Genomic DNA, 55,961 nt, shown 5'->3' on the forward strand with positions numbered 1-55,961 from the left:
TCGTCCGCATCCGGGCCGCCCATCGACAGGTCGAGGGCAAACCCTTTCACGCGGGCCTGTTGTGCGGTCACCGAGTGGCCGGCCGAATAAGCCTTGGCCGGCGGCTGGGTCTTGGCCTTCGCCGGTGCGGGCTTGGCGGTCGGGGCCGGCTGGTTTCGCTGCTTGGACCCGGCCCGTTCGACCTTGAAGAAGGCGATCGAGGCCTGCAGTTCTTCCGCCTGAGCGGCGAGTTCTTCTGAAGTCGCCGACATCTGTTCGGAGGCGCCGGCGTTCTGCTGGGTCACCTTGTCGAGCTGCTGGATCGCTTCGTTGATCTGCGAAGCACCGATGTCCTGTTCACGGCAGGCGGCGGAGATTTCCGACACGAGTTCCGCGGTCTTGTGGATGTCCGGCACCAGCTTATTGAGCATCTCGCCGGCTTCCGTGGCGACCTGTACCGTCTCGCCCGAAAGCGCGCTGATTTCGGCGGCGGCAGCCTGGCTACGTTCGGCAAGCTTGCGGACTTCTGAGGCGACGACCGCAAAACCCTTGCCGTGTTCCCCGGCACGGGCGGCTTCGACCGCGGCGTTGAGAGCGAGAAGGTCGGTCTGACGGGCGATTTCCTGGACGATCGAGATCTTCTGGGCAATCGTGCGCATGGCACCGACGGCGCGGCCGACCGCCTGGCCCGACGCTTCGGCGTCACGCGACGACTGGCGGGCGATCTTTTCCGTCTGGGCGGCGTTATCGGCGTTCTGCTTGATGTTGGCTGCCATCTGCTCCATCGAAGAGGAAGCTTCTTCGGCCGACGAGGCCTGTTCGGTGGCGCCCTGGCTCAGCTGCTCGGAGCTGGCCGACAATTCCTGGCTGCCCGAAGAGACGTTGTTTGACGCTGCAAGCGCGTCGGCCACGACACCCCGAAGACGTTCCACCATGCTCTGCAGCGCAAGACCGAGCGTGTCCTTCTCGGAGAGTGGCTTTGGCGAAATGGTCAGATCACCATTGGCGATCTGGTCGGCCACGTGCGCCGTGGTCCGCAGATTGGCGACCATGCTCTGCATGGCGAGCCCAAGCGTATCCTTGTCGGAAAGCGGCTTGGCATCGACCGAAAGGTCGCCCTCGGAAATACGCTCGGCGATCGCCGCCGTATTGCGGAGATTGCCGGTCATCACGTTGACCGTATCGATGAGGTCCTTGATCTCGTCATTGGTCTTGACCTCGACCTTCTGGTTGAGGTCTCCGATCGCCACGGCATTGGCGATCAAGGATATCTTTTTCAGGCCTCGGCTGATGCCGAAAGCGATCCAGAGGGCGGCGGCGATCGCCACGATCGTTGCCAGAGAGGCGATGGCGAGGACAAGATTACGCGTGCTGTTGTATTGTTCGTCCGTGGCCTGATCCGTTGCAGCCATTTGGTTCTTTGCGGCCTGGACGCGCTTGTCGATGGCGCTTTCGATCTCGTCGATCAGCTCTCGGCCTTGGCCTGCGATGATCACGACCGCTTCGTTGGACTTGCCGGCCTTGACAAGATCGCGGATTCGGGTGTCGAGAGTCACGATCTGCTGAAACTTGAGGCCGACATCTCTCCAAGCCTGCCTGCCTTCCTCTGTAGAGGCAAGGCCGGCAAGTTTCTCAAGTATCGTCTTGAAGTTCTGCTGGTTACGGTCACTGGCTTCGGCGTAGGTGTCGAAGTCCTTGGGATTGCTTGCATTTACCATATTGAGCTGCGCCCGGGTCAGGCGAAGCTGGATATTGCCCAGGTCCTGCGCGGTTTCCAAACGCGCCGCCGGCCCGGCGATCAGTTTGCCGATCGCGTCGTTCAGGTTGGACAAGCTGTATATTCCGAAGCCCGCCACGCCGATTAGCAGCGCTATGACCAAGCCATAAGTGAATGCCAGCTTCAATTTGATAGTAAACCGCATTTTAAGGTCTCCGAAATCCTTCAGGTCGGGGAATGCTTCATCTCGGATGCGATCGAGAAAGCCTCACGATCAGGATACTTCCTAACGGCAGTCGTTTCGTTGCTCGCACCAACGCAATAACGCTGGCTATCGCGGGGCCGCCTGACGGCCCCGCTCATTGGTTGGGGTGAGCGCTCAGGCGCTTTCCCGGAAGTCGTCGTCATCGCCGTCGGGACCGCCCATCGAAAGATCGAGAGCAAATCCTTTGGCGCGTGACTGCTGAGCTGCGACGGAATGGCCGGCCGGACGGGGCGCAGGAGCCTTCGACGGTTGTTTTGGGCCAGGCTTTGCTGTTGTGTGAGCCTTGGCGCCCGGCTGCGGCCGCGCTTTTGCGCCCGCCCGTTCGACCTTGAAGAAGGCGATCGAGGCCTGCAGTTCTTCCGCTTGAGCGGCGAGTTCTTCCGAAGTCGCCGACATTTCTTCAGAGGCGCCGGCGTTCTGCTGGGTCACCTTGTCGAGTTGCTGGATCGCTTCGTTGATCTGGCTGGCACCGACATCCTGTTCGCGGCAGGCGGCGGAGATTTCCGACACGAGTTCCGCGGTCTTCTGGATGTCCGGCACCAGCTTGTTGAGCATCTCGCCGGCTTCGGTGGCGACCTGCACGGTCTCGCCCGAAAGCGCGCTGATTTCGGCAGCCGCAGCCTGGCTACGTTCGGCAAGCTTGCGGACTTCTGAGGCGACGACCGCAAAACCCTTGCCGTGTTCGCCGGCACGGGCGGCTTCGACCGCGGCGTTGAGAGCGAGAAGGTCGGTCTGACGGGCGATTTCCTGGACGATCGAGATCTTCTGGGCAATCGTGCGCATGGCACCGACGGCGCGGCCGACGGCCTGGCCGGACGCTTCGGCGTCACGCGACGACTGCCGGGCGATCTTTTCCGTCTGGGCGGCGTTATCGGCGTTCTGCTTGATGTTGGCTGCCATCTGCTCCATCGAAGAGGAAGCTTCTTCGGCCGATGAGGCCTGTTCGGTGGCGCCCTGGCTCAGCTGTTCCGAACTTGCCGACAGTTCCTGGCTGCCCGAAGAGACATTGTCCGCCGCCGAAAGAGCGTCGCCGACCACGCCTCGCAGGCGTTCCACCATGCTTTCAAGAGCAAGACCGAGCGTGTCCTTGTCGGAGAGCGGTTTCGGTGAAACGGTCAGGTCGCCGTTGGCGATCTGGTCGGCAATGGTCGCCGTGTTGCGCAGGTTGGCCGTCATCGTGTTGATGGTATCGACCAGATCCTTGATCTCGTCATTTGTCTTGATTTCGACGTTCTGATTGAGATCGCCGATCGACACGGCCCGGGCGACGCCCATGATCTTGGTAAGGCCTCTGCCGATGCCCAGGGCGATCCAGAACGCTGTCGCCGCTGCCGTAATGACGGCAACGACCGCGATTGTGATCATCAGGCTGCGCGTGGTCCAATAGGTGGCTTCGGCTTCATCATTGGCCTTCTGCATCCGGTCGCGATTGATTTGGACGGATTCATCCAGCTGCGCGGAGAGTTCGGTGATCGCCTTGCGGCTTTCTCCAGCCGAGAGAGCGAGTGCTTGCTGCATGTCGCCGCGCTTGGCGGCGGCATCGACCTTGTCGTTCGCAGCCTGGTTGGTCGTCGCGAGACCGCGCGTTTCATCCCAGAACGGCTTCTGGTCTGCCGATGCGGTCGAAGCCAGTTCGTTCAGCAGCGTGATGAACTGCAACTCCAGCTTGTCGCCGTCGCCGAGGAACTTTTCGATCTCCTGCGGCGAGGTGGCAAGCAGCATGTTCTTCTGCGCGCGGATGCGATTGAGCGACAGGATGTTCATCTGCTGGACTTTATCGAGCCGCGTCGCCGCGACGTCCGTGACGTAAGTCATGGCCTCATTGGCGGCGCCAAGGCTATATATTCCGTAGCCGGCCGTACCAACCAGCATGCTGACAAGAAAGCCGAAGGCCAATGTCAGTTTGGCTTTGATCGTAAATCGCATAGCCCTATCCCCTCAAGGCAATGAAGTGCATCAGTCGATGCGTCCCTCCAGGCGGGGGGACGCGGTTGAAAACGAGAAGACCGATACATTCACCCTTCTGCGATAGTCCGGTTGCCCGGATATTCTCCCGCCTACATGCAAGAGACGATCCCGAATTCCTGTCAATCCGGGATCGGTTCAGTTCCCTCAGGCGCTTTCGCGGAAGTCCGCGTCATCGGCATCCGGCCCGCCCATCGACATGTCGAGGGCAAAACCCTTGGCGCGGGCTTGCTGGCTGAGGACCGAATGGTCGCCCTTGTGGTGTTGTCCCGCAGCGCGTGCCTGCGTGGGTTTTGCCATCGGCTTGCGGGCGGCGGAGGCGGCCGGAGCGCGCTTTGCCTGTTTGGCCTGTTTGCTGCCGGACTGATCCACTCGGAAGAAGGCGATCGAGGCCTGCAGTTCTTCTGCCTGCGAGGCAAGTTCTTCCGAAGTCGCCGACATTTCTTCCGAGGCACCGGCGTTCTGCTGGGTCACCTTGTCGAGCTGCTGGATCGCTTCGTTGATCTGGCTGGCACCGACATCCTGTTCGCGGCAGGCGGCGGAGATTTCCGACACGAGTTCCGCCGTCTTCTGGATGTCCGGCACCAGCTTGTTGAGCATCTCGCCGGCTTCGGTGGCAACCTGCACGGTCTCACCTGAAAGCGCGCTGATTTCGGCGGCGGCAGCTTGGCTGCGTTCGGCAAGCTTGCGGACTTCCGAGGCGACGACCGCGAAGCCCTTGCCGTGTTCGCCGGCACGGGCGGCTTCGACCGCGGCGTTCAGAGCGAGAAGGTCGGTCTGGCGGGCGATTTCCTGGACGATCGAGATCTTTTCCGCGATCGTGCGCATTGCATGGACGGCGCGTCCGACGGCCTGGCCCGACGCTTCGGCGTCACGCGACGACTGGCGGGCGATCTTTTCCGTCTGGGCGGCGTTATCGGCGTTCTGCTTGATGTTGGCCGCCATCTGCTCCATCGAGGCGGATGCTTCTTCGGCCGACGAGGCCTGTTCGCTGGCGCCCTGGCTCAGCTGCTCGGAGCTTGCAGAAAGTTCCTGGCTGCCCGAGGAGACGTTGTCGGAAGCGGCGAGCGCATCGCCGACGACGCCGCGCAGGCGCTCGATCATGGTGTTGACGAAGCCGAGCAGTTCACCGATCTCGTCCCTGCTGGAGATGGCGGCGAAGCGGGTCAGGTCGCCGTCGGCGACGTTCTGCACTGCCCCGATCGCATTGCGCAGGCCCTTGTTGATCGAAAGGGCGATCCAGAGGGCGGCCAGCAAGGCGATCAGGAAAGCGGTTGCCGCGACCGAGATCATGATCAGTCGGGTCTGAGCATAATCCACATCCGACTGTTTGTTGGCGTCGTCGAGCCGGCCTTCTTCGAGTTTGACCACGTCGGAGAGCAAAGCATCGATCTCGTTGGTGACGGTGCGTGCCTCAGTGGTTGAAATACGCAGTGCCGAGCTTGTATCTCCACCCAGCATCAGGGTGCGGATGTGGTCATCCTGCTTGCGGAATTCCGCTGTGAAGGCGGAGAGCTTGCCCCAAAGGACTTTGCCCTGTTCGGTCGCGCGGGCTTCAACCGCCTTGAGCGTCTCATCGAATACACGGCGGGCCTCGTCACTCTTCGCGATATATCCCTGTATCTCGCCGGGATTCGCCGCCAGAAGCAGGTTCTTCTGTTGGCGGATCTGCTGAAGCTGCTCGTTGTTCAGATTCTGGGCGAGTTTCAGTCGCAGGGCTGGCCCCTGCAGCACATTTTCGAGCGTGTCGTTCAGGCTACTGAGGCTGAAAATGCCATAGGTAGCAGTCGCCAACAGCATGATGATGATGAAACCGAATGCTGAAGCCAGCTTAAATTTGATTGAAGCGTGCATTTTTTGAGTCCATCAAAAGGGTGATCAACCGTGGGAGGCCCCGGTCGCGGAATGGTCGTGTTGGGCGGAGAAGATCACCTGGAGGTTCGGGAGGATGATGAATTCCGCCCCCCGCTTGACGAGGCAATCGATGAAATCTGGTCGCCAGCGCATCCCCACGCTCGGCGGCGGCTCGCCGGCGGTGCGAAGCAGCGTTGTCACTTCGTGCACTTTGTCCGTGCGGATGCCCGTCAGCACGGATTCGCCGTCGATCTCGATCGAGATGACGATGATGCGGCTGTCGATCGTCGGCTTGGTCGCTTCCATGCCGAATGCGAGACGGATATCGGCAAGCGGGATGACCTTGCCGCGGAAGTTGATGACGCTGCCGACAAAGGCCTTGGCGCCCGGAACCATGGTCTCCGGCAGAAGATCGAGGATCTCCTGCACGATGAAGGCTTCCAGCGCGAAAACTTCGCCGGCAATGTCGAATGTCAGGACTTCCAGCTCGTCGCGGCCGCCCCAAAGGTCCTGAGAAATCTTTCTGACTGCTTCGTTCATCCGGCCGCGCGCAGATGCGCCTCCTGTTGTTGCCCCTCGGCCACCAGATGACCGACGTCGAGGATCAGCGCCACGTCCCCGTCGCCGAGTATGGTCGCACCCGAGAAGGTGGCGACGTCATGGTGCAGTTTCGACATGCCCTTGATGACCGTCTGGTGATCGCCAATGATCTGGTCGACGACCAGGCCGACCCGTTCGGAACCTGTCGAGATGACGACCACCTTCTGGAAGGGATCGGGCTTCGTGCCGGTGCGGAAGAGATCGCGAAGCCTGAGAAATGGCACGAGGCTGTCGCGCAGCGAGATGAAGCTGCGGCCGCGTGAGCGCATGTCTTCTTCGATCGAGAGTTCGAGGCATTCCTCTACCGCCGAAAGCGGAATGACATAACGGCCGTCGCCGACCCGCACGAGCAGTCCGTCGATGATCGCGAGCGTCAGAGGGATCGCCAGCGAAATCTCGGAACCTTCGCCAGGATGGCTTGCAACGTTGATCGTGCCGCGGAGTGCATCGATGGTCCGTTTGACCACATCCATGCCGACACCGCGGCCTGAAAGGTTGGTGACCGTCTGGGCTGTCGAGAAGCCGGGGTGGAAGATCAGCTGGTAGAGTTCCTGATCGGTGAGGCTGGCATTCGGCGGGATGAGGCCGGAGGATTCCGCCTTGGCGCGCACCCGTTCGCGGTTGATGCCGCGACCGTCGTCCTTGATAGTGATAATGACTTCGCCGGCCTGCTGGCGGGCGGAAAGCAAGATATGCCCCGCTTGTGATTTGCCGGCGGCAAGCCGTTCCTCGGGGGTCTCGAGACCGTGGTCGCAAGAGTTGCGCACCAGATGCACCAGCGGATCGGCCAGGCGTTCGATGACGCTCTTGTCGACTTCCGTGCTTTCTCCCTCGGTGACCAGTTCGATCGTCTTGCCGGTTTCATGCGAAAGATCGTGCACCAGCCTGCGGAAGCGGCTGAAGAGGTGCGCGACCGGTACCATGCGCAGCACCATCATCGTATCGCGCAGCTCGCCTGAAAGGCGTTCCACGTCTTCCGAGACGGCCCGCAGCTGCAGATCGCCGCTGCCGCCTGCAAGCTGGCTGAGGCGCGATTGGGCGATGACGAGTTCGCCGACCCGGTCCATCAGCTCGTCGAGTTTTTCGGCGGGCACGCGGACGTTTTCGGACGCCTTGTTCTGCTTCGTCTCGACGGGAGCTGCAGCGATCGGCGCAGGTGCAGCCGCATGCAGGACGACAACCGGTGCCGCCGCAGGCTGGGATGCCGCGGCGGGCTGCGATGCCGTAACCGGGGCTTCCGTCTTGGCCGGTGCCTTGGCGGCGACCGAAATCTCGACGGTTATGACTTCGAGCTGCATCTCGTCCATGACGAAGATGAATACGTCGTCGATCGCAGACCGCGGCTGGGTGGTCAGAAGCTCGACTTCCCAGGAGACATAAAGATCGGTCGGCGCGAGAAGGTCGAGCGATGGGATGGCAGAGCGGTCTGCCACGATCCGGCACTCGCCGAGCTCGCGCAGTTCGTCGAGAAGCGGCAGCGGATTGGTGCCGTTTGCCATTGCGTTCTGCGGCAAGCTGAAGCGGATCTTGAAATGGTTCTGGCCCGGAGCAGTTTTGGCGGGGCCGGAAGAACCGGCGTTGTTGGCGCCATCGACGGCAGCGCGCAGGCTGGCGAGAAGCGCTTCGCCGGTCGCCTCATGGTCGCCATTCGGCGTGTCGACCAGGGCACGCATGTGATCCTTGGCCTCGAGAACCGCCGTGACCAGCTCCTGTGTTGCAGGAACTTCGCCCTTGCGGACGCGGTCGAACGCCGTCTCGCAATGATGGGTGAAAGCAGCCAGGGCATCGAAGCCGAACATGGCTCCCGATCCCTTCAAAGTGTGGAGTCCGCGGAAGACCGCGTCCACCTGATCCTTGTCGCCGAGGTTTACGTTCAGGTCGAGAAGCCCAGCTTCGATCTGTTCCAGAAGCTCGGCAGCCTCTGTCCTGAAAACCGCGATAGGATCGGGAAAGCTCATCTGCCGAGTACCTTTCGAACGATCTTGACCAGGCTTTCCGGGTCGAAGGGCTTGGTGAGCCAACCGGTGGCACCGGCGGCCTTGGCTTCCTGCTTGATGTCGTTGTCGGATTCCGTCGTCAGGAAGATGACTGGAACGCCCATATGGGCCGGCATCTTGCGCAGTTCCCGGATCATCGTCAGGCCGTCCATGTTCGGCATGTTGAGATCGGTGACGATCAGGTCGAACTGGCTGGCGCTAAGCTTGGCGATGCCGTCCATGCCGTCGACTGCTTCCGTGATCTGGTATCCGGCATTGCTGAGGGCGACGCGCGTCGTCAGCCGGATGCTGGCGGAATCGTCGACTGTTAAGATGCTGGCGCTCATTGAATACCCCCTTGATGAAGCCAGAATTTCAGGTCTTCAGCGGACATCCCGTCGAGGAAGCCGCTGCGCTTCAAGACATCGAGCGTTGGGCCGCTGGCGGGACGGGCTAACGCGATTTGCTTTCCGGCTGCGACGGCGTAGATGCGCGCCGCTTCCATGAGTTGAATGAAGCTGATGTCCACTTGGCAATCATCGTCGAGTTCGATGGTTGCGGACGCGGTTTTGTCCAGAAACTGCAGCATTTCCCGCTGCACGGTTGCAATCGTGCGAACAGTCAGGTTCTGCGGCGGGCGAAAGTAATCCTCTTGAACATCGGAAGCAGGCATTCTTACCTCAATATAATTCCGAAAACGCTGAAATAGCTGGCCGAATGTGGACTTGCATCGTTAATGCGGAGTTAACCGACCATGGCCATTTCTCACGAAACAAAACTGATAGGTTGCATTTTGCCGCGCTAATGAGCGGGAAAATTAACCACAAGTCGCAAACGACCGCCGCTATTCTGCGGGAATTAACTCATCGTCCCTCAGAGTAGTTCTCGCGCAGGACAAAACCGTGCCCGAACTTGCTGGTGCGGAACTGTCCCAAAACAATGCAGGCGAGTTCATCGTCGTATCTTCAGCAGGCAGAGGTCCCGTGGGGACCTGAAAGGTGAGGCAAAATGGCTGTCAGGGCATCCATTTTTGACATCGTGAGTAGCTCGACTGGCGTTCTCGCCTTCGTCGACCGGATGGAAACAGCACGCTCGCGTATCGAGGAACGTTTTCTCGATGGTGGCGCGGCGCTCCTGTCGATCCTCGATGTGCTGAACAAGCTGATCACCTCCCTCGACCAGTTGACCGGTTCGCTGGACGAAGGAACGGCAAACGCCACGATGGCCGAGCTGAAGAGCACGGTCGAGCGGCTGTCGCACCTGACCAGACTCGAATCCGGACGCCAGGTCGGCTTCCAGGAAATCGCCTCCGCGGAACGAAAACTCCGGCCTCAGATCGAAGAGATGCAGGAAACGCTGCGCTATCTGCGCACCTTCGCGGTGACCGCCAAGATCACCGGTGCCGGGATTGCCGATTTCGCCGGTTTCGCAGAGGAAATTCTCGCAAGGATCCAGGAAGGCTCGCGGCAGGTCAACGATCTGGCAGGCAAGCTGAGCACCCTCGGCCACGGTCTTGGACCGGTGATGGTCAAGGGAAAGGCGATCCTGGCAAGCTACGACCAAACGGTGCCGCAGATCGTTGTCGGCCTCTCCAACGGCGCGGCAGAGATCGGCAAGCACCGCAAGCTGCTGGTCGAGCGCGCCGCTAGGGTGCGCACCGTTGCAAGCGGCATCCAGTCGAAGCTCGCCTCGACGCTGTCGGCCATGCAGGTCGGCGACATCACCCGCCAGCGCATCGAACATTGCCAGTCGAGCCTGCGCATCCTTTCCGATTATCTGGAATCGCCCGCGGCCGCCAGGCTGACCGGCGACCAGCGCGAAAGCCTGTCGCTGATCATCCGCAAGCTCGTATCGTTGCAGCTCAATCAATCCATCTCCGACTTCGATCGTGATACCGCAAAGATCGTTGCCATCGTCGCAAGCTTCCGGTCCGATCTGTCGCAGATCGAAGCCCTGCGCGCGACGATGACCGATGCCGACAGCGGCGACAACGACAATGCGATCCGGCAGCTCGAGAGCGGCGTGACCGCAGCTCGCGGTGCCGTGCGCGAAATCGAGGAGGTTGCCCACCACGCCGGCGAGCTCAGCCGGTCGACCAGCGATACCGTCCGGGAACTTCTCGACGGCATCAGCATCGTCAAGGTCGTGCGCACCGACATTCACTATATGGCGCTCAACACCAACCTCCGTTGCGGCAAGATCGGTGAGGAAGGCAGGGCGATCAATGTCGTGACCGCAGAACTGCGCAACTTCGCCGCGGTGCTCGACGAAACGGCTGAAAAAATCCTGATCGAACTCCAGACGCTCGAAATCGCTGCCAACAAGCTGACCAGCGTCCACGGCGAAGAGAGCGAACAAAGCCTCGACCAGCGTTTGGAAAACGCGCTTGAAAACATTCGTGCGGTCGGCGACCGGATGGATACCCAGATGCTGGCGCTCGGCGATCAGAGCAGGACGGCGGTCGGCGAGATGGATATCTCGCTCGCCCGGCTGAACTTCAACGCCGAACTCGGCGAAGTGCTGCGCGCCTGCGCCGACGAGATGGCGCTCGACGACGACGTCTTCGAAGCGCCGGGCCTTGAAGAGGCGCTCGCGGAAGTCGGTGGCCGTATTGCTCGTCTTTATACGATGGTGACCGAACGCGAATTGCATGCCGCGGTGCTTGGCACGGCGCCGCCGATGGTAGCCGCTGCTGCCGCCACCACCATGTCGGATGAAGACATCGACGATGCCCTGTTCTGATCGGCCGGCGCCTGCGCGGACCGGCGGGGGCTGCATTCAGCGGCTTGTCCTGTTAAGATAAAGCGAAGGCCGCGCCTTGACCTTTGGGTGCGCCTGGGTCATGTGACCGCCTTTACTGACGCAGCGCTTGGAATACGGGACGAACCCCGCAAGTGCTCTAGAAGAGAAACACAATGAGCAAGCCAACATCCTCGGCGCCCTCCCAGCGCATGCTTCGCGTTGGCGAACAGGTCCGCGCCGCCATAACCCAGGTCCTGCAACGCGGCGAAGTGCGCGACGACCTCATCGAAAAGACCGTGATCTCGGTGTCCGAAGTGCGCATGTCGACAGACCTTAAGGTCGCCACGGCCTACGTGACACCCCTCGGCCTGCCGGATCATGCGGCAATCATCGAGGCGCTGAACCGCAACGCCAAATACATTCGCGGCCGTATCGGCGGTCAGCTCCGGCAGATGAAATACATGCCGGAAGTCCGCTTCCGCGACGATACCAGCTTCGACAACTACAAGAAGATCGATGAGCTGCTGCGCTCGCCGGAGGTCCAGCGGGATCTCGACGGCGGCAATGAAGACAAAGAATAATCAAGAGAACGCATGTCAAAACCCCGCAAACCAAAGGGCCGCCCGATTTCCGGCTGGCTGATCCTCGACAAGCCGGTCGATTTCGGCTCGACCGAGGCCGTCTCCAAGATCAAGTGGCTGTTCAACGCCCAGAAGGCGGGACATGCCGGTACGCTCGATCCGCTCGCTTCCGGCATGCTGCCGATTGCGCTCGGCGATGCGACCAAGACCGTGCCTTACGTCATGGACGGACGCAAGATTTATGAATTCGCCGTCAGCTGGGGCGAAGAGCGTTCGACCGACGACCTCGAAGGCGAAGTCACGGCCGCATCGGACACGCGTCCCGACGAACAGTCCATCCGCGATCTGCTGCCGAAATACACCGGCACGATCAGCCAGATCCCGCCGCAGTTCTCGGCGATCAAGATTGCCGGCGAACGGGCCTATGACCTCGCTCGCGATGGCGAGACGGTCGATATCCCTTCCCGCGAAGTGGAGATCTTCCGGCTGACGCTGCTCGGCGTCACCGCGGACAAGGCGCATTTCGAGGTGGAATGCGGCAAGGGCACTTATGTGCGCGCGCTGGCCCGCGACTTCGGCCGCGATCTCGGCTGCTATGGTCACATTTCCGAACTGCGCCGCACCTTCGTCGCGCCGTTCGCCGAGGAAAAGATGGTTCCGCTCGCCGATCTCGTGGCGCTTGAGGAGATCGAGGACCGCGACGAACGCCTGGCGGCGCTCGATGAGTTCCTGATCGACACTGCCGAAGCGCTGTCCAGCCTGCCGCATCTGCCGGTCACCGACGATCAGGCGCACAGGCTGAAAATGGGCAACCCGGTCATTTTGCGCGGCCGCGATGCGCCGCTTGCGGAGGCCGAGGCCTATGCGACGGTGCGCGGCAAGCTGATCGCCATCGGCGAGATCGGCCAGGGCGAATTCCGGCCGAAGCGGGTGTTCGGCTGATCGGCGGACGCCTCTTCCAATTGCAACGTGAATGGTCTATAGGCAGCGCCAGCATCAGGAGCCTATAGGCATCCTACTGCATTCATGGCCGAAGCTGAACGACATCTCGGCTTCTGGCGTCTCGTTCTCCTCTTTACGAAAGGATCGTAAGATGTCGATCACTGCCGAGCGCAAGACTGCGCTGATCAAGGAATATGCAACCGTCGAAGGCGACACCGGTTCTCCGGAAATTCAGGTCGCAATCCTGACGGAACGCATCAACAACCTGACGGGTCACTTCAAGGATCACAAGAAGGACAACCACTCGCGTCGTGGCCTTCTGACCATGGTTTCCACCCGTCGCTCGCTTCTTGATTATCTCAAGAAGAAGGACGAGGCCCGTTACAGCAAGATCATTGCTGCTCTGGGTATTCGCCGCTAAAAATTTCCGGCGGGCGCTCTTGGAGCGCCTGCCGGTTCTTTATTCGGGCCAAGGTCCGATGAAATGTTTGCGCTACGCCCTAGTTCGCGTGGTGACTGCCCGCAGACCCGGATGGGCCGGATCTGCCAAACAAACCGTTGACCTGTCATGGGGCAGGATTGCCGGATGCTTTCGGCCAAAGCCCTCGGGGCTTTAGCCGCGGCTCCTTTCCAGGATGCCGGTGATGCAAAGCCTCCCGTTGTCTTGCCCATGATGTGTCACATTGATTGCGGTCGACTGTACGCTACGCCCGATATCGGCGATGCGTGTGCTCCCGCATTGAAGGACAAGACATATGTTCAATACTCATTCCGTCGAAATCGAATGGGCCGGCCGCCCGCTGAGGCTGGAAACGGGCAAGATCGCCCGCCAGGCTGACGGCGCGGTTCTCGCAACCTACGGCGAGACCGTCGTTCTCGCGACCGTTGTTTCCGCCAAGGCTCCGAAGCCTGGCCAGGATTTCTTCCCGCTCACCGTCAACTACCAGGAAAAGACCTATGCCGCCGGCAAGATCCCGGGCGGCTATTTCAAGCGCGAAGGTCGTCCGTCGGAAAAGGAAACGCTGGTTTCCCGCCTGATCGACCGTCCGATCCGCCCGCTCTTCCCGGAAGGCTACAAGAACGATACCCAGGTCGTCGTTACCGTTGTCCAGCACGACCTTGAGAACGATCCGGACGTCTTGTCGATGGTTGCGGCGTCTGCTGCGCTGACGCTCTCCGGCGTTCCGTTCATGGGCCCGGTCGGCGGCGCCCGCGTCGGTTACATCAACGGCGAATACGTCCTGAACCCGCATCTCGACGAGATGGACGAGTCGGTTCTCGACCTCGTTGTCGCCGGTACGGGCGATGCCGTCCTGATGGTTGAATCCGAAGCCAAGGAACTCAACGAAGACATCATGCTCGGCGCCGTCATGTTCGGCCATCGCGGTTTCCAGCCGGTCATCGACGCGATCATCAAGCTCGCTGAAGTCGCCGCCAAGGAACCCCGCGAGTTCGAACCGGAAGATCATTCCGCGCTCGAGGCCGAAATGCTCCAGCATTTCGAAGCCGAACTTCGCGAAGGCTACAAGATCACCCAGAAGGCTGACCGTTACGCAGCCGTCGACGCTGTCAAGGCGAAGGTGAAGGCCCACTTCTTCCCCGAGGGCGTCGAGCCGAAGTACAATGCCGAAGTCATCGGCGCCGTGTTCAAGCACCTGCAGGCCAAGATCGTTCGCTGGAACATCCTCGACACCAAGAGCCGCATCGATGGCCGTGATCTCGAGACCGTCCGCCCGATCGTCTCTGAAGTTGGCATCCTGCCGCGCACCCACGGTTCTGCCCTCTTCACCCGCGGCGAGACCCAGGCGATCGTTGTCGCCACGCTCGGCACCGGCGAAGACGAACAGTACGTCGACAGCCTGACCGGCATGTACAAGGAGCGCTTCCTGCTCCATTACAACTTCCCTCCCTACTCGGTTGGTGAAACCGGCCGCATGGGCTCCCCGGGCCGCCGCGAAATCGGCCATGGCAAGCTCGCATGGCGCGCCATCCGCCCGATGCTGCCGACGGTCGAGCAGTTCCCCTACACGCTGCGCGTCGTTTCCGAAATCACCGAGTCCAACGGCTCGTCTTCGATGGCGACCGTCTGCGGCACCTCGCTCGCACTGATGGACGCCGGCGTACCGCTGGCCAAGCCGGTTGCCGGCATCGCCATGGGTCTCATCCTCGAAGGTGAGCGTTTCGCGGTTCTCTCCGACATCCTCGGCGACGAAGACCACCTCGGCGATATGGACTTCAAGGTAGCGGGTACTGCCGACGGCATCACCTCGCTGCAGATGGACATCAAGATCGCCGGTATCACCGAAGAGATCATGAAGGTCGCGCTCAACCAGGCACAGGGCGGTCGCAAACACATCCTCGGCGAAATGGCCAATGCCATCACCGAGAGCCGTGGCCAGCTCGGCGAATTCGCACCGCGCATCGAAGTGATGAACATCCCGGTCGACAAGATCCGTGAAGTCATCGGTTCGGGCGGCAAGGTCATCCGCGAAATCGTCGAAAAGACCGGCGCCAAGATCAACATCGAGGACGACGGCACCGTCAAGATCGCTTCGTCTTCCGGCAAGGAAATCGAAGCCGCCCGCAAGTGGATCCACTCGATCGTTGCCGAGCCGGAAGTTGGCGCTATCTATGAAGGCACGGTCGTCAAGACCGCTGACTTTGGTGCTTTCGTAAACTTCTTCGGCGCCCGCGACGGCCTCGTGCACATCTCGCAGCTCGCTTCCGAGCGTGTTGCCAAGACCCAGGACGTCGTCAAGGAAGGCGACAAGGTCTGGGTCAAGCTCATGGGCTTCGACGAGCGCGGCAAGGTTCGCCTGTCGATGAAGGTCGTCGACCAGGCCACCGGCCAGGAAGTCAAGAAGGCTGAAGGCGAAGCCGCCGAATAAGGCCTTCGTTTTCCCGAGACATCGAGGCGCGGAAGCTCTTCCGCGCCTTTTGTTTATCTGCTGCCACGAGACGAACCCACGAGACTAGCCATGAGCCGAGACGCCCTGAAAACCCTGTTCCACCCCTTCGACACCGAGGCTGTTCCGATGCCCGGCGAAGGAGAGCGTGTGCTCTTCCTGGGCGCCGAGGCAGGCAATGCCCTGTCCGAAGGGTTCGCGGCCGAGATCACTGCGGTGCAGCCGTTCCGGCCGCTGTTCCGGGCTTTGCGCGACGGCGCCTTTCCCGAGGCCGAGGGCGACGGTTACGACTTTGGGCTGGTGCTCTGCGGCAAACATCGCGGCGAGAACGAGAACCGTGTCGCCGAGGCTCTCGAGCGCGTCAGAACGGGAGGCGTCATCATCGTCGCCGGCGGTAAGGAAGATGGCATCCAGCCGCTCCGCAACACGCTTCTGAAGCTTGGCATCGAACTCGATTACACCCCGAAATATCACGGCGTCGCCATATGGTTCGCCAGGCCCGCCAATGCCGACGCAGCGATCAAGGCGCTGAAGAAGTCGACCGTGGTGATCGACGCCCGGTTCGAGGCTGCACCCGGCATGTTCTCCCACGAGCGCGTGGATGCAGGCTCGGAACTGCTCGCAGGCCGCCTGCCGACCGATTTCGACGGCAATGCCGCCGACTTCGGCGCCGGCTGGGGGTATCTCTCGGTGATGCTGGCGGAAAAGTCGAAGCGTGTGAACCGCATCGATCTCTTCGAGGCGGATTACCAGGCACTGGAATTTGCCAAGCGCAACATCGCGCGCAATTGCCCGGATCTCAACGCCCGTTTCTACTGGCAGGACCTTGGCGCCGAGCCGCCGAAGGAAAAATACGACCTCGTCATCATGAACCCGCCGTTCCACGAGACGCAGGCGACGGACCCCGAACTCGGCAAGACGATGATCCGCACGGCCGCCGCGGCACTCAAGAACGGCGGCCGCCTGATGCTGGTCGCCAATCGCGGCCTGACCTACGAGCCGGTCCTGGCCGAAGGTTTCCGCGAAAGCGGCGAGACTTGCCGCAACGCCCGCTTTAAGGTTCTATGGGCGAAGAAGTAAGCCTCGCAAGGACCGATATGCTCGATCGAGATCCGATTGTCATCGCTGACGCAGGGCCGTTGATCCGCCTCGCAGCGGCGGGGCTCCTCGATTCCATGCGGCTCACCAATCGCAGGATTGTCATCGTCGATCGGATCGAGGAAGAAGTCTGCAGTGATCTCTCCAAACCTTATGCGCCGGAGATCGAGGCCTGGATGACGTCCATGAACGGGGCGATCGAGCATGCAGAGACGTTGGAGGGCATCGCGATCGCGGCATTGCGCGATCGTGCGACAACGCCGGAAGCGCAGGACAAACTCAAGCGGGCATTGAGGAACAGCGGCGAACGCGCCATTCGCGAATACATCGAAGCAATGGACCCGCAGGATACGGATGAGGCATTGGTCCTTTATGAGGACGGCGCCGTTCCGAATCTGATGGCAGCAGCAACGGTTCCGATGACGCTTTTGACGACCCGCGCCTTCGTCAGGGAAATCGAAGAGCGTGGCTACAATCTCGATGCCGTTCAGGCGCTTGAAGCCGTTCCGTACAATCTGAAGCCGGCAATACGCACCGTTATCGATGCGAACAGCGGGCCTTCAGAAGGTTTCCCAAAATAGCGCTTACTCCGAATCCGCGTTCCGCAGCCGGTCGAGGCTCGGCAGCGACGTGATGTTGTAGCCGGCATCCACGTAGTGGATTTCGCCGGTCACGCCGCGGGAAAGGTCCGAGAGCAGGTAGAGGGCCGAGCCGCCGATATCCTCGATGGTGGCCGTGCGACGCAGGGGCGCGTTCTTCTGGTTCCAGGAATAGATCGCGCGCGCGTCGGAAATGCCCGCACCCGCAAGCGTGCGCACGGGGCCTGCCGAGATTGCGTTGACGCGGATGTCGCGTGGGCCGTAATCGGCGGCGAGATAGCGCACCGAGCTTTCCAGCGCCGCCTTGGCAACGCCCATGACGTTGTAGTTCGGAATGACCCGCATCGAGCCGCCGTAGGTGAGCGTCAGGATCGTTCCGCCGTCGATCATCAGGTCCGCCGCCCGTTTGGAAATCTCGGTGAAGGAGAAGCAGGAGATCACCATCGTGCGGCTGAAATTCTCGCGCGTCGTGTCGGCGTAAAGGCCTTTCAGCTCGTTCTTGTCGGAAAAGCCGATGGCATGCACCAGGAAGTCGAGCTTGCCCCAGCGCTCCTTGATCGCCGCGAAGGTCGCATCCACCGAGGCGATATCCTCGACATCGCAAGGCACCACGAAATCGGAATTGAGTTCGGCTGCGAGCGGCTTGACCCGCTTGCCGAGCGCTTCGCCCTGAAAGGTGAAGGCGAGTTCGGCGCCTTGCGCTGCGACGGCTTTCGAAATCCCCCAGGCGATGGAGTGATTATTGGCGACCCCCATGATCAGGCCGCGTTTCCCCTGCATGATTCCGGTCATGGATTTACCCGTTAAAGCGCTGGAAGACGAGCGTGGCGTTCGTGCCGCCGAACCCGAAGGAATTGGAAAGAACCGTATCGATCTTGGCGTCGTCGATCCGCTTGCGGACGATCGGCACACCTTCGAATTCCGGGTCCAGGTTCTCGATATGGGCGCTTTCGCCGATAAAGCGTTCCTGCATCATCAAAAGGCCGTAGATCGATTCCTGCACGCCGGCACCGCCGAGCGAATGGCCGGTCAGCGACTTGGTCGACTGGATATGCGGGATCTTATCACCGAAGACCTGGCGGATTGCGCCGATCTCCTTGCTGTCCCCGACCGGCGTCGAGGTGCCGTGGGTGTTGATGTAGTCGATATCGCCTTTCACGGTCGCCAGCGCCTGGCGCATGCATCGCATCGCGCCTTCACCCGAGGGGGCGACCATGTCGTAGCCATCCGACGTCGCGCCGTAGCCGACGATTTCCGCATAGATCTTGGCGCCGCGCGCTTTGGCATGCTCGAGTTCTTCGAGAACCAGCACGCCGGCGCCGCCGGCGATGACGAAACCGTCGCGGTCGACGTCATAGGCGCGGGAGGCCTTGTCGGGATTGTTATTGTACTTGGTGGACATGGCGCCCATGGCGTCGAACAGGTTCGACATCGTCCAGTCGAGGTCCTCGTGGCCACCGGCGAACATCACGTCCTGCTTGCCCCACTGGATCATCTCCGCAGCGTTGCCGATGCAGTGCGCGGATGTCGAGCAGGCGGACGAGATCGAATAGTTGACGCCGTGGATCTTGAACCAGGTGGCGAGCGTCGCGGATGCCGTGGAGGACATCGCCTTCGGCACGGCAAACGGGCCGATCCGCTTCGGACTGTTGTTCTTGAGCGTGATCTCGGCGGCTTCGATCAGCGTGCGGGTGGACGGGCCGCCGGAGCCCATGATGATGCCGGTGCGCTCGTTCTCGCCGATATCCTTGTCTTCGAGACCGGAATCGGCGATCGCCTGTTTCATGGCGACATGGTTCCAGGCGCCGCCCTGGCTGAGGAAGCGCATCGCGCGGCGGTCGACGAGATCGGTCGGGTCGAGCGTCGGCTTGCCCCAGACCTGGCACTTGAAGCCGTGCTCGGCGAAATCGGGAGAGAAGGAAATGCCGGACTTTGCCTGACGCAAGGATTCGGTGACTTCGGCGGCATCGCTCCCGATCGAGGATACGATACCGAGACCCGTTACAACTACCCGTCTCATCTCATCAAAACCTTTTCTGCTTGTTCTGCTTTGGCCGCCACGCAGGATCAGGCGGCCTTTTCCTTCGACAGGCCTACACGAAGGTCCGTCGCCTGGTAAATGGTTTCGCCATCCGCCTTCAGCCAGCCATCGGCGGTGCCGAGCACCAGGCGGCCGCGCATGACGCGCTTGAAGTCGATGCCATACTCAAGCAGCTTGGTATCCGGGCGTATCATGCCCTTGAACTTCACTTCGCCGGTCGACAGAGCCATGCCGCGTCCGGGTTCGCCGAGCCAGCCGAGGAAAAAGCCGGTCAACTGCCACATGCCGTCGAGACCGAGGCAGCCCGGCATGATGGGATTGCCTTCGAAATGGCAGGGAAAATACCAGTCGTCCGGTCGTACGTCGTACTCGGCGCGGAGATAACCCTTGTCGAAAGCTCCGCCTGTTTCCGAGATATCGGTGATGCGGTGGACCATCAACATCGGCGGCAGCGGAAGCTGCGCATTGCCTGGTCCGAACAGCTCACCATGGGCGCAAGAGAGAAGTTCTTCGTAAGAGAAGCTGGACTGCCTGGGTGCCATAAATTTCCGTTCCCCCCGTTGAACCTTAGACCTTTTGTTTCAGCAGCGTATTGCAAGATCGGTCGGAATTGAAGCGTAACGATGAACTCGCGCTCCGCCTGGGGATGGCAGCCGAGCCGCTGGAACATGCGTTTGTTCTGGTCCGCATATAGGAAGCTACAGGCGCAAACCAGAGGCTTGTAGCGAAATTGCGCGTTTTTGGCGCTCTCGCCGCAGGTATCCTCCGGAAACTATTGAAACTACCGTCCGTAAAAGTTATATCGGAAAGTCAAGATACCTGATATTGGCGTGAAACGGCAGGAGTTGACGGGTAATTATGGCAGAAGCCATTACGGACATCGAGACGAGACTGCGCCATTGCGGCCTGCGTCCGACGCGGCAGCGTATTGCGCTTGCCGACCTGTTGTTCGCCAAGGGTGACCGCCATCTGACCGTCGAGGAACTGCACGAGGAAGCCACCTTTGCCGGTGTCCCGGTTTCGCTCGCGACCGTCTACAATACCTTGCATCAGTTCACCGAAGCCGGTCTCATCCGCGTGCTCGCGGTTGAAAGCGCCAGGACCTATTTCGACACCAATATTTCCGATCACCATCACTTCTTCGTCGAGGGCCGCAATCAGGTGCTCGACATTCCGGTCAGCAATCTGCAGATCGACAACCTTCCGGAAGCTCCTGAAGGCATGGAAATCGCTCATGTGGATGTGATCATCCGTCTGCGCGAAAAGAAAAGCTGACGCCTCTCACGGCCTTTTCTTTCCTTTGATTGCTTCGTCCTGGTCCCGTCCGGGACGCGGCCTGTAGCGTGGCAATGTCCAGCCATAGTGGATCGCGCCACCGCGCAGGCCGAAGGCGAGCGCCGCGCCCAGCCCCGAACTTGCGTAGACCGGCAGGCCGAGTGCATTCGCCGCGGTAAACCCGCAGGCGCCCGCAAGGGCGGCGGTGATGTATATTTCCGGCCGAAGCAGAACCGAAGGTTCGTTGGCGAGAAGGTCGCGCAGGATGCCGCCGAAGGCGGCTGTCAATGCTCCGGTGACGATCGCGATCGTCGGCGATCCGGTGGCGGCGAGACCTTTTGCTGCACCGAGCACGCTATAGGCGGCAAGCCCGATCGCGTCGAGCCAGATCAGCAGGCGAAAGCGCCATTCCACCCGATGCGCGGTGCAGAACACGAAGGCGCCCGAGACGACGCAGATGAGAATATAGGTCGGGTCCAGCACCCAGAAGACCGGCGTGCGACCGAGGAGGATGTCCCTGAGCGTTCCCCCGCCGAGCCCGGTGACCGCCGCGAAAAACAGGAAGCCGACGAGGTCGAGCTGCTTTCGCGAAGCGGCAAGCGCCCCGGTCGCGGCAAAAAGCGCGATGCCGGCATAGTCGAGTATCGTCAGCAGAGACATGTCAGACCTTGTGATCCAGCGTCGCGCAAGTGCGGGCCGTTAGCATAACCGCCGATCGTTGCGTGCGTCATCCTTCGACGCACGCCGTGAACAGATGAATTTGCAGAGGTCCGCCAGTGAAAAAGCTCTTGATCATTGTCGTGCAGGCGCTCGTCTTGGTGTTTGCGCCCACACTTTCTTTTGCTCAGCAGCCGCAGCGTTTCAGCGATCCGGAAATTTACGAGAAGGATTACTTCCGCAAGGAGTGCAAGACCGTCGATTTCGGGCCGGCCTTCATCAAGCGCTTCGACATCAACAACGACGGCATGCTCGATCTCGTTTCCAACCAATCCGAAGTAACCTGCGACGGGGTCAGAGGACCGCGTTGCGCCAGTGAAGGCTGCCGCTACAATTTTTATGTGCAGATCAAGGAAGGCGGCTACGTCATGGTCGCCACCGCCCAGCTTTATAAATACGATTTTGTTCAGTACTTCGGCAACATGGTCTTCGAACTGACGATGCATCCCCGCTTCTGCGGTCGCACCGACGCGGCGCCCTGCGAAATGCGCGTCAGGGTGCGCGGCCTTGATTTCAACATCCTATCGAAGAAATAGAACGGCCCGGGAGAGGGCTCACCCCGGGAAGATCTCGCCGATCCGCCCGGTGAGATAATAGGCCGTCAGGCTCATCCATTCGCGAGCGGCAGTCGTCGTTAGCTGCGCATTCAGCGCCGGCTGGGTGAAATCCAGCGATAGGCGGACGATGCCGCTGGTGCGGTAGTCGACCGGCCACGGTGTCACCTCCGTTCCGGCGGCCCGGAACAGGCCCATCGATCGCGGCATATGGAAGGCAGAGGTGATCAGCAGGCAATCGTCGAGCCCCTGAGCCTTCAGAAGCCCGGCCGTATTCACCGTATTCTCATAGGTCGTGCGAGACGCATTCTCCTTCACCAGTCGATCGGCCGGGATGTCGAAGGCGGAGAAGAACCGTTCCGCAGCCTGCGCCTCTCCTTCGTAGGCGCCGCTGATGGAACCGTCGCCGCCGGAAATCAGGATGTGTGCTTGCGGATGATTACGGGCGAGCCGCAACGCCTCCACGAACCGGTCGGCGGCCTGATTGAGCTCGATGCCGCCGCGCACGGTCGTCACCTCGTTCTCGAGCACGCCGCCGAGCACGATCATGCAGGAAACCGACTGGGGTTCCTGCATCGGCTTTGGAATGCGGCCTTCCAGCGCCTGCAGCGCCACTGCGCCCGTCGTGGTAAAAAGCGTCACGAACAGCACCAGTGCGGTCAGCAGCGCAGCAAGGCCGCCAAGCCGGCGCCAGCCGACGGCGATGAGAACTGTGGCAAGGGCGGAGAGGAGAAAAGCAAGCGAGAGGGGCTGGGCGAAGACCCAGAAGAGTTTTGAAAGCAGGAACATCAAAAACTTTCGGAAAGATCAGGCACGGCGGCGGGCTGAGGCGATCGGCTGCTGGAAATGCAGGTGCAGCGGGCGCGGCAGAAGCGTCGTCGCCAATGCGACCGCGAGGGCCAGAACCGAAACGATCCAGAGCGCATGGCTGCCTGCATATTTCGTCAAAAAAGCGCCCGTCACCGCGCCGCATGCCATTCCGGTCCAAGGAACCGTCTGGATCAGCCAACCGGTCGGGTTGCGGTCGCCGATCAGCCAGCGGCCGATGCCGCGGCCAAAGCGGGAAAGCGCCCCCGTCACGTAGGTGAGGCCGATCGGCAGCCCTTCGATATGTTCGACCGTTGCGTTGATCATGCCCATCGACAACACGACCAGATAGAATTGCAGCCGAGGATATCCCCCCGCGTCGGGGACGGTCGAGGCGGCGGCAAGCAGGATGGAGACGCTTGCAAGCACCACGAATGTGCGGCGCGCCGACACCGTATAGGCAAGCACGATGCCGAGCGCGTTGCCGAGGATGAAGACCCAGAGCGCGATGAACAGGATGATCGCATGGCTATAGTCGCCGTCGGCGAAGGCGATGGCCGCGCGGGTCGTGTTGCCGGTCATGAAGGACACGAAGTCGCCCGAGAGTAACAGCCCCACCGCATCCGTCATGCCCGCCACGAAGGAAATGGCGGCAACCAGCGCAAGGCCTGTCACGGTCCGCCGCCTGCGGATGATGCGTCTTCGTCTTTCCCTGCTCATGGAGCCCCTTCCTCCGCGTAAATCTGCGCGAATCACGCCTTGAGGCGTTGATCTAGGACAATGTCGAACAAGTAGAAAAGAAATCGCAAATCGCTTGGCCAAGCGAGTCCTATCTCGGGTCCAACCAGGCATCGATACCCTTTGCCGCGGCCCGGCCCGTCGCAAGGCACGCGGTCAGCAGGTAGCCACCCGTCGGGGCCTCCCAGTCGAGCATTTCCCCGGCGGCGAAAAGGCCCGGAAGCGGTTTCAGCATGTAGTTTTCGTCAAGGTCGCTCCAGGCGATGCCGCCGGCGGACGAGATCGCTTCCGCGATCGGTCGCGGACGGACAACCGGGATCGGCAGAGACTTGATCAGCCTCGCCAGTTCCTCCGGGGACATGCGGTTGATATCGCCAACAAGCTCGCGAAGCAGAGCGCTCTTCACGCCCTCCAGCCCTGCTCCCTTGCGCAGGCGGTTGGAGAAACTCGCCTTGGCATCTTGCCGGGTAAGGTCGCGGCCAAGTCGCTCCAGCGTGCGGCCGGGTGCGAGGTCGACGGTCAATGTCGCCTGGCCTTGCACAAAAAGCCGGTCCCGAAGTGCTGCTGAATGGGCATAGACAAGGCTGCCTTCGATCCCCTGCCCGGAGATCACGAATTCGCCTTGGAATGTGCCGGCGTCGGAAGTGGTCGAAACGGATTTCAGCGGCTCTCCGGCGAAACGGTCACGAAATGCCTCGCTCCAGGCAACATCGAAGCCGCAATTGGCCGGCTGCAGATCGGCGACTTCAACGCTCTTGTCCTTCAGCCACGGCACCCAGGCGGCATCCGAGCCAAGCCGCGGCCAACTGGCGCCGCCCAGTGCCACAAGAGCGGCATCGGGCTGGACCGTGACGGGCCCTTCCGGAGTTTCGAACCGGTAACCGTTTTCGGCAAACCCCACCCAGCGACGCCGCGTCCTGAGCATCACGCCCTGCGCCTCCAGCCGCCGCAGCCAGGCGCGCAATAGCGGCGAGGCCTTCATAACCGTCGGAAACACGCGGCCGGAGGTCCCCACGAAGGTTTCCGTGCCAAGCCCCAGCGCCCAGGCCCGCACGTCGCCCGGCGTGAATGCCTCGAGGGCAGGGCGCAGTCGAGCGGAGGCGCTTCCGAAACGCGCCGCGAACTTTGAAAAATCTTCCGAATGGGTGATGTTCAGCCCGGATTTCCCGGCGAGCAGGAATTTCCGCCCGAAGGTCGGCATCGCCTCGTAGACGGTCACTGCGTGACCGGCAGCGGAGAGAACCTCCGCCGCCATCAGCCCTGTCGGGCCGCCGCCGATGATCGCGATCTGCTTTGTCATGCCTCCCGGTTAAGGCAGATCAGTCCGCTTTGCCATAGCCTCCGGCGGTCGGCGTCTGGACGGTCACCGCTTCGCCCGCCTCGATGATCGTCTGGGCGCAGCCCCCAAGCTCTTCGAGCGTGCCGTCGAGGCGTCGTACCGTCGTCTTGCCAAGCTCGCCGGTTTCGCCGCCCTGAAGCCCATGCGGCTTGATCGTCCGGTGCGACGAAAGGATGGCGCAATCCATTTTTTCGAGGAAACGGATGGTGCGCTTCGTGCCGTTGCCGGCCGAGAACCTGCCCCTGCCGCCGGAATTGTCGCGGATGTGGAAATCTTCGAGCAGCACCGGATAACGGGTTTCCAGGATTTCCGGGTCGGTGAGGCGGGAATTGGTCATGTGCACATGCACCGCGTCCGTGCCTTCGAAACCGGTCCCGTCGTTGAACACGCCGGCCGGCGAGCCGGAGCACAGCGTCTCGTAATATTGGTAGGTCGCATTGCCGAAGGTGAGGTTGTTCATCGAGCCCTGGCTTGCCGCCATCGCCCCGAGCGCGCCGAACAGCGCGTTGGTCACATGCTGGCTGGTCTCGACATTGCCGGCGACGACCGCCGCCGGATATTGCGGCTTCAGCATCGACCCTTCCGGCACGATGATCCGGATCGGCCGCAGGCATCCCGCGTTCATGGGAATGGAGCTTTCGACCATGACGCGGAAGACATAAAGCACCGCGGCCCGGGTGACCGGTTCCGGTGCATTGAAGTTGTTCTTCTTTTGCGGGCTCGTTCCGGTGAAATCGACAGTCGCCTCGCGTTTTGCCTTGTCGACGGTGATTTTCACCTGGATCACGCTGCCCTGGTCGGTCGGGTAGGTGAATTCAGAATCGCCAAGTTTTTCGATGACGCGGCGGACGCTCTCCTCCGCATTGTCCTGCACGTGGCCCATATAGGCCCGCACCACGTCCAACCCGAACTGCGCAATCATCTTGCGCATCTCGTGCACGCCCTTTTCGTTGGCGGCGATCTGGGCGCGAAGGTCCGCGACGTTCTGCGCGACGTTGCGGGCGGGGTAGGGGTGGTTGGAGAGGAGATCGGTGATGCCGGCCTCGTCGAACCGGCCGCGATCGACGAGCAGCACGTTGTCGAACAGCACGCCCTCCTCGTCGACGGTGGTCGCAAGCGGCGTCATCGAACCCGGCGCGGTGCCGCCGACATCCGCGTGGTGTCCGCGCGAGGCGACGTAGAACAGGATGTGTCTACCCTCGGAATCAAAGACCGGCGTAACGACGGTGATATCCGGCAGGTGGGTGCCGCCATTATAGGGCGCGTTCAACGCAAACACGTCGCCGGGGCGGATCCTGCCATGGTTCTGAGCGATGACGCTTTCGACCGAGCGGTCCATCGAACCGAGATGCACCGGCATGTGCGGGGCGTTGGCCACCAGCGCGCCATCCGCATCGAAGACGGCGCAGGAGAAATCCAGCCGTTCCTTGATGTTGACCGACGAAGCGGTGTTCTGCAGCGTCACGCCCATCTGTTCGGCGATCGACATGAACAGGTTGTTGAACACTTCGAGCAGCACCGGATCGGCCTGGGTGCCGATCGGCCTGGCGCGGGAGAGTTCCGCGACGCGCTTCAGAACAACGTGGTTCAACCCGGTGATCTCGAAAGCCCAGCCGTCTTCGACGACAATCGTCTGGTGCGGCTCGACGATCAGGCACGGGCCGCTTGCGCGCGATCCAGGCTTGATCTCGGCGCGCCGATAAACTGGCGCTTCGCGCCATGCACCGCCGGAGAAGAACTTTGTCTGTTCAGCCGCCGCTTGCGCGCTATCGTCCAGTTCGAATTCCGGTTCGTCGGAATCGGCGCCGCCGCCGATCGCCTCGACCTCGTAGGCCTCGAAAATAATCTCTCGGTTTTCGAAGATGAAGCCGAACTGTTTCCTGTGCGCCGTTTCGAAGGCGACCGTCATGTCGGCGGCGTCGGTCACGGTTACGGGCAAAGTCGTATCCGTGCCCTGATAGCGCAGGTGTGCGCGGTGCAGGACTTCGGTATCTGCCCGGGAAACGCCCTGCGAGGCCATTTCCTCCAGCACGCTGGCGGTCAGCTCGTCCTGGGTTGCCTCAAGCGTCTCCAGCGCGGCCGCAAGCTCGTGAGATACCGTGCGCTGGCGTGTGGCCCGGATATCCGCAAGCCCCATGCCATAGGCCGACAGGATGCCCGAAAACGGATGGATCATCACGGTCGAAATACCGAGCGCATCAGCTGTCAGGCAGGCATGCTGTCCGCCGGCGCCGCCGAAGCAGGTCAGCACGTAATGAGTGACGTCGTAGCCGCGCTGGACGCTGATCTTCTTGACCGCATTCGCCATGTTCTCGACGGCGATCGCCAGGAAACCATCAGCCACTTCTTCCGGTGAACGGCCGTCGCCGATCACCTTGGCCATGTCCTCGAAGGCGGCGCGCACGGCATCCGCATCGAGCGGCTGGTCGCGGTTGGGTCCGAAGATCGCCGGAAACAGCTTTGGCGACAGCTTGCCGAGCATGACATTGGCGTCTGTAACGGTCAGCGGTCCGCCGCGGCGATAGGCCTTCGGACCGGGATTGGCGCCAGCCGAATCCGGGCCGACGCGAAAACGGCCGTTCTCGAAATGCAGGATCGAACCGCCGCCGGCAGCGACGGTATGGATCGACATCATCGGCGCGCGCATGCGAACGCCCGCCACCTCGGTTTCGAACGAGCGTTCCAACTCGCCGTCATAATGAGACACGTCGGTCGACGTGCCGCCCATGTCGAAGCCGATCATCCGGTTGAAACCCGCAAGCCGCGAGGTCTCGACCGCTCCGACCACGCCGCCGGCCGGGCCGGACAGGATCGCATCCTTGCCCTGGAACAGCCGCGCTGCGGTCAGCCCGCCGGAGGACTGCATGAACATCAGCTGCGCGCCTTGGCCGTCGGTGGCGTCCAAGCCGGTGCCGAGTTCGCCGGCAACCTGCTCCACATAGCGGCGCAGGATCGGCGACAGATAGGCGTCGACGACAGTCGTGTCGCCGCGCCCGACCAGCTTGATCAGCGGCGAAACCTCGTGACTGACGGAAACCTGGGTGAAGCCGATCTCGCGGGCGATATGCGCAATCAGCTGCTCATGCGCCGGGAAGCGATAGGCATGCATCAGGACGATCGCGACGGCGCGGAAGCCGGCGTCATACTGCTCCTGCAGCTGCGCGCGGATCGTTGCGGCATCCGGTGCAGCTTCGATCGTGCCGTCGGCGCGGACGCGTTCATCCACCTCGACCACGTGCTTGTAGAGCAGCTCCGGCTTGATGATCTTCTTGGCGAAGATGTCGGCGCGGGCCTGATAGCCGATCGCCAGCGCATCGCGGAAGCCGCGGGTCGTCACCAGCAGCGTGCGCTCGCCCTTGCGCTCCAGCAGCGCATTGGTGGCGACCGTCGTGCCCATCTTTACCGCGCCGATGGCATCGGCGGGTATGGCAGTGCCGGCCGGCACGCCAAGGAGTTCGCGAATCCCTTGTACGGCCGCATCACGATAGGCTTCCGGATTTTCGGACAGGACTTTATGGGCGACAAGCGATCCGTCCGGCTTCCGGCCGACGATGTCGGTGAACGTGCCGCCGCGATCGATCCAGAAATCCCACTTAGCTTCGGTCATGTTCCGCCCTCAAATCAAATTCGATAGGCAATAACGAAAACATTTCGTCGATAAAACGTCAATGATTAGTTGACAGGAAAATGCACATTGAAGCATCATGCTCGCTGAACGGGCAGGAAGCCGCCAAGAGCTCCACCCGGATAACCGGCAACCGAGGGGAGCCGACCATGCCGTTTTTCATATCCTGTTACGGGAGGCCGATCCATGTCCTCCGTTGATCCGCATCATAGCATTCTTCCGGAATTCCTTCGACGAGCGCTGGACGGCCTGTATCTCGCCGCTGGGTATCTGGGAGGCGTATTTCTCGTGGCGACGTTCGCAATCATGCTGTCCCTGTCGGCCGGCCGGCCGCTGGGCGTCGATATTCCCGCCGGTGACGACTTTACCGCCTGGTGCATGGCAGCAACGGCCTTTCTGCCGTTAGCTCATACCTTCCGGTCCGCCGAACTCATCCGCATGGGGTTGCTGATCGACAGGATCGGCGGAGCGCCTCGGCGGGCGCTTGAAATCGGCTGCACAGCTACTGCGACTTTGGCTGTCGGTTATTTCGCTTGGTATGCGGTGGACATGACATTGACCTCGTGGAAATTCAACGACGTCTCGCAGGGGGTCATTCCGGTTCCGCTCTGGATTCCCCAGATCGGCATGTCTCTTGGTCTGGTCATCCTGGAAGTCGCCTTCGTTGACGAACTTCTCCACCTCCTGTTCGGTGGTATGCCGCGTTACGAGAAGCCGGTGCCGAAGACCAAGGAAGAGATCATCGAGCGCGTCATGGAAAGTGGAGTCTGAATATGGATACCACTTTCCTGGTCGAGATTTCAGGTCTCATTCTCGGCGCGATGCTCATCCTCCTTATGGGCGGAGTGTGGATTGGCATCGCGTTGCTGATATGCGGCTTCATCGCAATGCAGTTCGCCCCGGCCGGCATCCAGATCGGCGCCGCCATGGCCACCAATGCCTGGAGCGGCAGCGCATCCTGGAGCCTCGCAGCCTTGCCCCTGTTCATCTGGATGGGAGAAATCCTCTACAGGACGCGGCTCTCGGACGAGATGTTTCGTGGCCTGTCGCCTTGGCTGAATTGGCTGCCGGGACGTCTCGTCCACGTCAACGTGCTTGGCTGCGGGCTTTTTGGCGCGGTCTCAGGCTCGTCCGCAGCAACGACCGCAATGGTGGCGAAAATCACCTTGCCCGAACTCAAGAAGCGGGGCTACGACGAAAACATCAGCCTGGGATCGCTCGCCGGCGCGGGCACGCTCGGTTTTCTGGTGCCGCCGTCCATTCCAATGATCGTCTATGCGGTCGCAGCGAATGTTTCGATCATCCAGATGTTCATGGCGGGTCTCATTCCGGCCGTCATCGTCATGATCCTGTACATGGGTGCGATCGTCGTTTGGTCGCTGATGAACCCGGACAAGAGCCCCGCTCCTGCCCCGAAGACGTCTTTTCCGACCAAGCTGAAGGAGACGTTGAACCTCATCCCCCTGGCGTTGCTGATTCTCACGGTCTTTTCTGCCCTGATGCTCGGATGGGCGACGGCGACCGAATGCGCGGCATGGGGCGTCCTGGGCGCCCTCGTCATCGCTGCGTCGCAGAGGGCTCTTACTTGGAGAAGTTTCATCGACAGCGTGTTGGGCGCGACCCGCATGACGTCGATGGTCATGCTGATCCTCACGGGAGCCGGCTATATGTCGATTGCCATGGGATATACGGGCATTCCGAACGCTCTTGCGGCGTGGGTCGACAGTTTTCAGCTTAGCCCCTACGCGCTGATTGCCGTTCTGACGCTTATGTATGTGCTGCTCGGTTGCGCCATCGACGGCCTGTCCATGATCGTGCTGACCACAGTCGTGGTGCTGCCGATGATCCAGCAGGCCGGTTTCGACCTGATCTGGTTCGGCATCTTCCTGGTGTTGATGGTCGAGATGGCGCAGATCACGCCACCGGTCGGCTTCAACCTCTTCGTTCTCCAGACGATGAGCGGGCGCGATAGCCTGACGGTTGCGCGTGCCGCACTGCCATTCTTCTTCCTGCTTCTGGCGACCGTCGCCGTCCTCACGATCTTCCCGGATATCGTGATGTTTCTGCCGAAAATGGCTTTCCCGGGATAACTAGAGAGAAAAGGGAACTGAAATGAGAAAATTGCTCTCCAATCTGGTTCGCCCGGGCATTGCGGCGGCGGCCTTGCTGGCAGCCTCCGGTGCGGCGCTCGCCCAGACCGCCTGGGTCCTGCCGTCCGCCTATCCGCCGGCGAACTACCATGTCGAGAACCTGATGCAGTTCGCCAAGGACGTCGAAACGGCTTCCGGCGGCAAATTGAAGATCACCGTTCATCCGAACGCTTCGCTCTTCAAGGCGCCGGATATCAAGCGGGCTGTCCAGACCGGTCAGGCGCAGGCCGGCGAAGTGCTGATCTCGCTGCACGAGAATGAAAACCCCGTCTTCGGCATCGACGTCGTGCCGTTCCTGGCAACCAGCTTCGACGCATCGAAGAAGCTCTATGCCGCCTCGAAGCCGGCGGTTGAAAAGGCGCTCGACGCCCAGGGTCTCAAGCTCCTCTATGCAACGCCGTGGCCACCCCAGGGCATCTTCACCAAGAAGGACGTCAACAGCACCGCTGACCTTAAAGGTCTGAAATGGCGCGCCTATAACGTCGGCACGTCGCGCATCGCCGATCTCGTCGGCGCCCAGCCGGTCACGGTCCAGGCGGCCGAACTGCCGCAGGCTCTCGCAACCGGCGTCGTTGACGGCTTGATGACCTCGAGCGCCACCGGCGTCGATAGCAAGATCTGGGAATCGCTGAACCACTATTACGATACCCAGGCCTGGATCCCGAAGAACGTCATCTTCGTCAACAAGGCCGCCTTCGCAGCACTCGATCCGGCCGTCCAGAAGGCCGTCACCGATGCCGCGGCTGCCGCCGAAGCTCGCGGCTGGGCGCTCGGTGCCGAAAAGACCGCCGCCTACATGGAAACCCTCAGGAAGAACGGCATGAAGGTTCTTGAGCCGAGTGCCGACCTGAAAAAGGGCCTGGCCGATGTCGGCTCCAAGCTGACCGAGGACTGGTCGAAGAAGGCCGGCGCTGATGGCGCCGCCATTCTGGACGCCTACAAGAAGATGTGATTTGAGGGGCGCCGCAGGCACCCCTCTGCGGCGCGCTCGTCCCGGGAGGAGAAATCATGGTATCGGAAAAGAGTGAATTCGGCCCGATCGTATCCTCCGGGCACCTGGCGAGCGGCGCATTGCCGGCGCTGTCGGAGATCGAGTTCGGCATGATCATGCTGAACCACGCCTTCAGCCGCTGGATGGTGCGCTGCATGTCGGCAGCCGGCGTACCGGATCTGTCGCCGATCGATATTCTCGTGCTGCACAACATCAACAGCCGCAACAAGGCAAAGACGCTCGCCGATATCGCGCTCGTCCTCAACATCGAGGACACGCATGTGGTGACTTACGCGCTGAAGAAACTGGAACGCCTGAAGCTGATCAAATCCGGCCGTCGCGGCAAGGAAAAGCTGGTCATGGTGACGGAAGCGGGCGCCGAAGCCTGCAAGCGCTATGCGGCGGTGCGCGAGGAACTGCTGGTCAAGTCGGTGCTTGCGACCGAGGTATCGGGCGAAACCCTGTCGGCCATGGCAGCCCGCCTGCGCGCGCTGTCCGGCCATTACGACCAGGCGGCCCGCGCCGCCGCATCGCTCTAGGAAAACAGCGCATCCATCAGCGGATGGTCGGGGTCCGCCATGCCGTCAAGGATGGTGAAATGATGCCTGTCCGGCTCCTCGACGGCCTCCGTCTCGGCGCCCAGCCCCTTCCAGATACTGGCAAGCAGCGCGTTCTGTCGGATGAATTCGGCGCGTTCGCCAGCCCCTACCCAGCAGGTCACCTTCGCTCCCGGCAGCGGTTCCAGCAGCGCCGGGCTTTCACGATAGGCTTCTTCGACATCGATCCGCTGCTTTTCGTTCATCTTCGTCTTCATGATCGGCCGCAGATCGTGCACGCCGGAGAGTGAAACCGTATTGGCGATGCGGCTGCGCACAGCCTCCGGCAGCGGCGACGTGGCGGAGATCATCCGCGTCACCAGATGCCCGCCCGCCGAATGGCCGATCAGCCGGATCGGTCCCGCCACGTCCTTTGCGGCAGCTTCGATCGCCTTGCCGATTTCCACAGTGATGCCGGAAATGCGGTTTTCCGGGGCCAATGTGTACATCGGCATGGCGACGGCATATCCGCGCTGCACCGAACCCTTGGCGAACTGCGACCAGTAGCTGTTGTCGAGGCCGATCCAGAAGCCGCCGTGGACAAAAACCACAAGGCCGGCCGGTTCGGTTTCGGGCAGGAAAAGGTCGAAGCGGTTGCGCGGTCTTTCGCCATAGGAAAGACCGAGCTTGGCGCGGCCCGCTGCGAAAAGCGTCTCGCGAAAAAGTCGTGCCGGCTCCACCCATGCTGCCGGCCAACGGTCGCCCTGGGGAATGTTGATGCCGTTGGCATAGGCATTGTCCCAGTCGCTAATCCGATGACGCATCTTCACTTTCCCTTCGATAAGGCCTGATTTCGAGCGTCATACTGGCACCGCATCGGCCCGCTTGGAAGCCGCTCAAGCGCCAAAAATGGCGGTCGCGGAAAATTATTACAAACTTAAAATTTCTCTCTTGCAACCGAGGGAAAGCAGTGCTTTTCTGAATGAAAGGCAAAAAGCCGCTCGATAAAAAACGCTTGGGAACGAAAATATGCTGGGACCGTCAGGCCATCTGGATACGTTTGCCCGCGACAATCTTCCGCCGCCAGACCAGTGGCCGGAAATCAGGCTTGATGGCTTCGATTATCCGGAATGGATGAATGCGGGCGTCGAACTCACCGACCGCATGGTCGAGCGCGGCTTCGGCGACAACACAGCGCTCATCGGCAACGGCCGCCGTCGCACCTACAAGGAATTGTCCGACTGGACGAACCGCATCGCGCGTGCGCTGACCGAGGATTACGGCCTGAAGCCCGGCAACCGGGTGTTGATCCGCTCCGCCAACAACCCGGCCATGGTCGCCTGCTGGCTGGCCGCGACCAAGGCCGGCGCGGTCGTCGTCAACACCATGCCGATGCTGCGCTCCGGCGAGCTCGCCAAGATCATCGACAAGGCGGAAATTTCGATCGCGCTCTGCGATACGCGGCTGATGGACGAACTGGTCGCCTGCGCCAAGGAAAGCCGGTTCCTGAAACAGGTAATCGGCTTCGACGGCACCGCCAATCATGACGCCGAGCTCGATCGGGCGGCGCTCAACAAGCCGGTGCGTTTCGAAGCGGTGAAAACCGGCCGCGACGATGTCGCCCTGCTCGGCTTCACGTCCGGTTCCACCGGCGTGCCGAAGGCGACCATGCATTTCCACCGCGATATCCTGATCATCGCCGACGCCTATGCGAAGGAAGTGCTGGACGTGACGCCGGACGACGTGTTCGTCGGTTCACCGCCGCTCGCCTTCACCTTCGGGCTCGGTGGCCTCGCGGTCTTCCCCTTACGTTTCGGCGCGGCCGCGACCCTTCTGGAACAGGCAACGCCGGCCAAGATGATCGAGATCATCGAGACCTATAAGGCGACGATCAGCTTCACCGCGCCGACCGCATACCGCGCCATGCTGGCGGCGATGGATGCCGGCGCCGATCTCTCGTCGCTGCGCATCGCCGTTTCCGCCGGCGAGACCTTGCCCGGTCCGGTCTTCGACGAGTGGGTCAAGAAGACCGGCAAGCCGATCCTCGACGGCATCGGTGCCACCGAGATGCTGCATATCTTCATCTCCAACCGTCTCGGCGATTCAAAGCCGGCCAGCACCGGCAAGCCGCTCACCGGCTACGAGGCGATCGTTGTCGACGACGACATGAACGAAGTGCCGCGCGGCACGATCGGCAGGCTGGCGGTCAAGGGACCGATCGGCTGCCGTTACCTCGCCGACGACCGCCAGAAGGACTATGTCAGGGACGGCTGGAACCTGACGGGCGACAGTTTTATCGAGGACGAGGATGGCTATTTCCATTTTGCCGCCCGCTCCGACGACATGATCGTCTCGGCCGGCTACAACATCGCCGGTCCCGAGGTGGAGGCGGCCCTCCTCAAGCACGAGGCGGTGCTCGAATGCGCCGTGATCGGCGTGTCGGACGAGGCGCGCGGCACGATCGTCGAGGCGCATGTGGTTCTGGCGAAGGGCGCCGAACCAGGCGAACTGATGGTCAAGCTTCTGCAGGATCATGTGAAGGCGGTCATCGCGCCTTACAAATATCCGCGTTCGATCGTGTTCACCGAGGCCCTGCCGAAGACGGAATCCGGCAAGATCCAGCGCTTCCGCCTGAAGCAGAAGCCCTCGGCTTAACCATGGCGATTGGCGGTTGAATTTCGCCTGACATGTAGAGTGGAAGTTTCCACGCAAATGTGGAAGACAAAGAAGACCCGGCGGATGTCCAAGTCCGTCGAAGGCATCGGGAACAACACAAAAACAAACGGGAGTTCGTCACATGAAGAAAATGCTTGCTGCTGCCACTTTGGCGCTGAGCATGAGCACCACCGGCATGGCTTTCGCCGAGCCGCTGAAGATCGGCATGATCACCACGCTTTCGGGTGGTGGCGCCGGCCTCGGCATCGATACGCGCGACGGCTTCATGCTGGCAATCAAGAACGCCGGCAACAAGGACATCACAGTCGTTACCGAAGACGATGCGCAGAAGCCGGAACTGGCCGTGCAGATCGCCGACAAGATGATCCAGAGCGACAAGGTCGATATCCTGACCGGCATCGTCTGGTCGAACCTGCTGATGGCCGTTGCCCCGAGTGCGGTGGCACAGGGCAAGTTCTACGTGTCGACCAATGCGGCGCCTGCAGCGCTTGCCGGCGCCAACTGCAACAAGCTCTATTTCAACGCCGCCTACCAGAACGACAACCTTCATGAAGCCATGGGCGAATATGCCAACAAGGGCTACAAGAAGATGTTCATCCTCGCCCCGAACTATCCGGCCGGCAAGGATTCGCTGACCGGCTTCAAGCGTTATTACAAGGGCCAGCTCGCCGCCGAGGTGTACACCCAGGTCGGCCAGACCGACTACGCTGCCGAAATCGCCCAGATGCGCGCCTCCGGCGCCGACGGCATCTTCGTCTTCCTGCCAGGCGGCATGGGCATCGCCTTCATGAAGCAGTTCGCCCAGTCGGGCGTCAAAATCCCGGTCATGGGCCCGGGCTTCTCCTTCAGCCAGGACGTTTTGCCGGCAATCGGCGACGCTGCGGTCGGCGCCAAGGCGTCCGGTCAGTGGGCCCCGGACTTCGACAACGCAGCAAGCAAGAAGTTCCTGGCGGATTTCCAGAAGGAATATAACCGCCTGCCGTCCATCTATGCCGTCCAGGCCTATGACGCAGCCCAGCTCATCGTTGCCGCAGCGTCCAAGGCCAGCGTCAAGAATGCCGATGCGTTCGGCGCCGAACTGAAGAAGGCCGACATCCAGTCCCCGCGTGGAAAATTCAAGTTCAACACTAACCAGCATCCGATCCAGGATATCTACCTGACGGAGGTGGTGAAGCAGAACGGCGTCATCACCAACAAGACGGTGGAGAAGATCTTCGCCGATCATGGCGATGCCTATGCCAAAGACTGCAAGATCTAAGGCCTGCCTGTGACTTTGGCACTTGCTCTCGAGCAGTTGCTCAACGGCCTGCAGCTCGGCGTCATGTTGTTTCTCATGGCTGCCGGGCTGACGCTGATCTTCGGCGTCATGGGCCTGATCAACCTCGCTCACGGCTCGCTATACATGGTCGGCGCATTTGCCTGCGCCACCGTAGCGGCGTGGACCGGCTCGTTCTGGATCGGATTGATCGCCAGCCTCGTCGCGGCCGCCGCCGCCGGGGCGATCGTCGAACTCGTGGTGATCCGTAGACTCTACGATCGGGATCACCTCGACCAGGTGCTCGCCACCTTCGCGCTGATCCTGATATTTTCGGAAGGCACGCGCTGGCTGTTCGGCTCCTTCCCGCTCTATCTCGATATCCCACCGCTTCTGCAGGGCGCCGTCGCGCTGCCGGGCGGCACGGAATATCCGGTCTACCGTCTGGCGATCATCCTCGCCGGCGCGATCGTCGCCTTCGGCCTCTATCTGCTGATCTCCCGGACCCGCCTCGGCATGCGCATCCGTGCCGGCGAAAGCGACCGCGAGATGATCGGCGCTTTAGGCGTCGATATCCGCACGCTCTATACCGTCGTCTTCGCGCTTGGCGCGGCACTCGCTGGTTTTGCCGGCGCCATGGTCGGGGCACTGCAGTCGGTGCAGGTCGGCATGGGCGAGCCGGTGCTGATCCTCGCCTTCGTGGTCATCGTCATCGGCGGCATCGGCTCGATCAAGGGCGCGCTTCTCGGTGCGCTGCTGGTCGGGGTTACCGATACGATGGGGCGTTTCCTGTTGCCGAAGATCCTGGCGCTGTTCGTCGCCCCGGCCCAGGCCGGCATGATCGGCGGCGCTGCGGCCTCGATGCTGATCTATATCGTCATGGCGGTCATTCTTGCGGTCAAACCGCGCGGCCTCTTCCCCGCGGCGCATGCGTGAGGCCCCTGGCTTAAGATGATCCTGACCCGCGAAAACCTCATCAACTTCATTCTGGCGGCAATGCTGCTCGCCGTGCCCTTTGCGGCGAACGCGCTAGGCCAGCCATTCTACATCACACTGGCGACCCGCATCGCCATCCTCGCGCTTGCTGCGACTGGCCTCAATCTGGCGCTCGGCCTCGGCGGTCTCGTCTCGTTCGGCCACGCGGCCTTCTTCGGAATCGGCGGTTATGTCGCCGGCATCCTGGCCGCTCACGCCTTTTCCGGCGATCCGCTGCTGTTCGGCCTTTCCGGCTCGAAGCAGATGTGGGTGATCTGGATCGTTGCCGTGATCGTCTCGGGACTCGTCGGCCTGGCGATCGGCGCGATCAGCCTTCGCACCTCGGGCGTCTATTTCATCATGATCACGCTCGCATTCGCGCAGATGGTCTATTATTTCGCGATCTCCTGGCCGGCCTATGGCGGCGAGGACGGGCTGTCGCTCCTCGTCCGCAACCAGTTTCCGGGCGTCAACACCATGCGGCCGCTGACCTTCTTCCTGATCTGCTATGTCGTCCTGCTGCTGGCGCTCAGCCTCTTCGCGCTGATTCGCGCCTCGCGTTTCGGCACGGCGCTGCAGGCGGCGCGGCAGAACGAGGTGCGTGTCGCGACCGTCGGCATCCAGCCCTACCGCATCCGGCTGACCGGCTTTGCGATCTCGGCGGCGGTCACTGGCCTTGCCGGCGCCCTGTTTGCCGATCTCAACCGCTTCGTCAGCCCGTCCATGCTCTCCTGGCACATGTCGGGCGAACTGATCGTGCTGATCATCCTCGGCGGCACCGGCCGGCTGTTCGGGCCGCTCGCGGGTGCGGCACTCTACGTCATCTTCGAATTTGCGCTCGGCGGCCTCACCGAGCGCTGGCAGTTCTTCCTCGGCCTCATCCTCCTCGTCGTCGTACTGTTTGCGCGCGGCGGTCTTCTGGGCCTGCTTGCCGGAAAGGCCAAACATGGTTGAGCCGGTTCTCCAGATCTCCAATCTCATCAAGAATTTCGGCGCGCTCCGGGCCACAGATGGTGTGACGCTCGACCTGCGCCCCGGTGAGATCCATGCCCTGATCGGCCCGAACGGCGCCGGCAAGTCGACGCTCATCCACCAGATCTGCGGCACGCTCCGGCAGGATAGCGGCTCGATCCGTTTTGCCGGGCAGGATATCGGTTCATTTGGGGTTGCCGAACGCGCCCGCCTTGGGCTTGGCCGCACCTTCCAGGTCTCGTCGATCGCGCCGGATTTCTCAGGCCTGCGCAATGTCATGCTGGCGGTCCAGGCAAAGCAGGGCTCGAGTTTCCGTTTTTTCAAGCCCGTCATGCGCGACAGGTCACTGATCGACACGGCAATGGCCATACTGGAACGCGTCGGGCTCACGGCCCGCGCCCGCATCCCTGCCGCCGAGCTTTCCCATGGCGAACGCCGGCAGCTCGAAATCGCCATGGCGCTGGCGCTCGGCTCGAAAGCCTTCCTGCTCGATGAGCCGATGGCCGGCATGGGGCCGGAAGGTTCCAAATCGCTGACCCGCTTCCTCGATACGCTGCGGCAGGAAGCGCCGATCCTGCTGGTCGAGCACGACATGGATGCGGTTTTCGCACTCGCCGACCGGATTTCGGTGCTCGTCTACGGCCGCATCATTGCGACCGGCACGGTGGAGGAGATCCGCCGCGACCCGACCGTGCGCACCGCCTATCTCGGAGACCACGCCTGATGCTGCTCGATGTAACAAAGATCGAAGCATTTTATGGCGCCAGCCAAGCATTGTTCGGCGTTGACCTCGCAGTCGCCGAAGGCGAGGCCGTCGCCCTGATGGGCCGTAACGGCATGGGCAAGACGACAACCATCCGCGCCATCTGTAACCTCACGCCGCCGCGATCAGGCGCCGTGAAGATCGGCGGCACGGATACCAAGGGCAAGCGGCCGCATCATGTCGCCAAGCTCGGCATCGGCCTGGTGCCGGAAGGCCGCCGTTGTTTTCCGAATCTCACGGTTCATGAAAACCTTGTCGCTGCCGCCCGGCCGGGCCAGTGGACGCTGGAACGCGTCAACGAACTGTTCCCCCGGCTTGAGGAGCGGCATGCGCAAATGGCAAGATCGCTGTCGGGTGGCGAGCAGCAGATGCTGGCGATCGGCCGCGCCCTGATGACCAATCCGCGGCTTCTCATTCTCGACGAGGCGACCGAAGGCCTTGCCCCGGTCATCCGCCAGGACATCTGGAAGGCGATCAGGCGGCTGAAAGCCGAAGGTTTGTCGATCCTCGTGGTGGATAAGACGCTTTCGGAGCTTTTGCCGGTTGCGGACCGCTGTGTCATCCTGGAAAACGGAAGAAGCGCCTGGAGCGGCAGGCCCGCGGACCTGACGACGGAACTGCAGGATCGATATCTCGGGGTATAGGCATGGAAGCGGAAGCGGCAAGCGCCGACCTGGAACTGATCGGCCATGGCCCGCATGGGAAGAACAAACCTGAGACGCGGCTGTGGCTGCGCATGCTTTCCACCACCAAGCTGATCACCACGGAAATCCGCCGCCGGCTCCGCACCGAGTTCGGCGCTACGCTTCCCCAGTTCGATCTGATGGCGCAGCTCTATCGCGAAGCGGACGGCTTGAGGCTCGGCGAGCTTTCCAAGCGCACCATGGTGACGAACGGCAACGTGACCGGGCTGGTGGAGCGGCTGGAGACGGATGGTTTCGTGCAGCGGGTCACGCCGGACGGAGACCGTCGCGTCACCGTCGCCAAGCTGACGCCCGCCGGTACCGAGCTTTTTGTCGCCATGGCGGCCGCTCACGAAGGCTGGCTGCGCGACATCATGGCCGATGTCGACCCGGCGATGATCGCCTCACTGTGGTCGGAGATCGGCGCGGTGAAAGCTTCCGCCAGCAACCACCTTTCCGGCAGCGCCTTCGAATAGTAAGGCTCGTCTCCGGGCGCAACAATTCGGGGTTAAGAAATGGCAGACCTGCAGGCGATCGTCGATGAGATCCATGCGAAGCTGACGCCGCGTCTGGGTGAAGGCAAGGTGGCCGACTACATCCCGCAGCTCGCCCATGTCGACCCGAAGAAATTCGGGATGGCGATCATCGATGTCGACGGTCAGGTCTTCAAGGCCGGCGATTGCGACGAACCCTTCTCGATCCAGAGCGTCTCGAAGGTCTTCACGCTGACGCTGGCGCTCGGCAAGCATGGCGAGACGACCTGGAACCGCGTCGGCCGCGAACCGTCCGGCTCCGCCTTCAATTCGATTGTCCAGCTCGAGCACGAGGAAGGCAAGCCGCGCAATCCGTTCATCAATGCCGGCGCCATCGCCGTCAGCGATCTCGTCCTTGCCGGACACACGCCGCGCGAGGCGATCGGCGAGATCGTCCGTTTTGTGCGTTACCTGGCGGATGACGATTCGATCGCCATCGATCCGGAAGTGGCGAAGTCGGAGCAGGCGACGGGTTTCCGCAATTTCGCGCTCGCCAATTTCATGCGCTCCTTCGGCAAGCTCGACCATCCCGTCGAACATGTCCTCGGCGTCTATTTCCACCATTGCGCGCTGGCGATGACCTGTACCCAGCTCGCCAAGTCGGCCCTTTTCCTCGCCGCATCGGGCCGCAATCCGCTGACCGGGCACACCGTAGTCTCGAAGCAGCGGGCAAGGCGCATCAATGCGCTGATGCTCACCTGCGGCCATTACGATGGATCGGGCGATTTCGCCTACCGTGTCGGTCTGCCCGGCAAGAGCGGGGTCGGCGGTGGCATCATGGCGGTAGCACCTGGCAAGGCCTCCGTCGCCGTCTGGTCGCCGGGCCTCAATCACAACGGCAATTCGCTGCTTGGTTCGCTGGCGCTGGAAATGCTGGCCACCAGAACCGGTTGGTCGGTGTTCGGCCAATAAAAAAAGCCCGGCCGGAGCCGGGTTTTCAGTGTGCTGGCAGCGTTATGATCAGTCTTCGCTGGCTGCCATCTGCGAAAGAGCATCGCCGCGTCCTCGTGCGCGTAGGATGAGCGGCAGGATGAGGGCAAGTGCTGCCACGCCCAGCAGCACGGCGGCGATCGGCGAGGTGACCAGCACCGTCACGTCACCCTGGCTGATGGCGAGGGCACGGCGGAGCTGCTGTTCGGCGAGCGGCCCGAGAATGAGGCCGACGATGACAGGCGCAATCGGATAATCGAAGACGCGCATGATGTAGGCGACGAGCCCGAAGACCAGCAGCATGCCGAGTTCGAACACCGATGGGTTGGCGCCGATCGTGCCGAGGGTGGCGAATACGAGGATGCCCGCGTAGAGCCACGGCTTCGGAATGGTCAGCAGCTTCACCCACAGGCCGACCAGCGGCAGGTTGAGCACGAGCAGCATCAGGTTGGCGATCAACAGCGAGGCGATCAGGCCCCAGACGAGCTGCGGGTTGGTCGCAAAAAGAAGCGGGCCGGGCTGCAGTCCGTATTGCTGGAAGCCTGCGAGCATGATCGCCGCGGTTGCCGAAGTCGGCAGCCCGAGGGTCAGGAGCGGCACCAGCGTGCCGGCGGCGGATGCATTGTTGGCCGCTTCCGGACCGGCGACGCCTTCGATCGCGCCATTGCCGAATTCTTCCGGGTGCTTGGAAAGCCGCTTTTCGGTCGCATAGGAGAGGAAGGTGCCGATCTCGGCGCCCCCGGCCGGCATCGCGCCGATCGGGAAGCCGATCACGGTGCCACGCAGCCAGGCTTTCCAGGAACGGGCCCAATCCTGGGCCGTCATCCACACAGAGCCCTTGATCGCCTCGATCTTGTCCGGAGCGGCCTCGCCCTGGGCGGCGATATAGAGCGTCTCGCCGATCGCGAACATGGCGACCGCCATCGTGGTCACCTCGATGCCGTCGAGCAGGTCCGGCACGCCGAAGGAAAGCCGGTTCTGGCCGGTCAGCTGGTCGATGCCGACGAGCGACAGGGCAAGCCCGATGAACAGCGAGGTGAGGCCCCGCAGCGTGGAATTGCCGAAGGCCGAGGAGACGGTGACGAAGGCCAGAACCATCAGCGCGAAATATTCGCGCGGACCGAAGACCAGCGCCAGCTTGACGATGTAGGGAGCGATGAAGGCAAGCGCCAAGGTGGCGATCAGGCCGGCCACGAACGATCCGATCGCCGCCGTCGCAAGAGCCGGACCGCCACGTCCCGCCCGAGCCATCTTGTTGCCTTCGAGCGCGGTGACGATCGAGGCGCTTTCACCCGGCGTGTTGAGGAGTATCGACGTCGTCGAGCCGCCATACATGCCGCCGTAATAGATGCCGGCAAACATGATCAGCGAGCCGGTCGCATCCAGCTGGTAGGTGACCGGCAGAAGCAGGGCGACCGTCGTTGCCGGACCGATGCCGGGGAGTACGCCCACCGCGGTGCCGAGCGTCACGCCGATCAGCGCGTAAAAGAGGTTCATCGGCTCCATTGCCGATACGAGCCCCTGGAGAAGAAATTCGAATGTGGTCATGATCTTGCTCTCAAGGGTCGCATCACTGGATGAGGTGTTCCAGCGGGCCTGCCGGAAGCGAAAGTTGCAGAACGCCGGCAAACAGCCACCAGATGGCGAGACAGATGACGATGCCGACCGGAATGCTGATCCATAGCCTGCGGGCGCCGAAACCTGCCGCCGCAAGGCCGAAAAGCGTGCCCGTGGCGATCGAGAACCCGGCGATCCGGATGAGGATCATTTGCGCCAGCAGGCCGGCGACGACCCACGCGACAGGTCCAAGCTCCTGTTTTTCCCGCGCCGGGAAATCGCGGCGAAAGGCGGCGAAGACCGTCCAGACGGCAAGTCCGATCAGCGCAAAGGCGATCCAGTCCGGAACTGTGGCCGGGCCGACCTGGCTATAGCCGCCCATATCCCTCAGCCGCGAGACGTCGAGAAAGATGACGACGGCGACAGCAACGAGGATGGCGGCAATAACAAGCGCCGCCCAATCGGGGCGGCGCTGCTCGGTGGTCGTTTTGTTGTTGTCGAGGCTCATTTGACCAGTCCGATGTCCTTCAGGATGGTTTCAGTGGCAGCGATGTCCTTGGCGAGCTGGGCGTCGAATTCCGGGCCGGAGAGATAGGTGTCGATCCAGCCCTTGGTCTTCAGGTTGTCCTGCCAGGTCTTGGACTTGGCAAGCTTTTCGACGTCGGCGGTCACAGCCTTCTTCTGCTCGGGGGTCAGGCCGGGAGCAGCGGCGACCATGCGCCAGTTCTGGATCACGACGTCAAGACCGCCTTCCTTCAGTGTCGGGGCATTGATGCCTTCGACCTTCTTTTCGGAGGAGATGGCGAGGAGGCGAAGCGTGCCGGCCTTGATCTGGCCTTCGAACTCGCCGTAGGACGAGATGCCGGCCGTGACCTGGCCGCCAAGGATGGCGGCGAGTGCTTCACCGCCGCCGGAAAACGCGATGTAGTTGACCTTCGTCGGATCGACGCCGGCGGCCTTGGCGATCAAACCGGCCGTGATGTGGTCCGTACCGCCGGCCGAACCGCCGCCCCAGGAAACCGAACCCGGATTTGCCTTCAGCTTGGCGGTCAGATCGGCAATCGACTTGATGTCGGAAGAAGCCGGAACGACGATGACTTCGTATTCGCCGGTCAGGCGGGCGATCGGGGTAACGTCCTTCAGCGTGACCGGGGACTTGTTGGTGAGGATAGCACCGACCATGACGTAGCCGCCGACCATCAGGGCGTTCGGATTGCCCTTCTGCTGGCTGGCGAACTGGGCGATGCCGATCGTGCCGCCGGCGCCGGGAACGTTCATGACCTGCACCTTGCTGGAGATCTTCTCAGTCTGCAAAGCGGTCTGCATGGTCCGGGCGGTCTGGTCCCAGCCGCCGCCGGGGGCGGCTGGCGCCATGATCGAATAGTCGGCCGCGGCGGCCGGAAGTGCGATTGCGCCCGCGAGAAGGGAAGCAAGCAAGAAATGTTTCAAGGGTCGATCCTCCGTTGGCGTCTTGATCCGACGCGAAATGCTTGTTTTGGCAGAACGAGGGAGATTGAAGCGGAAAGCGAGAATCGCTCGTCCGATGTCCTCCCATCGTGAATCGGGTCCCCGCCTCCACGGGGGCCGAATGCCCTAAGCCAGCATATCAAGCTGACATCTACCTGACATCTTTCGCGGACTTGCGATTTGGCAAGGGGTTTCGGCCCGCAGCCGCCGAATTTTGTGGCTATTGCAGCCGAAGGACTTCGTTCCAGCGGGAAATCAGCCGTGCCCGCTTCACCTGGTCGAGATAAACCATCAGCCCGAGGCTGACCGGAACCGGTTTCAATTGCCCGCCCAACATCTCCCGCAGCGTCGTCGCGGTGTTGTTGCCGGCGACTTCCGGGCTGACGGCCGGGATCTGCAGTTCACGGGCCATGATTGTCTGGCCTTCCTTCGACATGAAGAATTCGAGGTAACGTTTGCCGAGATCCGGCGCGGCGGCGGCCTGCGGCACAAGGCCGATACGCGACATCACCACCGTGTAATCCTTCGGCAGCACGATCCCGACATCCGGATGACGGGAAGCCCAGTCGGCGGCATAGGAACCGAGGATGTTGTAGCCGAGCAGGAACCGTCCGTCGGCGACGCGCTCCAGGATCGCCTGACTGGTCGAATAAAGTTTCACGCCCGCAGCCCCCATTGCCCGGATCACCGACCAGATATCGCCGAACTGTTCCTGGTCGCGCGCCATGAACAGGAAACCGACGCCGGACCGCTCGATGTCGTAGGTGCCGATTCGACCGTAGACGGCATCGCCCCGCTTCTGCAGGAATTCGACCAGTTCCGCCCGGGTCGAGGGCGGTGGGGAATCCTTAAAACTCGGCTTGTGATAGACGAACACGGCCGGTTCGAAAGTCAGCGCATAGGCCGTATTGCGCCAGTTGGCCCAGCCCGGCCATTGCCCGCTCATCGGCAGGTCGCTGCGCTGGGCGTAGCCGTCATTGGCAAGCTTCACCTGCAGGTCCATGGCCGACGAGAAGGCAAAGTCGGCAGTCTTGTTGCCGGCATCGGTTTCGCGCACGATCCGGTCGTAGATCTCGCCCGTCAGCATGTCCTCGTAGCGCACCGCGACATCCGGATTGGCCGTCTGGAAGCCGGCTATCATCGGCTTGGCGAGCGGCTCGTCGAGCGACGAATAGACCGTCAGCATGGGCGCATCGTCCCGCCCGGAGAGCGCCCGGAACAGCGTCGTGTCCGCCGCTGCAAAGCTGGGCGAAAGGGCAAGACAGAGGAATAGGAAAAGCAGCCTTTTCATGTGGCCACAATGCCCCACTGCAGCGGCCGCGACAAGCCAACCGGAACTCCGTAACATTCCCGCCACAGGGACCTCGATGCAACCGTCCGCCAGCTTGTTTTCCGATGCCAGATCATTACCTGTGGGCGGTCTTTTTTGCGCCGGAAGTCCCGGCGTCTTGTCAGCAACCAAAGGTCTCGCCCCATGTCGCTTACGCTCTACGATGTCACAGTGCCGGTCTTCATCCGCGCTTTCGGCAACCTCACGGAAATCCTGAAAAAGGGCGAAGCTTTCGCCGATGAAAAGGGCCTCGCCCACAAGGAACTGCTGGAGACCCGGCTGGTCGATGACATGTACCCGCTGATCTCCCAGATCCAGCGCGCCAGCGACACCGCGAAATTCGTGCCGGTCCGCGTCGGGCAGATCGAGAATATCCCGATGGCCGACGAAGAAGTTACTTTCGCCGACCTGCATGCCCGGATCGAAAAGACCGTGGCCTTCCTCAACAGCGTCGATCCTGCCACCATGGTCAATCGCGAAGATGCCGAGGTGATCGTCAAGACCCGCAGCGGCGAAACGAAGTTCACCGGCAAGAGCTACGTCCTCGGCTTCGCGCTGCCGAATTTCTATTTCCACGTAACCACGGCCTACGCCATCCTGCGCCACAAGGGCGTTCCGATCGGCAAGATGGATTATATCGGCCGTTCGCAGTAACAAGGTCGTCAGGCCCTCAGTGACATCGCCGCTTCCGCGTTTATAATCATCTGCGGAAGCGGGGAGATTTCGTGCGTATTCTTCTGGTCGAGGACAATCAGGCGCTGGCCGAGGGGCTGTCGACGATCCTGCGCGGCAGCGGTTATGCGGTCGATGCGGTTGCCGACGGCGCTTCGGCGGAAGCAGTCGCCGCCGCCGAAACCTATGACCTCGTCATCCTCGACCTGAACCTGCCGGAAATGGACGGGCTCGATGTGCTGCGCGCCATGCGGGCCAGGGCGAACAAGGCCGCTGTGATGATCCTGACCGCCCGCGGCACGCCCGAGGAGCGGGTGAAGGGGCTCGATCTCGGCGCCGACGACTATATGATCAAGCCTTTCGACATTTCGGAATTCGAGGCGCGCATCCGCGTGCTGCTGCGCCGCCAGGCGGGCCTCAGAAGCTCGATCGTCAACTACGGCGGCGTCACCTTCGACCTGAATTCACGAACCTTTTCGAGCCAGGGTGTGACCCTCGACCTCCCCGCACGCGAGGTGGCGCTTCTGGAACTGCTCTTCCTGCGCGCTGGCAAGGTGGTCTCCAAGGACGCGATCATGGCATCGCTGACCGGCTTCGACGACGATCTGTCCGCCAATGCCATCGAGCAATATGTAAGCCGCCTGCGCCGGCGTCTCGCCCCGCACGGACTCACGGTGAAGACCGCTCGCGGCATCGGGTATTATCTCGAAACCACGGCGCCGACCGCATGACATCCGGCTCTCACGGCGCCCAGCCGATCCCGCCGATCGCCGCCTATTCCCTGCGCCGCCGGCTGCTCGCATGGCTTCTCGCCTCGACGGCGGTGATCGGCACGATCGCCATGGCCGACACCTGGGACGAAGCGATCGATACGGCGAACGAGGTGTCCGACCGTGTGTTGGCCGGTTCCGCGCTGGCGATCGCCGAGCGGGTCATCGTCGCCGAAGACGGCACGCTGGAAGTCGACATTCCCTATGTGGCCCTGGAAATGCTGACCTCGGCAGCCCAGGACCGCGTCTTCTACCGCGTCGACGGGCCGCCCGGAAAATTCATCACCGGCTACCAGACGCTGCCGTCGATCCCGCGCCGGGAAGGTCAGGCGGCCGCCTTCGAGAATGCCACGTTCCGCGGCGAGCCGATCCGCGTGGCCGCCCTTGCGCGCTCCGCCTCGACCGGCATCAATTCCGTGCCCTTTACAGTGACAGTTGCGGAAACCACAATCGCCCGCCAGCAACTGACCCAGACGATCCTGATCCGCTCGGCGCTGCGCCTGCTGTTCATGATCGTCGGCGCCGCGATCATCGTCTGGGTAGCGGTGACGCTGTCGCTCCGGCCGCTGTATCGATTCAGCGAAGCGATCGCCGAACGCAGCCCGGATGATCTTCACCCGATCAGCGAGCGGGTGCCGAACGAGGTGCAGGGACTTGTCGACACGGTCAATTCCTTCATGGTGCGGCTGGAAAGCGCGCTTGAAGCATTACGTCATTTCACCGGCAATGCCAGCCATCAGCTGCGCACGCCGCTCGCCATCATCCGCACCCAGCTGGCGCTCGCCGACCGCGCCACGGAACTTGGCGAGGTGAAGGAGGCTGCCCGCAAGGCGGACGAGGCAGTCGCGGATGCCGAGCGCATTATTGCCCAGCTTCTCCTGATGGCGAAGATCGATGCGGCCACGCGATCGGCTTCGATGCAACGCGTCGACCTGACCGCGTTGGCGCGCGGGGCGACGGCCGACAATGTGCCGCTGGGCGCCGATGCCGGTATCGATCTCGGTTTCGAGGGGGAGGGGGAAATCATGATCTCTGCCGAGCCGCTGCTGATCGGCGAACTGATGAAGAACCTGATCGGCAATGCGCTGCTCTATGCGGGAAACGGCGCCGAGGTGACGGTTCGCGTCAAGTCGGAAGACGGTGCCGCTGTGCTCGAGGTCGAGGACGACGGTCCCGGCATTCCGCCGGAAAAACGGGATTCGGTGCTCAAGCGCTTCGATCGCGGCGATCGCTCGGATAAGCTCGGCACCGGCCTCGGCCTGCCGATCGTCGAGGAGATCGCCCGCCTGCACGGGGCGACGATGATCCTCGCGGACGGTCGCGAGGGGAAGGGTCTGAAGGTCGAGATACGGTTTCCTATAGCCGGCTAATCTTTGCGCGGCGTCAACGCGAGGCAATTGCCCCTCATCCCCCTGCCGGGACCTTCTCCCCGTTTGGACGGGGAGAAGAGGTTTGTGGCACTGTCGGAGATCCAGCCTCCTTCGCCCCGCGTGCGGGGAGAAGGTCCCGGCAGGGGGATGAGGGGCTTGAAGGCCGGAAGAACCCGCGTACCTATTCCTGATGCACCTTCACTCCACTGATCCAGGTGCTCTTCATTCCAAGGTCATCAGTCAACAACACGAAATCCGCATCGAAGCCGGGCTTCAGCGCCCCCTTGCGGTCGGAAAGGTAAGCGGCTTCCGCCGGATAGGTGGATGCCATGCGCAACGCCTCCTCGACCGGCAGGTCGAGCGCCTCGTGCGCAAACCGGACCGATGAGATCATGTCGATATCGGCGCCGGCCAGTGTGCCGTCGGCGAGCGTCAGGCGCCCGTCCTGGCGCAGGATCTCGCGGCCGTTCAGCGTAAAGCTCTTCATGTCCGTGCCGATGGTCGACATCGCGTCGGTGACGATGAAGATCTTGCCGGGTCCGTTCTTGGCCCGCAGCGCGACGCCCATCGCAGCCGGATGCACATGGATGCCGTCGGCGATGATCCCGACATAGAGCGAGCCGATATCGAGTGCGGCGCCGACAACACCCGGCTGGCGGTGGCCGAGCGGGCTCATGGCGTTGAACAGATGGGTAACGGTGCGAACGCCGGCCTCCGCATAGGCCTTGGCGGTCTCATAAGTCGTGTCGGTATGGCCGAGGCTCACCATGAAGCCGGCCTGCGCCAGCCGTGCCGCCTGCTCCACCGTCACGTTTTCCGGCGCGATGGTGATCATCATCGCATCGAACACTCCTTTGCAGGAGAGCATCAGTTCGATGTCCTTCTCCTCCATCGGCCGGATCAGGTTCGGGTCATGCGCACCCTTGCGCGCGATCGAAAGATGCGGGCCTTCGAGATGCAGGCCCAGGAAACCTGGCACGCCTTCGGCCTTCGCCTGCTTGCCGGCCTCGACCGTCCTGGACGTGATCTCGTAGTTGTCGGTGATCAACGTCGGCAGGAGTGCCGTCGTACCGAACTTTGCATGCGCGGCGCAGATCTGCCTGATACCCGTGACCGTCGGCTCCTCATTCAACAACACGCCGCCGCCGCCATTCACCTGCATGTCGATGAAGCCGGGAACGATCAGCCCGCCTCCGGTTTCGACCCGCTCGATGCCTTCCGGCAGCTCGGCCGTGGATTGGATCGCCTCGACCTTGCCATTCGCAAAAACGAGCGCAGCATCCTCATGCCAGAAGGTGCCGTCGAAGATGCGGGCTCCGGTAATGGCTTTGGATGTGCTCATAGCGTCTCGGTCACCTTCTTGAGTGCGACAGGCGCATCCGGATTGAAGCCCTTGGCGCGCGACCAGGCTTCGACGAAACCGTAGAAAGGCAAGATGAGCGTCAGCGCGTCGGTGATCGGATGGCCGGTCGCGACGAAGGGCAGCCTGCGGTCGGCCTTGACCTTGTCGGAGGTCGCAAACGCGAGCGCGCCCTTGGCCGCCAGGCTATCGGCGATCTCGATCGCCGAAGCTTCCGCGGCATCGCGTGCCGCGAAGGTGACGACCGGAAAACGCTTTTCGACAAGCGCCACCGGACCATGCAGCACTTCCGCAGCCGAATAGGCCTCGGCATGCATGTTGGAAGTTTCCTTGAACTTCAGCGCGGCTTCGCTGGCGATCGCCAATGCCGGGCCGCGGCCGAGCATGTAGAGCGATTCCGCATCGCCGAGTTCGTTTGCAAGCGCGCTCCAATCGAGCTTGACGGCCTTTTCGAAATGCTCCGGCAGGTCGCGGATGGCGGCTTTCAGCGCCTCGTCGCCGACCCACTCCGACAGCAGCGCAAGGCCTGCGACGATCGAGTTGACGAAGGATTTGGTTGCTGCGACGGCGAGTTCGGGTCCGGCATTGATGTTGATCGCATAAGCGGAAGCGCTGGCGATCGGCGAGGGGAGCGTATTGGTGAGCGCCACGGTGACGGCGCCGGCCTTGGTCGCGGCTTCCGCCATCGCGACGATATCCGGGCTCTTGCCGGATTGGGAAATGGCGATTGCCGCACCGCCGTCGAGCTTCAGCCTGGCGCCGTAGATCGAGGCAAGCGACGGACCGAGGGAAGCCACCGGCCGGCCGGCGGTGAGTTCGACGGCATACTTGATAAAGGTTGCCGCATGGTCGGACGAGCCGCGTGCAATAGTGATCAGGAAGGCCGGGTCCTTTTCGCGCAGCGCGCGGCCGGCTGCGGCAAGCTCGGTCGCCGAACCGTCGAGCAGGCGGGCCGCCGCTTCCGGAATCTCGTCGATTTCTTTGCGCATGTTCGTCATATTGGTCAGCATAACATCGTCCTCGAAGGTCAATTTTCGCCGAGCGAGAGCTCGGCCACGAAATCATAGGCGTCGCCGCGATAGAGCGAACGGGTCAGCTCCACCACACGGCCGGATGCGAGATAGGAAACCCGCTCGATCGAAAGCCCGGCGGAACCGACCGGCACGGCCAGCAGCCCGGCATCCGGGTTCTTCATATTGCAGGCCGATATCCGCTGTATGGCGCGCACCGGCCGGGCATCCTTTTTTCCGAGCTCCGCATAGAGCGAATTGGTCACCACCGAAGGATCGGGCAGAAAATTGGCCGAAATGCTGGCGCGTTCGATCGCAAGCGGCATGTCGTTGCCGAGGCGCAGGCGCCCGAGCCGCGCAACCTTTTCTCCTGGCGCAAGACCAAGCATCATCATCTCCTCGGGGGAAGGGTGGAAAAGCCCGCGCTCCAGCCATTCGGATCGCGTCACCAGCCCGCGTCGCGCCATGTCCTCGGTAAACGAGGTAAGCCGGGTCAGCGGCTGCTCGACCCGCGACATCGGCTTGACCACGAACGTGCCGGACCCATGCCTGCGGGTGAGCAGCCCGTCCTTGACGAGATCGTCGACGGCCTTGCGCACCGTGACCCGGCTGACATTGGCGTAGTCGGCAAGATCGCGCTCTGCCGGCAGGGCGTCGCCATGGCCGAGCTTGCCGCTGCGGATCGCATCTTCGAGACTCTGGCGCAGTTTTCGGTAAAGCGGCCCGGTTCCGGCCGATTGCAGGCCGTCGAGCGGCAGGATGGCGGCGAGCATCTGGTTCATGCGCGAAGCTCCGCCCGCGCACCATAGGTCTTGACCGCAAGCGCCACCGCGCCGGTCAGCGCATCGGCGAGCGGTTCGGAAAGTCGGGCGCGATGCCGCTCGGCCAGATATTCGGGATACAAGGGGGCAAGACCGCCGAGCAGGCAGAGCCGGCCTTTCGTCCCGGTGATCCCGTTTACAGCGTCGAGCGCCTCGTCGATGCCGGCAGCCCCGGTCTTGAGGATGCGGATCGCCGCCGCATCGCCCTTTTGCGCGAACTCGAACACTTTAGGCGTATGACGCCCGAAATCTCCGGGTTTCGCCAATCGGGCGAAATCGACCACCTTTTCCGGATTGTTGTCGAAATCGGCGAGGATGGCCTTCGACAGGCCTGTCATCGGATGGATGTTGTCGTAGGCGAGCAGGCTTTCCTGCAGTGCGAGCTGGCCGAGCCGTGCGCCGCTGCCGAGATCGCTCACCTGGAAACCCCAGCCGGCGACCGAGTGAAGCCGGCCCTGGTGCCGGGCGATATAGACCGTCCCGGTGCCGACGATGCCGATCGCCCCGTCCGCGTCGCCGATCGCGCCCTGAAGCGCGATCACGCCATCGGAAACGATGTCCGATTGCCTGAAAGGCAGCCGTGCCTGCACATAACTCACCGCATCGCCGACATTGTTGCCAGCAAGGCCGAGGACGGCCGAGGTGGTGGAGAGATCAGGTTCGATCCCCGCTTCCGCAAAAGCAAGGCTGGACGCTTCGGTAATGTGTTTCAGGGCGGTATCGGGGTCGGTCAGGATATTGGAGGCGCCGCTCTTGCCGCGGCCGAGAATCCTGCCGTTTTTGTCGGCCAGGGCCGCACGGCAACTTGTTCCGCCGCCATCGATTCCGATAAAATAATCCGCCATGGGTACCTCCGGGGTAAATAATACCAAAAAAGTACCAATAACCAAGCGTGATTTCAAAAATCCCAAGCAACAGGTTTCATATATTTGAAAATATTGCCATATTTCCCCTATGTTTGGCAGAAATTATCGATCCATTCATAAAAGTTAATTTTCCTTCTGGACAATTGGTATTTTTTTGGCATCATTTTGGTTAGAGGGAGAAGCCGGATGAGCAGAACTGCCACCGAAGCGAGACATGGGAAAGCGGAAGGGCTCGATACGCTCGCATCCGCCGACATCCTTGCGCTTCTCGCGTCCGGCCAGCAGGCGGCAGCCAAGGCTGTCGACCATGCCATTCCCGCGATCGCCAAGGCCGCAGACCTCGTCGCTGTCGCTCTCAAGTCCGGCGGCAAGGTGGTCTATGCTGGGGCCGGCAGTGCTGGTCTCGTGGCGATGGCCGACGCCATGGAACTGCCCGGGACTTACGGCGTCCCGCCTGAACGGATCGCCATCCTGTTTGCCGGCGGTGTTCCCAACATAGCTGACCTGCCCGGCGGTCCCGAAGACGATGCGTCGCTCGGCGAGCGTGATGCCGATATCATCGAGGCGGCCGATTGCGTCATCTGTGTTTCCGCCAGCGGTTCGACACCCTATACGGTGGCGGTGGCCGAAACCGCGAAACGCCGCAGCGCAAAACTCGTGGCCATCGCCAACAATGCCGGCGCAAGGCTGTTCGAGGGCGCCGATGCGGCGATCCTGCTCGAAACGCCACCGGAAGTCGTCGCCGGTTCCACCCGCATGGGTGCCGGCACGGCCCAGAAGATTGCCTTCAACATGCTGTCGACGCTTGCCGCCGTCAAACTCGGCCATGTGCATGACGGCCATATGATCAATCTGCGCGCCGATAACGGCAAGCTGCGCATACGCGCCGCCCGCATGGTGGCCGATATCGCCGGCATCGGTTTCGACGAGGCTCGTGCCTGGGTCGAGGTGGCCGAGGGTTCTGTCAAGGTCGCGGTCCTGCTCGCAGCCGGCGCGACCGATGTGGAAGCCGCAAAGACTTTGCTTGCCCGTTCGGACGGTGTGCTGCGCGCAGCGCTCGCCGAATTGCAGGCGTCCAAGAGTTCCATGAAACGCGCCTGAAAGGCGCATATAAAAGGGAGAACATCATGACACGCATATTGAAAAGCATTCTTTTTGCCACGACCGTACTCGCACCGGCGGGCCTTGCCGCCACCGGGGCATCCGCGCAGACCGCTAACCTCACCATCGAGAGTTGGCGCAATGACGACCTGCCGATCTGGCAGAAGAAGATCATCCCCGCCTTCGAAGCCAAGAACCCGGGCATCAAGGTGACCTTCGCCCCGATGGCGCCGACCGAATATAATTCGGCCGTCAACGCCAAGCTCGACGCCGGCACCGCTGGCGATCTCATCACCTGCCGTCCGTTCGATCTGTCGCTCGCCATGTTCCAGAAGGGGCAGCTCGCCTCGCTGAACGACCTGCCGGGCATTTCCAACTTCTCCGACGTCGGCAAGTCCGCCTGGAGCACTGACGACGGCAAGACCACGTTCTGCGTGCCGATGGCTTCCGTCATCCACGGCTTCATCTACAACAAGAAGGCCTTCACGGATGTGGGCGTCCAGATCCCGAAGACCGAGGACGAGTTCTTCGCAGTCCTCGAGAAGTTCAAAAAGGATGGCAAATACATCCCGCTCGCCATGGGCACCAAGGACCAGTGGGAAGCGGCGACCATGGGCTATTACAATATCGGCCCGAACTACTGGAAGGGCGAGGACGGCCGCAAGGCACTGATCGCAGGCAAGGAAAAGCTGACCGACGCCGACTGGGTCGAGCCCTACAAGGCGCTCGCCAAGTGGAAGCCTTATCTCGGCGACGGTTTCGAAGCCCAGACCTATCCGGACAGCCAGAACCTCTTCACGCTCGGACGCGCCGCCATCTATCCGGCCGGTTCCTGGGAAATCGCTCCGTTCAAGGCGCAGGCCGATTTCGAGATGGGCGCCTTCCCGCCGCCGGTGAAGAAGGCAGGCGATACCTGCTACATTTCCGACCATAACGACATCGGCATCGGCCTCAACGCCAAGGGCAAGAACCTCGAAGCCGCCAAGAAATTCCTTTCCTGGGTCGCTTCGCCGGAATTTGCCGATCTCTATGCCAACGCAGCACCAGGCTTCTTCAGCCTGAACTCGACGCCGGTGAAGATGCAGGACGCGCTTGCCCAGGAGTTCGTCTCCTGGCGCCAGAACTGCAAGCAGACGATCCGCCCGAGCGCTGCCGTCGTCGGCCGCGGCCAGCCGAACCTCGACCTAGAAATGTGGCGTGTCTCGGCCAACGTGATCAACGGTACCCAGACCCCGGAACAGGCCGCTGCCGAAACCCAGAAGGGTCTCGACAGCTGGTACAAGCCGGCGAAGTAAGCCTCCGCCTCTGGCGATCGAAGACTGCCCCTCACCCTCACCCTAATCCTCTCCCCGCTTGCGGGGAGAGGGGACTTGCCCCACCATGCCTTTGAAGCACGGAAACGGTGCGGCATATCCCTTCTCCCCGTCGAGACGGGGAGAAGGTGGCGGCAGCCGGATGAGGGGCTCCTTCGTAATTCAGTTCAAGATTCTAACCCGGAACCCAAACCCATGAGCGATACCGAAATTGCCGATATCGAAACGGTTCCGGTGAAGCGCCCCACCCGCTGGCACATCGCCGTTTTCCTGGCTCCGGCCTTCCTCGTCTATACGGCGGTGATGATCCTGCCGCTGATCGAGACGTTGCGTCTGTCGCTCTTCAACATCGTCGAGGGCCAGCTCGCCTTCGTCGGCCTCAGCAATTTCAAGGTGCTGTTCGGCGATCCGCGCCTGTCCGCCGATTTCTGGAACGCGCTGCGCAACAACGTCATCTTCTTCATCATCCACATGCTGGTGCAGAACCCGGTCGGCATCGCGATTGCCGCCATGCTGTCGCTGCCCGGCCTGCGGTTCGCGGCCTTCTACCGTTCGGCGATCTTCGTGCCGACGCTGCTTTCCTTCGTTATCGTCGGTTTCATCTGGAAGCTCATCCTGTCGCCGATCTGGGGCATCGCACCGAGCCTGATGGATCTCGTCGGCCTGAAATGGGCCTTTGCGCCCTGGCTAGGCAAGGCGGAAACCGCGCTCATCGCCGTCTCGCTGATTTCCGTCTGGCAATATGTCGGCATCCCGATGATGCTGATCTATGCGGCGCTGCTCAACATTCCCGACGAGGTGCTGGAAGCTGCCGAATGTGACGGCATTACCGGCTGGAGCCAATTCTGGAAGATCAAGCTGCCGCTCATCCTGCCGTCGATCGGCATCGTCTCGGTGCTGACCTTCGTCGGCAATTTCAACGCCTTCGACCTGGTCTACACCGTCCAGGGTGCGCTTGCCGGTCCCAACGGCTCGACCGACATTCTCGGCACGTTGCTTTACCGCACCTTCTTCGGTTTCCAGAACCAGATGGGAGACCGTTCCATGGGTGCCACCATCGCCGCGGTGATGTTCCTGATCATCCTCGCCGGTGTCGCGCTCTATCTTTTCGTCATCCAGCGGCGCATGCGCCGCTACCAGTTCTGAAGGAGCGCCAGATATGTCGAAAGCCCGCTCCGCCCCTGTCCGTGCCGCGTTTATCCACCTGGCGCTGATCGCCTATACGCTGGTGGCGCTGTTTCCGGTGTTCCTGACGCTGGTCAATTCGTTCAAGAGCCGCAGCGCGATCTTCAGCCAGCCAATGGCCCTGCCGACACCTTCGACCTTCAGTTTGATCGGTTACCAGACGGTGCTGCAACAGGGCGATTTCGTCGGTTATTTCCAGAATAGCCTGATCGTCACCGTCGCCTCGATCGCGCTCGTCCTGCTGTTCGGCGCCATGGCCGCCTTCGCGCTGTCCGAATACCGGTTCCGCGGCAACACGCTGATGGGGCTCTATCTCGCCCTCGGCATCATGATCCCGATAAGGTTGGGCACGGTG

52 protein-coding genes (1 of these 52 running past the window's edge) are annotated in these 55,961 nt (G+C 62.0%); 28 read left to right on the forward strand and 24 right to left on the reverse strand.

The annotated features are described in order from the left end of the window. The 7 genes from AC1D3C_RS19690 to AC1D3C_RS19720 form a co-directional block, all read right to left on the reverse strand. Positions 1–1,901, reverse strand: a 1,901-nt coding sequence (locus AC1D3C_RS19690; protein WP_477484034.1) for a methyl-accepting chemotaxis protein, incomplete at its 3' end; no start/stop codon positions are given. A gap of 174 nt (positions 1,902–2,075) precedes the next feature. Continuing rightward, the gene (locus AC1D3C_RS19695; protein WP_247135967.1) at positions 2,076–3,887 is read right to left on the reverse strand and encodes a methyl-accepting chemotaxis protein; all 1,812 of its coding nucleotides are present in this window, start codon (positions 3,885–3,887) and stop codon (positions 2,076–2,078) included. A gap of 186 nt (positions 3,888–4,073) precedes the next feature. Then, positions 4,074–5,780, reverse strand: coding sequence for a methyl-accepting chemotaxis protein (locus AC1D3C_RS19700; RefSeq protein ID WP_477484035.1), 1,707 nt, complete (start codon positions 5,778–5,780; stop codon positions 4,074–4,076). A gap of 24 nt (positions 5,781–5,804) precedes the next feature. Beyond that, positions 5,805–6,320, reverse strand: coding sequence for a chemotaxis protein CheW (locus AC1D3C_RS19705; protein ID WP_038591915.1), 516 nt, complete (start codon positions 6,318–6,320; stop codon positions 5,805–5,807). Beyond that, positions 6,317–8,338, reverse strand: coding sequence for a chemotaxis protein CheA (locus tag AC1D3C_RS19710; RefSeq protein WP_477484036.1), 2,022 nt, complete (start codon positions 8,336–8,338; stop codon positions 6,317–6,319). The genes AC1D3C_RS19705 and AC1D3C_RS19710 overlap by 4 nt, the downstream gene beginning before the upstream one ends. Beyond that, the gene (locus AC1D3C_RS19715; RefSeq protein ID WP_038547692.1) at positions 8,335–8,703 is read right to left on the reverse strand and encodes a response regulator; all 369 of its coding nucleotides are present in this window, start codon (positions 8,701–8,703) and stop codon (positions 8,335–8,337) included. The genes AC1D3C_RS19710 and AC1D3C_RS19715 overlap by 4 nt, the downstream gene beginning before the upstream one ends. Beyond that, positions 8,700–9,029, reverse strand: coding sequence for an STAS domain-containing protein (locus AC1D3C_RS19720; RefSeq protein ID WP_477484037.1), 330 nt, complete (start codon positions 9,027–9,029; stop codon positions 8,700–8,702). Before AC1D3C_RS19720 ends, AC1D3C_RS19715 begins: the two co-directional genes overlap by 4 nt. A gap of 335 nt (positions 9,030–9,364) precedes the next feature. On the opposite strand from AC1D3C_RS19720, the gene AC1D3C_RS19725 reads away from it, so the two are divergent. The 7 genes from AC1D3C_RS19725 (at position 9,365) to AC1D3C_RS19755 (ending at position 17,206) form a co-directional block, all read left to right on the forward strand. Beyond that, a complete protein-coding gene (locus AC1D3C_RS19725; RefSeq protein WP_477484038.1) occupies positions 9,365–11,098 on the forward strand; it encodes a chemotaxis protein in 1,734 nt (577 codons plus the stop codon). Between the two features lie 173 nt (positions 11,099–11,271). Then, positions 11,272–11,679: a 30S ribosome-binding factor RbfA gene (gene rbfA, locus AC1D3C_RS19730; protein WP_038547695.1), complete on the forward strand. Its 408-nt coding sequence runs from the start codon at positions 11,272–11,274 to the stop codon at positions 11,677–11,679. Between the two features lie 12 nt (positions 11,680–11,691). Beyond that, positions 11,692–12,621: a tRNA pseudouridine(55) synthase TruB gene (gene truB / locus AC1D3C_RS19735; RefSeq protein WP_477484039.1), complete on the forward strand. Its 930-nt coding sequence runs from the start codon at positions 11,692–11,694 to the stop codon at positions 12,619–12,621. Positions 12,622–12,772: 151 nt separating this feature from the next. Beyond that, positions 12,773–13,042, forward strand: coding sequence for a 30S ribosomal protein S15 (gene rpsO, locus AC1D3C_RS19740; RefSeq protein ID WP_038547700.1), 270 nt, complete (start codon positions 12,773–12,775; stop codon positions 13,040–13,042). Positions 13,043–13,376: 334 nt separating this feature from the next. Then, positions 13,377–15,509: a polyribonucleotide nucleotidyltransferase gene (gene pnp / locus AC1D3C_RS19745; protein ID WP_477484040.1), complete on the forward strand. Its 2,133-nt coding sequence runs from the start codon at positions 13,377–13,379 to the stop codon at positions 15,507–15,509. Positions 15,510–15,599: 90 nt separating this feature from the next. Continuing rightward, positions 15,600–16,607 carry a class I SAM-dependent methyltransferase gene (locus AC1D3C_RS19750; protein WP_477484041.1) on the forward strand — a complete coding sequence of 336 codons (1,008 nt, stop codon included), beginning with the start codon at positions 15,600–15,602 and terminating at the stop codon, positions 16,605–16,607. A 17-nt stretch (positions 16,608–16,624) separates the two neighbouring features. Then, positions 16,625–17,206 carry a hypothetical protein gene (locus AC1D3C_RS19755; protein WP_477484042.1) on the forward strand — a complete coding sequence of 194 codons (582 nt, stop codon included), beginning with the start codon at positions 16,625–16,627 and terminating at the stop codon, positions 17,204–17,206. A gap of 3 nt (positions 17,207–17,209) precedes the next feature. On the opposite strand, the gene fabI is transcribed toward AC1D3C_RS19755, so the two are convergent. The 3 genes from fabI to fabA are packed head-to-tail and all read right to left on the reverse strand — an operon-like array spanning position 17,210 to position 19,807. After that, complete coding sequence (gene fabI / locus AC1D3C_RS19760) at positions 17,210–18,016, reverse strand: enoyl-ACP reductase FabI (protein WP_038547712.1); 807 nt, start codon at positions 18,014–18,016, stop codon at positions 17,210–17,212. A 4-nt stretch (positions 18,017–18,020) separates the two neighbouring features. Continuing rightward, positions 18,021–19,244: a beta-ketoacyl-ACP synthase I gene (fabB, locus tag AC1D3C_RS19765; protein ID WP_247031890.1), complete on the reverse strand. Its 1,224-nt coding sequence runs from the start codon at positions 19,242–19,244 to the stop codon at positions 18,021–18,023. A 47-nt stretch (positions 19,245–19,291) separates the two neighbouring features. Continuing rightward, positions 19,292–19,807 carry a 3-hydroxyacyl-[acyl-carrier-protein] dehydratase FabA gene (gene fabA, locus AC1D3C_RS19770; RefSeq protein WP_038547719.1) on the reverse strand — a complete coding sequence of 172 codons (516 nt, stop codon included), beginning with the start codon at positions 19,805–19,807 and terminating at the stop codon, positions 19,292–19,294. A gap of 316 nt (positions 19,808–20,123) precedes the next feature. On the opposite strand from fabA, the gene irrA reads away from it, so the two are divergent. After that, positions 20,124–20,540: an iron response transcriptional regulator IrrA gene (gene irrA, locus AC1D3C_RS19775; protein WP_038547722.1), complete on the forward strand. Its 417-nt coding sequence runs from the start codon at positions 20,124–20,126 to the stop codon at positions 20,538–20,540. Positions 20,541–20,546: 6 nt separating this feature from the next. Here irrA and AC1D3C_RS19780 read toward each other — a convergent pair whose 3' ends face one another. Next, positions 20,547–21,200, reverse strand: a complete 654-nt coding sequence (locus tag AC1D3C_RS19780; RefSeq protein WP_038547724.1) for a trimeric intracellular cation channel family protein — start codon at positions 21,198–21,200, stop codon at positions 20,547–20,549. Between the two features lie 116 nt (positions 21,201–21,316). Here AC1D3C_RS19780 and AC1D3C_RS19785 point away from each other — a divergent pair, with 116 nt between their 5' ends. Beyond that, positions 21,317–21,793 carry a hypothetical protein gene (locus AC1D3C_RS19785; RefSeq protein ID WP_477484043.1) on the forward strand — a complete coding sequence of 159 codons (477 nt, stop codon included), beginning with the start codon at positions 21,317–21,319 and terminating at the stop codon, positions 21,791–21,793. A gap of 18 nt (positions 21,794–21,811) precedes the next feature. Here the strand turns inward: AC1D3C_RS19785 and AC1D3C_RS19790 are convergent, their stop codons facing one another. The 4 genes from AC1D3C_RS19790 to AC1D3C_RS19805 form a co-directional block, all read right to left on the reverse strand. Further along, positions 21,812–22,600 carry a YdcF family protein gene (locus tag AC1D3C_RS19790; RefSeq protein ID WP_477484044.1) on the reverse strand — a complete coding sequence of 263 codons (789 nt, stop codon included), beginning with the start codon at positions 22,598–22,600 and terminating at the stop codon, positions 21,812–21,814. Between the two features lie 18 nt (positions 22,601–22,618). After that, complete coding sequence (locus AC1D3C_RS19795) at positions 22,619–23,338, reverse strand: YoaK family protein (RefSeq protein ID WP_038547731.1); 720 nt, start codon at positions 23,336–23,338, stop codon at positions 22,619–22,621. Between the two features lie 109 nt (positions 23,339–23,447). Further along, positions 23,448–24,656 carry a TIGR03862 family flavoprotein gene (locus tag AC1D3C_RS19800; protein WP_477484045.1) on the reverse strand — a complete coding sequence of 403 codons (1,209 nt, stop codon included), beginning with the start codon at positions 24,654–24,656 and terminating at the stop codon, positions 23,448–23,450. 19 nt (positions 24,657–24,675) lie between these two features. Beyond that, a complete protein-coding gene (locus AC1D3C_RS19805; protein WP_477484046.1) occupies positions 24,676–28,302 on the reverse strand; it encodes a hydantoinase B/oxoprolinase family protein in 3,627 nt (1,208 codons plus the stop codon). Between the two features lie 204 nt (positions 28,303–28,506). Between AC1D3C_RS19805 and AC1D3C_RS19810 the strand changes: the two genes are divergently transcribed. The 4 genes from AC1D3C_RS19810 to AC1D3C_RS19825 are packed head-to-tail and all read left to right on the forward strand — an operon-like array spanning position 28,507 to position 32,000. Further along, positions 28,507–29,091 carry a TRAP transporter small permease gene (locus AC1D3C_RS19810; RefSeq protein ID WP_477484047.1) on the forward strand — a complete coding sequence of 195 codons (585 nt, stop codon included), beginning with the start codon at positions 28,507–28,509 and terminating at the stop codon, positions 29,089–29,091. A gap of 2 nt (positions 29,092–29,093) precedes the next feature. Then, positions 29,094–30,410 (forward strand): TRAP transporter large permease, encoded by a 1,317-nt coding sequence (locus AC1D3C_RS19815; RefSeq protein ID WP_477484048.1) that lies wholly within the window; start codon positions 29,094–29,096, stop codon positions 30,408–30,410. A gap of 31 nt (positions 30,411–30,441) precedes the next feature. Further along, entirely contained in the window at positions 30,442–31,422 is a 981-nt protein-coding gene (locus AC1D3C_RS19820; protein ID WP_477484188.1) for a TRAP transporter substrate-binding protein, read from the forward strand. A 56-nt stretch (positions 31,423–31,478) separates the two neighbouring features. Then, the gene (locus tag AC1D3C_RS19825) at positions 31,479–32,000 is read left to right on the forward strand and encodes a winged helix DNA-binding protein (protein ID WP_477484049.1); all 522 of its coding nucleotides are present in this window, start codon (positions 31,479–31,481) and stop codon (positions 31,998–32,000) included. On the opposite strand, the gene AC1D3C_RS19830 is transcribed toward AC1D3C_RS19825, so the two are convergent. Continuing rightward, on the reverse strand, positions 31,997–32,821 hold the full coding sequence (locus AC1D3C_RS19830; protein ID WP_477484050.1) for an alpha/beta hydrolase: 825 nt from the start codon (positions 32,819–32,821) through the stop codon (positions 31,997–31,999). The two genes, AC1D3C_RS19825 and AC1D3C_RS19830, sit on opposite strands and share 4 nt — an antisense overlap. 205 nt (positions 32,822–33,026) lie before the next feature. Between AC1D3C_RS19830 and AC1D3C_RS19835 the strand changes: the two genes are divergently transcribed. From AC1D3C_RS19835 to AC1D3C_RS19870, 8 genes are all read left to right on the forward strand, one after another. Further along, entirely contained in the window at positions 33,027–34,652 is a 1,626-nt protein-coding gene (locus AC1D3C_RS19835; RefSeq protein WP_477484051.1) for an AMP-binding protein, read from the forward strand. A gap of 142 nt (positions 34,653–34,794) precedes the next feature. Continuing rightward, positions 34,795–35,931 carry an ABC transporter substrate-binding protein gene (locus AC1D3C_RS19840; protein WP_038547751.1) on the forward strand — a complete coding sequence of 379 codons (1,137 nt, stop codon included), beginning with the start codon at positions 34,795–34,797 and terminating at the stop codon, positions 35,929–35,931. Positions 35,932–35,940: 9 nt separating this feature from the next. Next, positions 35,941–36,864, forward strand: coding sequence for a branched-chain amino acid ABC transporter permease (locus AC1D3C_RS19845; protein ID WP_477484052.1), 924 nt, complete (start codon positions 35,941–35,943; stop codon positions 36,862–36,864). A 15-nt stretch (positions 36,865–36,879) separates the two neighbouring features. Further along, the gene (locus tag AC1D3C_RS19850; RefSeq protein WP_477484053.1) at positions 36,880–37,857 is read left to right on the forward strand and encodes a branched-chain amino acid ABC transporter permease; all 978 of its coding nucleotides are present in this window, start codon (positions 36,880–36,882) and stop codon (positions 37,855–37,857) included. Continuing rightward, positions 37,850–38,599, forward strand: a complete 750-nt coding sequence (locus AC1D3C_RS19855; RefSeq protein ID WP_477484054.1) for an ABC transporter ATP-binding protein — start codon at positions 37,850–37,852, stop codon at positions 38,597–38,599. Before AC1D3C_RS19850 ends, AC1D3C_RS19855 begins: the two co-directional genes overlap by 8 nt. After that, the gene (locus tag AC1D3C_RS19860; RefSeq protein ID WP_477484055.1) at positions 38,599–39,282 is read left to right on the forward strand and encodes an ABC transporter ATP-binding protein; all 684 of its coding nucleotides are present in this window, start codon (positions 38,599–38,601) and stop codon (positions 39,280–39,282) included. The genes AC1D3C_RS19855 and AC1D3C_RS19860 overlap by 1 nt, the downstream gene beginning before the upstream one ends. Before the next feature lie 2 nt (positions 39,283–39,284). After that, on the forward strand, positions 39,285–39,797 hold the full coding sequence (locus AC1D3C_RS19865) for a MarR family winged helix-turn-helix transcriptional regulator (RefSeq protein WP_038547761.1): 513 nt from the start codon (positions 39,285–39,287) through the stop codon (positions 39,795–39,797). A 39-nt stretch (positions 39,798–39,836) separates the two neighbouring features. Beyond that, positions 39,837–40,766, forward strand: coding sequence for a glutaminase (locus AC1D3C_RS19870; RefSeq protein WP_038547762.1), 930 nt, complete (start codon positions 39,837–39,839; stop codon positions 40,764–40,766). Positions 40,767–40,814: 48 nt separating this feature from the next. On the opposite strand, the gene AC1D3C_RS19875 is transcribed toward AC1D3C_RS19870, so the two are convergent. The 4 genes from AC1D3C_RS19875 to AC1D3C_RS19890 form a co-directional block, all read right to left on the reverse strand. Then, entirely contained in the window at positions 40,815–42,332 is a 1,518-nt protein-coding gene (locus AC1D3C_RS19875) for a tripartite tricarboxylate transporter permease (protein WP_477484056.1), read from the reverse strand. Positions 42,333–42,354: 22 nt separating this feature from the next. Next, a complete protein-coding gene (locus AC1D3C_RS19880) occupies positions 42,355–42,849 on the reverse strand; it encodes a tripartite tricarboxylate transporter TctB family protein (RefSeq protein WP_038547767.1) in 495 nt (164 codons plus the stop codon). Then, positions 42,846–43,790, reverse strand: a complete 945-nt coding sequence (locus AC1D3C_RS19885; protein WP_477484057.1) for a Bug family tripartite tricarboxylate transporter substrate binding protein — start codon at positions 43,788–43,790, stop codon at positions 42,846–42,848. Before AC1D3C_RS19885 ends, AC1D3C_RS19880 begins: the two co-directional genes overlap by 4 nt. 238 nt (positions 43,791–44,028) lie before the next feature. Beyond that, on the reverse strand, positions 44,029–45,099 hold the full coding sequence (locus AC1D3C_RS19890) for an ABC transporter substrate-binding protein (protein ID WP_477484058.1): 1,071 nt from the start codon (positions 45,097–45,099) through the stop codon (positions 44,029–44,031). 183 nt (positions 45,100–45,282) lie between these two features. On the opposite strand from AC1D3C_RS19890, the gene AC1D3C_RS19895 reads away from it, so the two are divergent. The 3 genes from AC1D3C_RS19895 (at position 45,283) to AC1D3C_RS19905 (ending at position 47,950) form a co-directional block, all read left to right on the forward strand. Next, complete coding sequence (locus AC1D3C_RS19895) at positions 45,283–45,792, forward strand: DUF1993 domain-containing protein (RefSeq protein WP_477484059.1); 510 nt, start codon at positions 45,283–45,285, stop codon at positions 45,790–45,792. A gap of 71 nt (positions 45,793–45,863) precedes the next feature. Continuing rightward, complete coding sequence (locus AC1D3C_RS19900) at positions 45,864–46,541, forward strand: response regulator transcription factor (protein ID WP_037080098.1); 678 nt, start codon at positions 45,864–45,866, stop codon at positions 46,539–46,541. Continuing rightward, the gene (locus AC1D3C_RS19905) at positions 46,538–47,950 is read left to right on the forward strand and encodes a sensor histidine kinase (protein ID WP_477484060.1); all 1,413 of its coding nucleotides are present in this window, start codon (positions 46,538–46,540) and stop codon (positions 47,948–47,950) included. The genes AC1D3C_RS19900 and AC1D3C_RS19905 overlap by 4 nt, the downstream gene beginning before the upstream one ends. A gap of 181 nt (positions 47,951–48,131) precedes the next feature. Here the strand turns inward: AC1D3C_RS19905 and nagA are convergent, their stop codons facing one another. From nagA to AC1D3C_RS19925, 4 genes are read right to left on the reverse strand one after another with little or no spacing between them, the layout of a single operon-like run. Then, positions 48,132–49,292, reverse strand: a complete 1,161-nt coding sequence (nagA, locus tag AC1D3C_RS19910; RefSeq protein WP_477484061.1) for an N-acetylglucosamine-6-phosphate deacetylase — start codon at positions 49,290–49,292, stop codon at positions 48,132–48,134. After that, positions 49,289–50,320: an SIS domain-containing protein gene (locus tag AC1D3C_RS19915; protein ID WP_477484062.1), complete on the reverse strand. Its 1,032-nt coding sequence runs from the start codon at positions 50,318–50,320 to the stop codon at positions 49,289–49,291. Before AC1D3C_RS19915 ends, nagA begins: the two co-directional genes overlap by 4 nt. Before the next feature lie 17 nt (positions 50,321–50,337). Beyond that, positions 50,338–51,102, reverse strand: coding sequence for a GntR family transcriptional regulator (locus AC1D3C_RS19920; RefSeq protein WP_477484063.1), 765 nt, complete (start codon positions 51,100–51,102; stop codon positions 50,338–50,340). Continuing rightward, complete coding sequence (locus tag AC1D3C_RS19925) at positions 51,099–51,986, reverse strand: glucosamine kinase nucleotide-binding domain-containing protein (protein WP_477484064.1); 888 nt, start codon at positions 51,984–51,986, stop codon at positions 51,099–51,101. The genes AC1D3C_RS19920 and AC1D3C_RS19925 overlap by 4 nt, the downstream gene beginning before the upstream one ends. A gap of 207 nt (positions 51,987–52,193) precedes the next feature. On the opposite strand from AC1D3C_RS19925, the gene AC1D3C_RS19930 reads away from it, so the two are divergent. From AC1D3C_RS19930 to AC1D3C_RS19945, 4 genes are all read left to right on the forward strand, one after another. Further along, positions 52,194–53,108, forward strand: a complete 915-nt coding sequence (locus AC1D3C_RS19930) for an N-acetylmuramic acid 6-phosphate etherase (protein ID WP_477484065.1) — start codon at positions 52,194–52,196, stop codon at positions 53,106–53,108. A gap of 26 nt (positions 53,109–53,134) precedes the next feature. After that, the gene (locus AC1D3C_RS19935; protein WP_477484066.1) at positions 53,135–54,403 is read left to right on the forward strand and encodes an ABC transporter substrate-binding protein; all 1,269 of its coding nucleotides are present in this window, start codon (positions 53,135–53,137) and stop codon (positions 54,401–54,403) included. 213 nt (positions 54,404–54,616) lie between these two features. Next, positions 54,617–55,567 carry a carbohydrate ABC transporter permease gene (locus tag AC1D3C_RS19940; protein WP_038547794.1) on the forward strand — a complete coding sequence of 317 codons (951 nt, stop codon included), beginning with the start codon at positions 54,617–54,619 and terminating at the stop codon, positions 55,565–55,567. Between the two features lie 13 nt (positions 55,568–55,580). Beyond that, a protein-coding gene (locus AC1D3C_RS19945) for a carbohydrate ABC transporter permease (protein ID WP_247031937.1) crosses the window boundary here: on the forward strand, positions 55,581–55,961 show its 5' end (the start). It continues 459 nt past the right edge of the window; the window shows 381 of its 840 coding nt (coding positions 1–381); its start codon is at positions 55,581–55,583; its stop codon lies beyond the right edge, outside the window.

The organism is Neorhizobium sp. P1_A6, assembly GCF_056406795.1.

What these genes read in the sequence shown, in the direction of transcription:
- AC1D3C_RS19695 (WP_247135967.1), bottom strand. Translation starts at nt 3,887, where the DNA reads ATGCGATTTACGATCAAAGCCAAACTGACATTGGCCTTCGGCTTTCTT.
- AC1D3C_RS19700 (WP_477484035.1), bottom strand. Translation starts at nt 5,780, where the DNA reads ATGCACGCTTCAATCAAATTTAAGCTGGCTTCAGCATTCGGTTTCATC.
- AC1D3C_RS19705 (WP_038591915.1), bottom strand. Translation starts at nt 6,320, where the DNA reads ATGAACGAAGCAGTCAGAAAGATTTCTCAGGACCTTTGGGGCGGCCGC.
- AC1D3C_RS19710 (WP_477484036.1), bottom strand. Translation starts at nt 8,338, where the DNA reads ATGAGCTTTCCCGATCCTATCGCGGTTTTCAGGACAGAGGCTGCCGAG.
- AC1D3C_RS19715 (WP_038547692.1), bottom strand. Translation starts at nt 8,703, where the DNA reads ATGAGCGCCAGCATCTTAACAGTCGACGATTCCGCCAGCATCCGGCTG.
- AC1D3C_RS19720 (WP_477484037.1), bottom strand. Translation starts at nt 9,029, where the DNA reads ATGCCTGCTTCCGATGTTCAAGAGGATTACTTTCGCCCGCCGCAGAAC.
- AC1D3C_RS19725 (WP_477484038.1), top strand. Translation starts at nt 9,365, where the DNA reads ATGGCTGTCAGGGCATCCATTTTTGACATCGTGAGTAGCTCGACTGGC.
- rbfA (WP_038547695.1), top strand. Translation starts at nt 11,272, where the DNA reads ATGAGCAAGCCAACATCCTCGGCGCCCTCCCAGCGCATGCTTCGCGTT.
- truB (WP_477484039.1), top strand. Translation starts at nt 11,692, where the DNA reads ATGTCAAAACCCCGCAAACCAAAGGGCCGCCCGATTTCCGGCTGGCTG.
- rpsO (WP_038547700.1), top strand. Translation starts at nt 12,773, where the DNA reads ATGTCGATCACTGCCGAGCGCAAGACTGCGCTGATCAAGGAATATGCA.
- pnp (WP_477484040.1), top strand. Translation starts at nt 13,377, where the DNA reads ATGTTCAATACTCATTCCGTCGAAATCGAATGGGCCGGCCGCCCGCTG.
- AC1D3C_RS19750 (WP_477484041.1), top strand. Translation starts at nt 15,600, where the DNA reads ATGAGCCGAGACGCCCTGAAAACCCTGTTCCACCCCTTCGACACCGAG.
- AC1D3C_RS19755 (WP_477484042.1), top strand. Translation starts at nt 16,625, where the DNA reads ATGCTCGATCGAGATCCGATTGTCATCGCTGACGCAGGGCCGTTGATC.
- fabI (WP_038547712.1), bottom strand. Translation starts at nt 18,016, where the DNA reads ATGACCGGAATCATGCAGGGGAAACGCGGCCTGATCATGGGGGTCGCC.
- fabB (WP_247031890.1), bottom strand. Translation starts at nt 19,244, where the DNA reads ATGAGACGGGTAGTTGTAACGGGTCTCGGTATCGTATCCTCGATCGGG.
- fabA (WP_038547719.1), bottom strand. Translation starts at nt 19,807, where the DNA reads ATGGCACCCAGGCAGTCCAGCTTCTCTTACGAAGAACTTCTCTCTTGC.
- irrA (WP_038547722.1), top strand. Translation starts at nt 20,124, where the DNA reads ATGGCAGAAGCCATTACGGACATCGAGACGAGACTGCGCCATTGCGGC.
- AC1D3C_RS19780 (WP_038547724.1), bottom strand. Translation starts at nt 21,200, where the DNA reads ATGTCTCTGCTGACGATACTCGACTATGCCGGCATCGCGCTTTTTGCC.
- AC1D3C_RS19790 (WP_477484044.1), bottom strand. Translation starts at nt 22,600, where the DNA reads ATGTTCCTGCTTTCAAAACTCTTCTGGGTCTTCGCCCAGCCCCTCTCG.
- AC1D3C_RS19795 (WP_038547731.1), bottom strand. Translation starts at nt 23,338, where the DNA reads ATGAGCAGGGAAAGACGAAGACGCATCATCCGCAGGCGGCGGACCGTG.
- AC1D3C_RS19800 (WP_477484045.1), bottom strand. Translation starts at nt 24,656, where the DNA reads ATGACAAAGCAGATCGCGATCATCGGCGGCGGCCCGACAGGGCTGATG.
- AC1D3C_RS19805 (WP_477484046.1), bottom strand. Translation starts at nt 28,302, where the DNA reads ATGACCGAAGCTAAGTGGGATTTCTGGATCGATCGCGGCGGCACGTTC.
- AC1D3C_RS19810 (WP_477484047.1), top strand. Translation starts at nt 28,507, where the DNA reads ATGTCCTCCGTTGATCCGCATCATAGCATTCTTCCGGAATTCCTTCGA.
- AC1D3C_RS19815 (WP_477484048.1), top strand. Translation starts at nt 29,094, where the DNA reads ATGGATACCACTTTCCTGGTCGAGATTTCAGGTCTCATTCTCGGCGCG.
- AC1D3C_RS19825 (WP_477484049.1), top strand. Translation starts at nt 31,479, where the DNA reads ATGGTATCGGAAAAGAGTGAATTCGGCCCGATCGTATCCTCCGGGCAC.
- AC1D3C_RS19830 (WP_477484050.1), bottom strand. Translation starts at nt 32,821, where the DNA reads ATGCGTCATCGGATTAGCGACTGGGACAATGCCTATGCCAACGGCATC.
- AC1D3C_RS19835 (WP_477484051.1), top strand. Translation starts at nt 33,027, where the DNA reads ATGCTGGGACCGTCAGGCCATCTGGATACGTTTGCCCGCGACAATCTT.
- AC1D3C_RS19840 (WP_038547751.1), top strand. Translation starts at nt 34,795, where the DNA reads ATGAAGAAAATGCTTGCTGCTGCCACTTTGGCGCTGAGCATGAGCACC.
- AC1D3C_RS19850 (WP_477484053.1), top strand. Translation starts at nt 36,880, where the DNA reads ATGATCCTGACCCGCGAAAACCTCATCAACTTCATTCTGGCGGCAATG.
- AC1D3C_RS19855 (WP_477484054.1), top strand. Translation starts at nt 37,850, where the DNA reads ATGGTTGAGCCGGTTCTCCAGATCTCCAATCTCATCAAGAATTTCGGC.
- AC1D3C_RS19860 (WP_477484055.1), top strand. Translation starts at nt 38,599, where the DNA reads ATGCTGCTCGATGTAACAAAGATCGAAGCATTTTATGGCGCCAGCCAA.
- AC1D3C_RS19865 (WP_038547761.1), top strand. Translation starts at nt 39,285, where the DNA reads ATGGAAGCGGAAGCGGCAAGCGCCGACCTGGAACTGATCGGCCATGGC.
- AC1D3C_RS19870 (WP_038547762.1), top strand. Translation starts at nt 39,837, where the DNA reads ATGGCAGACCTGCAGGCGATCGTCGATGAGATCCATGCGAAGCTGACG.
- AC1D3C_RS19875 (WP_477484056.1), bottom strand. Translation starts at nt 42,332, where the DNA reads ATGACCACATTCGAATTTCTTCTCCAGGGGCTCGTATCGGCAATGGAG.
- AC1D3C_RS19880 (WP_038547767.1), bottom strand. Translation starts at nt 42,849, where the DNA reads ATGAGCCTCGACAACAACAAAACGACCACCGAGCAGCGCCGCCCCGAT.
- AC1D3C_RS19890 (WP_477484058.1), bottom strand. Translation starts at nt 45,099, where the DNA reads ATGAAAAGGCTGCTTTTCCTATTCCTCTGTCTTGCCCTTTCGCCCAGC.
- AC1D3C_RS19895 (WP_477484059.1), top strand. Translation starts at nt 45,283, where the DNA reads ATGTCGCTTACGCTCTACGATGTCACAGTGCCGGTCTTCATCCGCGCT.
- AC1D3C_RS19905 (WP_477484060.1), top strand. Translation starts at nt 46,538, where the DNA reads ATGACATCCGGCTCTCACGGCGCCCAGCCGATCCCGCCGATCGCCGCC.
- nagA (WP_477484061.1), bottom strand. Translation starts at nt 49,292, where the DNA reads ATGAGCACATCCAAAGCCATTACCGGAGCCCGCATCTTCGACGGCACC.
- AC1D3C_RS19915 (WP_477484062.1), bottom strand. Translation starts at nt 50,320, where the DNA reads ATGCTGACCAATATGACGAACATGCGCAAAGAAATCGACGAGATTCCG.
- AC1D3C_RS19920 (WP_477484063.1), bottom strand. Translation starts at nt 51,102, where the DNA reads ATGAACCAGATGCTCGCCGCCATCCTGCCGCTCGACGGCCTGCAATCG.
- AC1D3C_RS19925 (WP_477484064.1), bottom strand. Translation starts at nt 51,986, where the DNA reads ATGGCGGATTATTTTATCGGAATCGATGGCGGCGGAACAAGTTGCCGT.
- AC1D3C_RS19930 (WP_477484065.1), top strand. Translation starts at nt 52,194, where the DNA reads ATGAGCAGAACTGCCACCGAAGCGAGACATGGGAAAGCGGAAGGGCTC.
- AC1D3C_RS19935 (WP_477484066.1), top strand. Translation starts at nt 53,135, where the DNA reads ATGACACGCATATTGAAAAGCATTCTTTTTGCCACGACCGTACTCGCA.
- AC1D3C_RS19940 (WP_038547794.1), top strand. Translation starts at nt 54,617, where the DNA reads ATGAGCGATACCGAAATTGCCGATATCGAAACGGTTCCGGTGAAGCGC.